We start from the raw sequence: 56,093 nt of genomic DNA, 5'->3' as shown, positions 1-56,093 counted from the left end.
TCTGATGGAGGAGTATTACGTCATCTTCGCCGAGCGGATGATCCAGCATCCGGCGGTGAAGCGGGTGTGCGAGAGCGACTTCTCCTTCCTGTTTGCCGGCCAGGAGGATTTCGCGACGATCCAGCCGGCGACCCTGTCGTTTTAAATGGAAGGGGCAGGGGGTATGATCTCTGCCTCGCATGAGGGGGATGAGATGCAACTGGAAGAGATGGCGGCGAATGCCGGGCGTGCGGTGGCGCTGCTCAAGGCGCTGGCCAATGAACGACGGCTGTTTATCCTGTGTCAGTTGCTGGAGCGGGAGTTGTCGGTGGGGGAGCTCAACGAGCGGCTCGGTCTGAGTCAGTCGGCCCTGTCACAACATCTGGCGTTGCTGCGGCGGGATGAGCTGGTGGCGACGCGAAAAGAGGCCAAGACGGTCTACTATTCGCTGCGCAGCCATGAGGTGCGTGAGTTGATAGGCTTGCTGCACCGGCTTTACTGCAGCGCAGATAAATAAAAAACCGGCACTAGGCCGGTTTTTTGAGCTTTATTCAGCCGGAGCTGATTAAGCCATAGCTTTGATCTGGGCAGACAGGCGGCTCTTGTGACGAGCAGCTTTGTTCTTGTGGATCAGGCCTTTGGTAGCCATGCGATCCATGATCGGCTGAGCGGTAGCGAAAGCAGCAACGGCAGCAGCTTTGTCGCCAGAAGCGATTGCAGCAATTACTTTCTTCAGATAGGTACGGGTCATGGAACGACGGCTGGCGTTGTGTTGACGACGTTTCTCTGATTGAATCGCGCGCTTCTTAGCAGATTTGATATTAGCCAAGGTAAAACTCCTAAAACTGTCTTAGCGAGTGTATTGAAAAGGCCCGGAAATATGCCTTCTCAACCACATATTGTCAAATGATTTGTGCAAATAAACACCGCCCCCCGGTGGTGTGTCAGTTGGGAGGCGGTTAAACTGTCGGCCGATTCTAGCAGCATTCTTTCCATTCTGACAGTTCCAGAGGCCTCGTCTTGAGTAAGAAATTGATCAAATCTGGCATGATAGTGTCCGCAATGACGCTGGTGTCCCGTGTGATGGGCTTGGTGCGCGATGTGGTTATCGCCAATCTGCTCGGCGCCGGGGTGGCCGCAGACGTCTTCTTCTTTGCCAACCGCATTCCCAACTTCCTGCGTCGACTGTTCGCCGAGGGGGCCTTCAACCAAGCGTTCGTGCCGGTGATGACCGAGTACAAGAAAAATGGCGACGAGCAGGCGGTGCGCGATCTGCTGGCCGCGGTGGCGGGCACGCTCGGCGGCATCGTCACCATAGTCACCCTGCTCGGTGTGCTGGGCTCGGGCGTGCTGACGGCCCTGTTTGGCTGGGGCTGGTTCTGGGACTGGCTGCACGGCGGCCCGGCGGCCGAGAAGTTCGAACTGGCCAGCCTGATGCTGAAGATAACCTTCCCCTATCTCTGGTTCATCACCTTCACCGCCATGGCGGGAGCCATCCTCAACACCTTCGGCCGTTTCGCCGTTTCCTCCTTCACGCCGGTGTTCCTCAACCTCACCATGATTGCGGCGGCCTGGTGGATTGCCCCGCTGCTGGAGCGGCCCGAGATCGCGCTGGCGATCGGGGTCTTCCTCGGCGGCCTGGTGCAGTTCCTGTTCCAGTATCCCTTCCTGCGTCAGATCAACATGCTGGTGTGGCCCAAGTGGGGTTGGCACCATCCCGGGGTGGTCAAGATCCGTACCCTGATGATCCCGGCGTTGTTCGGCGTCTCGGTCAGCCAGATCAACTTGCTGATCAACACCATGCTCGCCTCCTTCCTGGCGACCGGCGCCATCAGCTACCTCTATTACTCGGATCGGCTGCTGGAGTTTCCCCTCGGCCTGTTTGCGGTGGCCATCAGCACCGTGATCCTGCCGGCACTGGCCAAGAAGCACGTGGATGCGGAGTCGGCCGATTTCTCCCGCACCATGGACTGGGGGGTGCGGATGGTGATGCTGCTCGGCCTGCCCGCCATGGTGGGGATCGCCGTGCTGCGTGAGCCCATACTGCGGGTGCTGTTCATGCGTGGCGAGTTCGGTCTGCACGAGGTCAGCATGTCCAGCTCCAGCCTGTTGGCCTCCACCACTGGGCTGCTCTCCCTGATGCTGATCAAGGTGCTGGCGCCGGGCTACTACGCCCGCCAGGACACCAAGACCCCGGTGCGGATCGGGGTGATGTCCATGATTGCCAACATGGTGTGCAACCTCATCTTCATCTTCCCGCTCGGTTATGTGGGGCTGGCGCTGTCGACGGCCTGCTCCGGCACCCTGAACGCGGCCCTGCTGTTCAAGGGGCTCTATCAGCAGAATGTCTACCGGCCATCCCGCCATACCGGGGTGTTCTGTCTCAAGCTACTGGTGGCGACCCTGGCGATGGGGGGGATGCTTGGCTATCTGTCACCGGATCTCGCCCAATGGGGCGCCTGGAGCATGGGCAAGGCCAGCCTGGAGCTGACCCTGCTGCTCTGCATGGGGGGCGGTCTGTACGGGATCATCTTGCTGGCGCTCGGCATTCGACCGAGGCACCTGAAATCGGGTCAGCAACAGGAGTGATCCTGCTGCACGCCATGGGATCGCCCCGATGGCGTTCGGGATCCGGGCCAGATAACTGAAATCGGGCCATGAGGGCTGACCCTGCCTGCTGCCTGATATATAATCCGCCGATTTCCATGGCAGCAACGCACAAGGCACTGATGGAGCTTATTCGCGGCATTCACAATATCCAGCCCCGTCATCGGGGCTGCGTATTGACCATAGGCAACTTCGATGGGGTTCATCAGGGGCACCATGCGGTGCTGGCTCGGCTGCAGGAAAAAGCCGCCCAACTCGGTCTGCCCGCTTGCGTCATGCTGTTCGAGCCACAGCCGCTTGAGCTGTTTGCCGGCAATGCCGCACCGGCCCGCCTCAGCCGCTGGCGAGAGAAGTATGAAGCCCTCAAGGGCATGCAGATCGATCGCATGCTCTGCGTCCGCTTCACCCACCGCTTCGCCGAACAGGCGGCCAGCACCTTCATCGAGCAACTGCTGGTGGAGAAGCTCGGTGTGCACTACCTGGTGGTGGGGGACGATTTTCGCTTCGGCAAGGGGCGGGAGGGGGACTTCCAGCTGCTGGAGGCGGCGGGGCGGCGTTTCGGTTTCGAGGTGATCAGCACCCAGAGTTTCCAGATCGAACGCCAGCGGATCAGCAGCACCCTGGTGCGCGAGGCGTTGAAAGCGGGCCGGATGGCGGAGGTGGAGCTGATGCTTGGCCGCCCCTACGCCATCAGTGGCCGGGTGGCCCACGGCGACAAGCTGGGACGCACCATAGGTTTTCCTACCGCCAATCTCGCGCTCAAACGGCAGGTGATCCCGGTCGGTGGCGTGTTCGCGGTGGAAGTGTTATGTTCCGGCAAGACCTTCCCCGGTGTTGCCAATGTGGGAGTACGGCCGACCTTGAGCGGTACGCAAGCCAGATTGGAAGTACATCTATTTGATTTTTCTGGTGATCTATATGGTCAGCAGGTCAAGGTGCTGCTTCGCCACAAGCTGCGCGAAGAGCAGAAATTTGCCTCTTTCACCGCCTTGAAAGAGCAGATCGAACGAGATGCCCTGGCGGCCCGAGCCTGGTTCGGGCTGCCACCATTCAATTTACCCAGCACTCTTTTAGAAAAGAAGGGAACCCAGGACTGATGAGCGACTATAAACACACCCTGAATCTGCCGGAAACCGAGTTTCCGATGCGTGGCGATCTGGCCAAACGCGAACCCAACATGCTGAAACGTTGGTACGATCAGGACCTTTACGGCGCCATTCGCCGCGCCAAAGCGGGCCAGCCTTCTTTCATTCTGCACGACGGTCCTCCCTATGCGAATGGCAGCATTCACATCGGTCACTCGGTCAACAAGATCCTCAAAGACATCATCATCAAGTCCAAGGGCCTCTCTGGTTTCGATTCCCCCTATGTGCCGGGCTGGGATTGTCATGGTCTGCCCATCGAGCTTAAGGTCGAGGGGCTCGTCGGCAAGCCTGGTGTGAAGGTGTCTGCCGCCGAATTCCGCGCCGAGTGCCGCAAATATGCCAAGACCCAGATAGAAGCGCAGAAGACCGACTTCATCCGTCTGGGGGTGCTGGGTGACTGGGACAAGCCTTACCTGACCATGGACTTCGGCACAGAGGCGAACATCATTCGCTCCATGGCCAAGATCGTCGAGAACGGCCACCTGCACAAGGGCTCCAAGCCGGTGCACTGGTGTACTGACTGTGGCTCCGCCCTGGCCGAGGCCGAGGTGGAGTACTACGACAAGAACTCCCCCTCCATCGACGTGCGCTTCAAGGCCGTCGACGAGGCTGCGGTTGCCGCCAAGTTTGATTGCGCCGAGGGTCACACCGGCCGCGGCCCACTCTCCGTGGTGATCTGGACCACCACGCCCTGGACCCTGCCGGCCAACCGTGCCGTCGCCCTGAACGCGGATCTGGACTACGCCCTGGTGCAGGTCGACGGGGATCATCCCGAGCGCCTGATCCTGGCCGCCGATCTGGTCAAGGACGTGATGGACCGTGCCGGCTTCGATCAGTTCCACAACCTGGGCTATGCCAAGGGTGCTGCGCTCGATCTGCTGCGCTTCCACCACCCCTTCTACAGCTTCGATGTGCCCATCGTCCTGGGTGAGCACGTCACCCTGGATGCCGGTACCGGCGCGGTGCACACCGCCCCTGGCCACGGCCAGGAAGACTTCGTGGTCGGCCAGAAATACGGCCTGGAAGTGGCTAACCCGGTGGGCAGCAACGGCGTTTACCTGCCGGATACCGAGCTGTTCGCCGGCCAGCACGTATTCAAGGCCAATGCCTCCGTCGTCGAGGTGTTGACCGAGCGTGGTGCCCTGCTGCACCACAAGGTGTTCAACCACTCCTATCCTCATTGCTGGCGTCACAAGACCCCCATCATCTTCCGTGCCACCCCGCAGTGGTTCATCAGCATGGAGCAGAAGGGGCTGCGCAAGCAGGCTCTTGCCGAGATCGAGCGTATCGAGACCGATGGCATCGCCCAGCACGGCCAGAGCGGCTGGGTGCCGGCCTGGGGCAAGAACCGCATCCAGGCCATGGTCGAGAACCGTCCTGACTGGTGTATCTCCCGTCAGCGCACCTGGGGTGTGCCCATCTCCCTGTTCGTTCACAAGGAGACTCAGCAGCTGCACCCGGAATCCGTGCGCCTGATGCACGAAGTCGCCAAGCGGGTCGAGCAGTCTGGCATCCAGGCCTGGTGGGATCTGGACAAGGCCGAGCTGCTTGGCAGCGACGCCGACCTGTACGACAAGGTGCCCGATACCCTGGATGTCTGGTTCGACTCAGGTTCTACCCACTCCTCAGTGGTGGATGCGCGCCCCGAGTTCAACGGCAAGTCGGCTGACATGTATCTGGAAGGCTCCGACCAGCACCGTGGCTGGTTCATGTCCTCCCTGATGATCGGCGTGGCCATGAAGAACAAGGCCCCCTACAACCAGGTGCTGACCCACGGCTTCACCGTCGATGGGCAGGGCCGCAAGATGTCCAAGTCCATCGGTAACGTGGTCAGCCCGCAGGACGTGATGAACAAGCTCGGCGCCGATATCCTGCGTCTGTGGGTTGCCAGCACCGACTACACCGGCGAGATGACCGTCTCCGACGAGATCCTCAAGCGCTCCGCCGACGCCTATCGTCGCATCCGCAACACCGCCCGCTTCCTGCTGGCTAACCTGAACGGCTTCAATCCGGCGACCGACATGGTGGCACCCGCTGACATGGTGGTGGTGGATCGTTGGGCCGTGGGTCGTGCCAAGGCGGTACAGGCCGAGATCGTGACCGCGTTCGACGAGTACAACTTCCACGGTGTGACCCAGAAGCTGATGCAGTTCTGCTCCATCGAGATGGGCTCCTTCTACCTGGACGTGATCAAGGACCGTCAGTACACCGCTAAGGCCGACAGCCTGGCCCGTCGTTCCTGCCAGACCGCGCTCTATCACATCGTCGAGGCCATGGTGCGCTGGATGGCGCCGATCATGAGCTTCACCGCCGACGAGATCTGGGCTCTGCTGCCGGGCGAGCGCGGCGAGTTCGTGTTCACTGAGGAGTGGTATGACGGCCTGTTCGGGCTGGATGCCGGCGAGCAGATGGGCGATGCCTTCTGGGCCGAGATCCTGACCGTGCGGGGTGAGGTCAACAAGGCGCTGGAAGCGGCCCGTGGCGAGAAGCGCATCGGCGGCTCTCTGCAGGCCGAGCTGACCCTGTTCGCCAAACCGGCACTGGCGACCCGCCTGAACGCCTTGGCCGATGAGCTGCGCTTCGTGCTGCTCACCTCCAAGGCCAAGGTGGTGGTCGCTGATGCTGCGCCCGAAGGCTCCGTCGCCACCGAGCGCGACGATCTGTGGCTGAGCGTGGCTCAGTCTGCCGCCGCCAAGTGTGATCGTTGCTGGCACCATGTGGAAGACGTGGGTACCATCGCCGGTCACGAAGAGATCTGTGGCCGCTGCGTCACCAACGTTGAGGGTGACGGCGAAACGCGTCAATTTGCCTGATGAACATGACACATAACAAGAGCGGCCTGCGTTGGCTGTGGCTGGCGGTGCTGGCATTCGTACTGGACCAGGCGAGCAAGCTCGCCGTGGTCAAGCTGCTGCCGTTTGGCTACCCGGGGGTGGAGATCACCCCCTTCTTTAACTTGGTGCACGTCTACAACAAGGGGGCGGCGTTCAGCTTCCTGGCCGATCAGGGGGGCTGGCAGCGCTGGTTCTTCGCGGTGCTGGCGTTCGCCATCTGCGGTCTGCTGATCCATTGGCTGCGCAAGCAGTCGGTGACCCAGCGCTGGAGCGGCATCGCCTACTCCCTGATCATCGGCGGCGCGCTCGGCAACGTGTTCGATCGGCTGGTACTGGGCCACGTGGTCGATTTCCTCGACTTCTACTGGCAGCGCTCCCATTGGCCGGCGTTCAACCTGGCCGACAGCTTCATCTTCATCGGCGCCGCCATGATAGTGCTGGAAGGCTTCCGCTCCGAGAAGCAGAAGGAGGCGGCATGAGCCAGCTGATTACTGCTGACAGCAGCGTGCTGTTCCACTTTTCCATCAAGCTGGAAGATGGCTCTGTGGCCGACAGCACGGCGTTGCACGGCAAGCCGGCCCGTCTGCGGATGGGTGACGGCAGCCTGACGGATAGCTTCGAGCAGTGCCTGCTGGGGCTGCAACAGGGGGAGGCCAAGAGCTTCACCCTGAGCCCGGAACAGGCCTTCGGCCTCTCCAACCCGGACAACATCTACCATCTTGACCGTGCCAAGTTCGGTGCCGATGTGGAGCCCAAGATCGGTACCATCATCGTCTTCGACCAGCCCAATGGTAGCGAGCTGCCCGGCATCATCCGGGCGGTGGAAGGCATGTCGGTGACGGTCGATTTCAACCATCCCCTGGCCGGCCATACCGTCACCTTCGAGGTGGAGATCCTGGCCGTCGATGACGAGGAGAAGGTGCACTGATGGATATTCTGCTCGCCAACCCACGTGGTTTTTGTGCCGGTGTCGACCGTGCCATCAGCATCGTCGAGAGTGCGCTGGAGAAGTTTGGTGCCCCCATCTATGTGCGCCATGAGGTGGTACATAACCGCTATGTGGTGAACAAGCTCAAGGAGGCGGGCGCGGTGTTCGTCGAAGAGCTCGACGAGGTGCCGGACGACAGCATCGTCATCTTCTCCGCCCACGGCGTCGCCAAGGTGGTGCGCGAGATGGCCAAGTCCCGTGCCCTCAAGGTGTTCGATGCGACCTGTCCGCTGGTGACCAAGGTGCATATGGAAGTCCATCGCGCCAGCCGCAAGGGGTCGGAGGCGGTGCTCATCGGCCACGCCGGCCATCCCGAGGTGATCGGCACCATGGGCCAGTATGAGAACCGCGAGGGGGGCATGTACCTAGTGGAGACACCGGAGGATGTGGCCAAGCTCAAGGTGAAGAATCCGGACGATCTCTGTTTCGTCACCCAGACTACCCTCAGCGTGGACGAAACCTCGGACGTCATCGACGCCCTGCGCAAGCACTTCCCCAAGATCCAGGGGCCGCGCAAGGACGACATCTGCTACGCCACCCAGAACCGCCAGGACGCGGTGCGGGAGATGGCGGGGCTGGTGGATGCCATGCTGGTGGTCGGTTCGCGCAACTCCTCCAACTCCAACCGCCTGCGGGAGCTGGCCGAGAAGGTGGGGGCTCGCGCCTACCTGATCGACGATGCCTCCATGATCGAAACCGGCTGGCTGGAAGGGGTCGAACGGATTGGCGTGACGGCGGGTGCCTCGGCACCCGAGGTGCTGGTACAGAATGTCATCACCCGCCTGCGTGAGCTGGGCGGCAAGATAGTGGCCGAACACCCGGGTCGCGAGGAGAACGTGGTATTCGAAGTGCCACCCGAGTTGCGTATCCTCTGATTGAGATGCCGGCCCTGTGCCGGCATTTTTGTGATCAACATCCCATTCCTCGTATATAAAAGCAGCATAACTTCTCGTTTGAACCCGGAGTTGCGATTACCAACACCGACAACTCTGATTAGACTGTCTCTATCTCACCAACACCGCCCCAACCATGGATGGGACTGAAGGAGGGTTTGGCACGGTGCACAACAGGATGTTTGCGCCTCTCGGCTTCACGCTCATCGAGCTGATGGTCACCATTGCACTCTTGTCTATCCTGCTGACGCTGGGAGTCCCTTCCTTTAACTCCTTGATCAGGAACATGAGCCTGACGACGCAGGCGAATCAGTTCGTGGCTTCCGTGCAACTGGCGCGCAGCGAGGCGGTTCGGCGCAATCGCAATGTGTTGCTGTCGGCTCAGGCTGGCAACGCGGCCTTGCATTGGGAGAGGGGATGGCAGGTGTGGAGTGACAACAATGGCAATGGCAGCCTGGATGGTGGCGAGCTGATCCGCCAGTTCGGCTCGTTCGACGATAACATCCTGGTCAGTGACACGGCAGTGTTGCGGTTCACCAGCAATGGTTTTCTCGACGGTCGCTCCCCTCAGGGGCATCTTTTCAGTCTCGGGCCATCTTCCTGCGCAGGAGGGGGAGCGCGGGACATCAGCGTCAGCGGGACCGGCCATCCGTCGGTTGAGGAGGCCACATGTCTGTGATGCGCGTGACCGGTTTTTCCCTGCTCGAAGTGATGATCTCCGTGCTGGTGCTGTCGGTCGGTATTCTCGGCATGGCAACGCTCCAGTTACAGGCGCTCAAGAGTAACCAGTCGGCGCTGAGCAGCACCGAGGCCACCCAGTACAGCAACCTGATCGGTGATCTGATGCGGGCCAATCGCAGCGCAGCCCTGGCCGGCCAGTACGATATTGCACTGGGAGAGCGGGCTTCGGGCGCGACGGCGGCCGTGGCGGACCTTCAATACTGGAAGCTGACGCTCGCATCCTTGCCGCAGGGAGATGGGGCCGTGGTGGTCAGTCAGGGGCGAGCCACCATCACGGTGCAGTGGCAGGGGGGGCGTCAGGCGGGCGAGCCTGTCCAGCGTTCACTGATCGTGAGGACCGAGCTGTGAATGCCGCCTCGAGACGGCATCAGGCCGGGGTGGGCCTGGTTGAACTGATGATTGCGCTGCTGCTTTCCCTGTTCACCATTGGGGTCATCATTCAGGTATTACTTGGCAATCACCGTACCTTCCTGATCACCGAGGCGGTCGCCCGGGTGCAGGAGGAGAGCCGCTTTGCCCTCAATCTGTTGCAAAAAGAGCTGCGTCAGACCGGCTACCTGGGTTGCATCAGCAAGCAAGGCGTCACCATCACCAGCACCCTGAGCGCGACTACGACCCCTTACGACTTTCGCATCCGTGTTCGCGGCTACGACAACCTGGGTAGCACACTGCCCACCGCGATCTCCGGATTGTTTGGCGCGACTGAGCCCAGGCCGCGCAGTGGCAGCGACGTGTTGCTGATCCAGAGCCCGGTCGGCAATGGCGTGCCCGTGGTGCGTAACAACAACGCCGCCCAGTTGTTTGCCCAGCTGTTGTCGACCAAGGCCGACTACTGTGCGCCCAACAGGCCCGCCTACAGCGACTTCTGTGAGGGAGATATCGTCATGGTGTCCGATTGCCAGAAGGCGAGGGTCTTCCAGATCACCAATGTGCAGGCTGCGGGGGGGGAGCTCAACATCACCCACTCCAACAGCGGCAGTTATATGCCGGGCAACGCGGTGAGCTCCTGGGGGGGAAACGGCGCGCCTGCCGAGGAGCGGTTCGGTCCGGGTTCACTGATCCATCGCATGGAGACGCGCCTCTACTACATCGCCCGTCCCGCCGCCGACAGGCCCTGGACACTCTATCGTAAGAGCGGCAGCGCTGCCGGCACACCCGTGGTGGACGGGATCGCCGACCTGCAACTCACCTTTGGTGAGGATCGCAACCGGGATCGGGCCGCCGACACCTATGTGGCGGCGGGCGCCGTGACCAACTGGGACAATGTGCTGAGTGTCGGCATCGCCCTGCTGCTACGCAGCACTCAGGGAGGAGTGCTGTCCTCGCCCCAATCGGTCAGTTTCGCCGGTGGTACCTTCCAGAGTGCGGACAGTCACTGGTACTGGGCCACCGAAACCACGGTGGCGCTGCGTAATCGGGTCCCCTAGGAGGCATGATGCAGCAGAAAGGAATGGCACTGATCCTGAGCCTCATCTTCCTGACGGTGGTGAGCATGCTGGCGATGGCGGCCATGCGTGGCGGCCTGCTGCAGGAGAAGATGGCGGGGAATTATCGGGAAAGTCTACAGGCGTTTCAGGCCGCCGAGGCGGCGCTACGGGGAGCGGAGCGCTATATCGAAGGCGGTACAGCAGGCCCCTTCAACAACAGCAGCGGGCTCTATGAGCTAGTGGATTCGGCCGTGGATCCGCTGGCATCGACTACCTCGTGGCGTAGCCACAATACCGGCGGCCAGGGACAATCCCCCGGGTATTTCATCGAGCGATTGCCCTATACCCAGGGGGCAAGTGAGAACTTGGCTGCGGACGAACCCCAGAGTGAGCGTCGCCTCTATCGCATCACGGCCAGAGGATATGGCCTCTCGAACGAGAGTGTTGTGCTGTTGCAGTCAACTTACAGTCGCTAGGAGGGGAGCCAGGATGCGTACATCTCTGTGGATGTTATTGGGGTTGTTGCCGGTGTTGCCGGTGCTCGGTGCGCTCGATATCGCCCAGACCCCCCTCTATCTTGGCACTCGCGCCGAGCCCAATATCATGTTCACGTTGGACAACTCGAGCTCGATGCTCTCTGAGGTGATGCCGGAAGAGTTGGTGCCTTCTAATCTCAGCGTGTTCTTCATCTATCCCAGAGCCGATGATGTGTATGGCAGCTATGACTGGAGCAACAGCACAGTCACGTTCGCCGACAGCAACGACTTCAATGCTTATAACCGGTCGAGTCAGAACAACCGACTCTACTACAACCCCTCGTTGACCTATCGCCCTTGGGCCAATGCGGATGGCTCCCTGATGGCGAATGCCAGCATCACCTGTGCACCCCACAATCCGACCAATACGACCGCAGGCTGTCGCGATCTGACCAAGAATAACAGCTCGAGTTCGGCACGTTACTATAAGGGTTTCTCCTCTAACAACTACTCCGACAGCAACGAAACGTTCTGGCCGGCCGTCTACTTTTCCTACAAGGGAAGTGGCGACTTGAAGAAGGCTGGTAGCTATACCCGGGTCGAGATCAAGTCGGGCACTACCTATGACAGCCGGCCCAACCGCAGCGATTGCAAGAGTGCTCCTGTCTGTACCTATGCCGAGGAGATCCAGAATTTTGCCAACTGGTATACCTATTACCGCTCCCGGATCCTGGCCGCCCGTGCAGGGGTCGGACGAGCCTTTGCCAGCCAAGGTAATACCCTCAGGGTGGGATTCACCACCATCAACAGTGGGAGCACTATGCTGCGCACCGTGGCACCCTTTAGCGGCACCCAGCGCACCGGTTTTTTCACGGATCTGTATAGCGGCAAATTCAATGGCATAAACTACACGCCGCTGCGGACCAGCCTCCAGGATGTGGGGAATTACTTCTCCCGCACTGACAACAATGGCCCCTGGGCGACCAGTGCCGGCAGCACGGCGGCACATCTGACCTGCCGTCAGAGTTACAACATCCTGATGACGGACGGGTACTGGACCGAGGGACGCTCTTATAATCCCAGTCCTGCGGTCGGTGATGTGGACAAGGATGGCACAGCCGATACCTTGGCCGACGTATCCCTCAATTTCTGGAAGACGGACCTGCGCACCGATCTGGCCAACAAGGTACCGACGAGCACCACGGATCCGGCAAATTGGCAGCATTTGGTCAACTTCACCGTAGGGTTGGGAGTGAATGGCACGCTGAATCCCGCCAACGGGGTGCCAAGCAGCTGGCCCGATCCTTACGATTCTGACGCGAAGAAGGTCGATGATCTGTGGCATGCGGCAGTCAACAGCAAGGGCGGCTTTTTCAGTGCCGCCGATCCCGATACCTTCGCCACCGCGCTCAGCAACACCCTGGCCCAGATAGCATCACGCACCAGTTCGGCCAGCTCGGTGACGGCCAATGCGACTCGACTCGACAGCAATACCCACATCTATCAGGCCCGTTACAACAGCGGGGACTGGTCCGGTCAACTCATCGCCATTCCGCTTGATGATAGTGGGGCTCTGGAGAACAGGACCTGGGATGCGGCGGCTCAGATCCCGTCTCCCGCGGATCGCCGGATCTTCACCCTGCAGGGAGGGAGTGGCATCAATTTCACCTGGGCTGATCTCAACGCCAACAATAAGGCCTTGTTTGCCCTCGGGGGGGACACGCTGGGGGAGGCCAGGGTGGGTTACTTGCGCGGTGATCGCAGCCGTGAACAGGGACGTGGGGGCACCTTCAGGGATCGCAGCTCTGTGCTGGGGGACATCATCAACTCGGATCCCGTCTATGTGGGGCGCCAAGATTACGGCTATGGCGCGGCCAGCGGAATGACCCAGACCGAGCGGGAACGCTATGTAGCCTTCCTAAGCTCGACGTTGGTGACCGGACGCCCACCGATGCTCTATGTCGGGGCGAACGACGGGATGCTACACGGCTTCAGGGCCAGCGACGGCGTCGAGACCATGGCTTATGTGCCAGCATCCCAGCTTGGGGAGCTGACGCCCTTGACCCAGCTGGGTTATGCCCACCGCTACTATGTGGATGGTTCGTCCAAGGTGGGGGATGCCTATCTGAATGGCGGCTGGAAGACGATATTGCTGGGCAGTACCGGGGCCGGAGGCAAGGCCGTGTTCGCCATCGACGTTACCAATCCAGCCAACATGATGGCCAGTAATGTGATGTGGGAATTTAACACGAGCAGCAACGCCGAAATGGGCGTAGCGCTCTCGGTGCCCACCCTGGGAAAGGTCAAGGCGGGGGACAAGTGGGTTGCTCTGGTGGCCAATGGTTACAACAGCCAGAGCCAGATGGCCAGGCTGTTTGTGATCGATCTGGCGGATGGCTCCCTCATCAAGGAGTTGAATACCGGGGTCGGCTCGAGTTCGGCGCCGAATGGCCTGTCGAGTCCTCTGCCGGTGGACGTGGATGGGGACAAACTGATCGACTATGTCTACGCCGGCGATCTGCAAGGCAATCTGTGGAAGTTCGATCTGACCGCCAACAACAGCAACCAGTGGGGGGTGGCGCTCAAGACCGGCAACCAGGGTATTCCCCTCTACCAGGCGTGTGATGGTACCTGCTCCGCCACCAGCCGCCAGCCCATCACGGTCAGGCCATTGGCTCTGCGACACCCCAATGGGGGGGTCATGGTCCTGTTCGGTACCGGGAGCTATATCACCAATGATGACAAGAGCCTGCCGAGCACGCCGCGGATTGACGCCGTATACGGCATCTGGGATGCCAATGGTCAGAGCAGCACCATCACGGCCAGCCAGTTACAGAGCCAGGCGATCACCAGCGAGTTGGCGGCCAATGGCGCTACCCGCAAGTTCAACGTGAGGGTGGTCTCCAACAATGCGGTGGATTACAGCGCTCGCAAGGGATGGTCTCTGAGGCTTATTTCGCCAAGCCTCAGCAAGGGCGTCGGGGAACGTCAGGTTGCGGAGATGCTGTATCGTCACAAGCGGTTGATTTTCAATACTCTCATCCCCTCATCTGACGCCTGTGACTTCGGTGGCCGCTCCTGGTTGATGGAGATCGAGCCCTTCTCTGGGGCCCGTCTCAGCTACTCGGTGTTCGATGTCAACGGCGATAGTGCCATCAATGACGATGACTATGTCGATGTGCCGGATGGCAATGGCGGTTCTACCAAGGTGCCCGGCAGTGGCAAGCAGTTTGATGAGCTGACGACGACCCCAAGCGTGGTGGAAGATGGCGAGGTAGAGCGCAAGTATATGAGCGGCTCCAGCGGCAATGTGTCGGTGACCCTGGAGGAGGGGGCTGGTGATCAGGGAGGAAGGCAGTCTTGGATTCAATTGGAATGAAAAAGCCCAAGGGATTTTCCCTACTGGAACTGATGATAGTGGTGGTGGTGGTGGCGATCCTGTCGGCGGTCGCTTATCCCAGTTATCAGGCTCATATAGCGGCGTCGCGTCGGGCCGAGGCAAAGGCGGCGTTGATGGAGGCGGCCCAGTATATGGAGCGGGAATTCACTCAGGCGGGCAGCTATAACGCGGCCAACCTCGTATCGGCGGGGCTCAGTACCTTGCCGCGAGATGGCGGCTCGGCCTATTACCAACTGGTCGTGAATGCCAGCGGTGCGGCCTTCACTCTGACCGCCACCCCAACGGGGGGAATGGGCGGAGACGAATGTGGTGTCTTGATGCTGGATCAGGTTGGACGGCAAACCGTATCGGGTGCCTCGCTCACTGCCGCGGACTGCTGGTGATTCACTTCCAGCAGTCATTGCTAGGATATTTGTAATCGCCTTTGTCGATACCTAACATTGCACAATTCGCATCGCCACTCTGAGCACCTTTGGCGGTGGCTTTGAGTGAGTAGGTAATTTGATTGGCTGCGGAGACGGCAAAGTCATAGTAGTCGCTGCTGGGGCTACCGAGATCTGCCACGTTTGTGCTGTAAGCACCACTGGTGATGCGATACTCCTCCTGTTTGAGCTGCATGCTGAGCAAGCCCTTGAACGCCTCGGCGCGGCGGGATTTACGCAGTCCATCGGTAAAGCTTGGATAGGCAACGGCCGCCAGGATGGCGACTATGGCGACCACGACCATCAGCTCTAGCAGTGTGATACCTGATTGTTTGACTCTCATTGGCGGCACGCCTTGGGAAATGGGTTGATACTATAGAATAGTACTGACGGTGCGCTCTACTGGCACGGGCAAAAAGAAAGGAGTCTTGAGCTAAATGGTACGCACAGCGGACAGAACCTCCGGTTTTACCCTGATTGAGTTGCTGATCGCCCTGACGTTGGTGGCTATCTTGGTGGCTGTGGCGTTGCCCAGCTATCAGTCATTGCGGCAGGAGCAGATGGTGCGGGCGGCGACGCAGGCTCTCTATACCGATGTCATGCTGCTCAAATCCGAGGCTGTCAAACGTAATCAGACGTTGAATCTCCTCCTTTTTAATAGCGGCACGAGTAACTGGTGCTACCGAGTTCATATCGATGGCAGCTGTAGCAGCTGTACTGATACTTGCTCCAGCATAGAGGGGCGGAAAGGGGGGGATGCCAGCGAGTTTCCCGGCCTCATTTTAGAGGCGAGTTACAGTGAATCAGCAACTAACATCAGGCCACTCAATATTTCTCCCCGTCGAGGCACGCTGACGGCGGGCAATATTGCTATCTCATCAGGTGACTACTCCATGCGGGTCGTAACCAACAATGTTGGGCGGGTACGCACCTGTGCCGTCCGCAATGTCAGTGGGGTGCCGGGATGCTGAGACGCCATACAGGTTTCAGTCTGGTGGAGCTGATGGTGGCCATGGTGGCTGGTCTGCTGCTGGTAGCGGCGGTGACGACGCTCTTCGCTACAGTTCTCAGGGCCAATAGTACCGCTATGAAGGTGAGCCGCCTCAATCAGGAGATACAGGCAATTACCGATATGATGGCCCGTGACATCGAGCGGGCAGGCTATGATGCCAGTGCGGCCACCGCAACCCGACTGGTGTCTGGCGCAGCCCCTTCCCCTTTCTATTTCAATGCCAGTGCCGATCTGCTGGATGAGACGGCAACAGGCTCCAAGCTATATCGCTGTATTAGAGTGAATTATGATGACAATGAAAATGGTGTGCTGAACAACAGCGTGTCCAGCAGTCATGAGACGCGAGTTTACAGTTACAGCAGTGCCGACAAGGGAGTCAAGCTGGCGACGGGGGCCAGTCCTGCCTGTAATAGCGGTAGTCTCATCTCGACCGATAACACCATCGAAGTTACCCAGCTCACTTATAGCCTGCTCTCGAGCAGTCAGGTGAGTGGCGCCAGGGCCATTCAGCTCAATATCTCCGGTCGTTACAAAGACAATACTGCGCTGACCCTGAACTTGCAGCGCGATATCAAGCTGCGTAATGACGGATACTGATATGAGAACTCAATCCGGTTTTACAACCTTCACAGTCACGCTGATCCTGGTGCTGATCCTGCTGGCGGTCTCCCTGCTGGTGGGCAAGTTGCTGGTGGCCGATCGTCGTGTGACATTAAACGAAGCGCTCTATCGTCAGGTCATGGCGTTGGCGGAGCAGGGTCTCTCCTACGGTTTTGGCCGATTAGCCGCTGAAGGCTCTCTTTGTCCTGCAACCCCCTCCTGGTCTGGAAATTCATTCTCTCCATCTGGGGCTGGCGGCACCTATGGCCTGACTGTGGATTGCATGACCTCCTTCCCCGTGGTGGTGGGGAGTACCACCCAAGTGACCCCGATCCGCATTCGTTCCGTGGCCAATTTGAATAACAATCAGGCTCAGGCTGCGGTCGAGGCGCAATATGTGCAGAGCAATGTCTTGGCAGGAACCCCGGCTGCCCCGCTGACCGTCGCCGGCGGCATGGCGGTGGGGGGCAATTTCACCGTGGTGGCCAATCCCAATGGGGGCGGGCTGGGAGTGCCGCTGTCCATCTGGACCAATGATTATGTGGACCTCAACAATGGATCTGGCCAGACCTGCAATCAGGGAGACTACGCGGGTAGTTGCAGTGCCAATATCAGCCAGGCGGGCAGCAAGCAATCGGATATCAAGGATAGCGATCCCGCCTTCCCCAGTGATCTGGTCTGGTATCTGTTCAATGAGAATGATGATGACGCAGGTTGGGCAAACATCGAATCCAGAGCCAATCAGATGGTCACGAATTGCAATGGTCTAGGGCCGACGACAACGGGGCTTGTCATCGTCGACGGCGATTGTAATCCGGGGGCCAACATTGGCACTCAGGCCGCCCCTGTTGTGTTGATCATTCGAAATGGCAACCTGACCATCAATGGTAACCGCCAGCTCTATGGACTGGTGTTTGCTTACTCTGAAGACCCGGCCACGGCGACCGCAGATATCAAACTCACTGGCGGGGCCATCGTCAATGGTGCCCTGGCGGCCAACTTCAAGCTTGGCAATTCCAATGGTACCTATGATGCAAAATATGATGAGGCTGCGCTGAGCAATATCAGGACCGGTGCCGTCTTCCAGACTCTTAAACAGGTGCCGGGCAGCTGGCGCGACTGGTAGAGGATAAGCAGATGAAATGGCAAAAAGGATTTGGCCTGCTCGAGATATTGGTGACCCTGGTGGTGTTGGGGGTTGCCGTGGTCGGCCTGGTGGTTCTCTCAAAGTCGGCCCTGACCGCATCTCAGGATGGGCGGCGCTATGAAATCGCCATGCGTCTGGCCGAATCCAAGATCGATGAGTTCCGTAACTTCAATAGTCTGGTGACGGCGACTGCTCCGCTCACGGCCTATGACGCCATTGCGAGCGGTAATGTGACCAAGAGCCAGTCTGGTGATAGCTATACGCTGGTTTGGACGGTAACCAACCAATATTGGAACGGGGCCACTTCGGCATGGCAGAACACGGCACCTGCGGGGTACCTGCAGAACTACCCTGGACGAAAACAGATCTATACGAGAGTCAACTGGACCAACAGCGGAGGGGGGCAGGCTGCGGTAACTCTCACGGGCTATGCCTCTCCCTCGGAATCGCTGACTGCAGAGCAGCTGCATGGCGGGCTGGATACCGCCCGGACAGGGCCGAAGATAAATTATACCCCAGGGGTAGCGCCAGACGTCATCTCCATCGATCTCGGCAACGGTAGCAGACAGGAAACCAGCAAGCCTTCTCCGACCGTGGTGGCCAAAAATAACACTGTCGGCAAGGAGGTACAGTTTGAAACAATGACCTACCAGCCTGCGAACCAAGGCAATACCCAGCAAATCCAGCAAGATATCAGCTCGGTAAGTTGCGCCTGCACCTATGGTTCCACTTTGAGTGCCTATCTTCCGGGTCAGGCCTACAGCACTGCCACCAACCAGCTTTATTGGAAAGTGGGGTCATTGCAAAGCAAGCAGACCGGGACGGTGAATGGCAATGATCAGCCAGCTTTATGCAGCAGCTGTTGCAAGGATCACTTCGACGGAACGGGGACGGGATTCCCCAACTACTATGCGCCGCTCAATACCAGCCGGCAGCGCTACAACAGCTCTTTTACCCAGGTTGGTAGCGGAAGTTATATCGATGCCTGCCGTTTCGTTCGGTTAGACGGTTACTATCGTCCTCTCCCGGATTGGAACCTGATCAAGGTCATCGTCACTACTTCAGACTTCTTGGCCAAACAAGCCAATCAGGTCAGTTATCAGAATTACATCCAGTATGTGGTCAAAGCCTATATCGACTGGCAGAAACAGACTCTGAACTGGACATCAAACCCGACGGCGACGGCGCCAACGATCAGTGATTTCTCCACATGGCTTCAAACCCCCGCCAATGTCGCGCCCGGCGGAGATGCTACCACGGGCATCACGGTCAATACCGGCACGCGTCAGCTGATCGCCCGTGGCATCTATGTCGATATTCTAAACCCGACCTATCTGGCCGGGATAGATACCAGCGTCACCGGTTATCTGGCCAGAGTGCCATTTCAGGATATCAATCTGACCATGTTGGCGGAGTGGTCCATGACACCGCTCAGTGGTCAATTGACGGGGGTGGTGACCGACTATGCCGTCGTCAGTAATGAGCCGATCGACACCATCGTTGATCTCAACAACTACTACTTCGGCAGTTACAGTCGTGGCTACCTGGCCGCCAAGAAATCTACCAAGGATGCCAGCCAGGCTATGCAGAGCGTGAAGGTAAAGGCCACCGTCTATCAGGGGAACTCGGGGATTACAGCGACGCTTATCTCACCGCGCGATCAGAGCCTGGCACTCAGCACCGAACTGGCCGTTTCTATAGACACTGGCGTGGTGACACAACCCTTGTTGACGGTAACGGGCAAGGTGGAGTGTCTCGAGAAAACAAAAAACAACGATCCAACGCCCAAGGCCTGCAAGAAGAATGTGTTCGGTGGTTTGAGCATCAGTACCTCGACATCCGGTGCCAATTGTCATGTGGATACGCCGAGCAGTGATAATCAGACGGCCATATATACCTGTACGGCGGCCCAGAATATTACCCTGGTGGTGAATTTCTCCTATTCGGGAAACAACACGACCTTCCTGCTTAAGCCTAGTTCTTTAAGCATCCCTATGACTCCGCCAGCCAGCGGGCAAGTCATCAGCGGCCCCTGTACCTTGCTGGTGGACAACGGCGTTACCAATGCCGCCAACCTGTCCTGCTCCCCCTAGGACCTGTTGTGGGAGCCAAGGCGCTGGCACAGCCAGCGCCTTTTCTTTATCATTCCCCATCATTTTCGAGTTTTAAGATGCATCGCCATGGCAAAAGCCCTCTCTCTGATGCTTGCCCAGTTAAATCTGACGGTAGGCGCCATCGAAGATAACTGTGACAAGGTGCTGGCTGCGGCCGCAGAGGCGGATCAGCAAGGCGCCGATCTGCTGGTGTGCTCCGAGCTGGCATTGACCGGTTACCCGCCGGAAGATCTGCTGCTGCGGGCCGACCTGATGATCCGGGTCGAGGCTGCACTGGCCCGAGTGGCGGCCTGGCAGGGCAATTGCGCCATCCTGGTGGGGCATCCCTGGCGCGAAGGCGAGGCGCTCTACAACGCGGCCTCCCTCTATGAGCGGGGCCAGCTGGTGGCGCGTTACTTCAAGCAGGATCTGCCCAATTACGGGGTGTTCGACGAGAAGCGCTACTTCAGCGCGGGCACTGAGACCTGCGTCGTGGCTTTCAGGGGGCACAAATTGGGACTGCTCATCTGCGAAGATCTGTGGCAACCGGGGCCGGCCCTGGCGGCCAAGGCGGCCGGCGCCGAACTGCTGCTGAGTATCAACGCCTCCCCCTATGACAGGGAGAAACCCTGGATCCGCAATGAGCTGATGACGGAGCGCTGCGATCAGACTGGCCTGCCATTCGTTTATCTCAACCAGGTCTGCGGTCAGGACGAGCTGATCTTCGACGGCTGCTCCAAGGTGTTCAACAGCCAGGGCGAGCTGACCCACAAGCTGGCGCCTTTTGCCGAAGAGCTGGCGCTGGTGCGTTTCGAAAACGGTCAACCTGTGAAGCTACAGGAGCCTGCCGCCTCCCTCGCGTCATTGGCCGAGGTCTATCAGGCGTTGGTGTTGGCGGTGCGCGACTATGTCACCAAGAACGGCTTCCTGGGCGCCGTGCTGGGGCTTTCCGGCGGCATCGACTCCGCCCTGACCCTGGCCATCGCCGCCGATGCCATCGGGGCGGACAAGGTGCAGGCGGTGATGATGCCGTTCCGCTACACCGCCCAGATGAGCGTGGAGGATGCCAAGGAGCAGGCCGAGCGGATGGGGGTCGAGTTCGACATCATTTCCATCGAGCCCATGTTCGAAGGCTTCATGACCCAGCTGGCGCCGCTGTTTGCCGGCACCGCACGGGACACCACCGAAGAGAACCTGCAGGCCCGCTGCCGTGGCGTCTTGCTGATGGCGCTCTCCAACAAACGTCGCCGCATCGTGCTGACCACTGGCAACAAGAGTGAGATGGCGGTCGGTTATGCCACCCTCTACGGTGACATGGCGGGCGGCTTCGATGTGCTCAAGGACGTGCCCAAGACCCTGGTCTTCAAGCTGTGTGAATATCGCAATAGCGTCAATTATGTGATCCCGCAGCGGGTCATCGATCGCCCCCCTTCGGCGGAGCTTGCTCCGGATCAGGTGGATCAGGACAGCTTGCCCCCCTATGACATCCTGGATGCCATCCTCAAGCGTTATGTGGAAGAGGATGCCTCGGTCGCCGACCTGGTGGCGGAGGGCTTCGAAGAAGCCGTGGTGCGCAAGGTGATCCGCCTGGTGGATCTCAACGAATACAAGCGCCGCCAAGCCGCCGTCGGGCCCCGTATCACGGCCCGCAACTTTGGTAAGGATCGCCGTTACCCCATCACCTCCGGGTTTGGCAAACAGAACTGGTAAGGAGTCACCATGAAGAAGATTGAAGCCATCATCAAACCGTTCAAGCTGGACGATGTGCGCGAGGCCCTGGCCGAGATCGGCATCAACGGCATGACAGTCTCAGAGGTCAAGGGCTTCGGCCGCCAGAAGGGGCACACCGAGCTCTATCGCGGCGCCGAATACATGGTGGATTTCCTGCCGAAGGTGAAGGTCGAGCTGGTGGTGCAGGACGAGGATCTCGATGCCTGCCTGGAAGCCATCCAGAACACCGCCCGCACCGGCAAGATCGGTGATGGCAAGATTTTTGTCTGTGAAGTGGAGCGGGTCATTCGTATCCGTACCGGCGAAGAGAACGAAGACGCAATTTGATGTGATGAATGAGCCTCGAAACGATGCAGAGAACCAAGATACCATCCCGCTGATGTGGACGCGTCTCATGGTGGTGGCAGGCCTGCTGATGGGTCTGACCGCCTGTAGTTCCAAGCCACCGGCTCAGCCGGAGAACCTGTGCCAGATCTTCAGCGAGAAGCCGGATTGGCACAAGGCGGCGCTGCGGATGAGCGAGCGCTGGGGGACACCGGTGCACGTGGTAATGGCCATGATGTATCAGGAGTCCTCCTTCGTACACGATGCCCGGCCACCGATGGACTATTTCCTCTTCATCCCGACCGGGCGCGCCAGCTCGGCCTATGGCTATGCTCAGGTGAAGGATGAGACTTGGGATGACTATCAGCGGGAAAGTGGCAACGGCTGGAGCAATAGAGACGACTTTGCCGACGCCATCGATTTCATGGGCTGGTACACTAGCAAGGCGCAGCGGCTGAATGGCACCTCCAAGTGGGATGCCTATGGCCAGTATCTCAACTATCACGAAGGCTGGGGCGGCTACCGGCGTGGCAGCTACCGCAGCAAGGGATGGCTGATGAAGGTCTCCCGCAAGGTGGAGGCCCGCGCCCAGCGCTACGGCGCCCAGTACCGACAATGCAAGGATCGGCTCCCCAGCGGGGGCTGGTTCTCGTAACCAATCAGGAGTCAGAAATGCCGTTATTGGACAGTTTTACCGTCGACCATACCCGTATGGAAGCCCCTGCCGTGCGGGTGGCCAAGACCATGCAGACCCCGAGCAAGGACACCATCACGGTGTTCGATCTGCGCTTCTGCGTGCCGAACCAGGAGATCCTCTCCGAGCGCGGCATCCACACCCTGGAGCACCTGTTTGCCGGTTTCATGCGGGATCACCTGAACGGCAACGGGGTCGAGATTATCGACATCTCCCCCATGGGTTGCCGTACCGGCTTCTACATGAGCCTGATCGGCGCGCCGGACGAGGCGCGTGTGGGCGCTGCCTGGCAGGCCGCCATGAGCGATGTGCTGACCGTGCAGGATCAGGCCAAGATCCCCGAGCTGAACGAATATCAGTGCGGCACCTACAGCATGCACTCGCTGGAAGAGGCGCACGCCATCGCACGCCATGTGCTGGAACGCGGCATCGGCGTCAACCATAACGATAAGCTGGCGCTGCCGGAAGAGAAGCTGAAGAGCCTCTGAGCCGTTGGGTTGCAGAGATAAAAAGGCCGGTCAATGACCGGCCTTTTTACTGCGCGCAGGCTCAGGAAGGGAGCGGCATCACCCGGTTGCGACCGAGCTCCTTGGCCTTGTAGAGCAGCTTGTCGGTGCGCTCGACCAGGGCATCCCCCGTCTCCTGCCCCTGGTGTTCACCCACCCCGAACGAGGCGGTGATGTGATCGATGCGCCGGCCAGACTTGCGATCCAGGATCGACATCTTCTCGATGGCCCGGCGCAGGCTCTCCGCCATCTGCCGGGTCAGCGCCAGGGAGCGGCGTGGCGCCAGCAGCGCAAACTCCTCCCCCCCGAGTCGGTAGGCGGTGATCCCCTCCTTGCTGGCTTCCCGCAGCCGCTTGCCGAAGATGCGCAGCACCTGATCCCCTAGCAGGTGGCCATATTCGTCGTTGAAGCTCTTGAAGCGATCGATGTCGACCAGGATCAGCGAGAACGGCTGACGGGTGCGGATCAGGCACTCCATCTCCAGATCGAAGGCGCGGCGATTGAGCAGGTTGGTGAGGGCGTCCTCGGTGGCCAGCTTGCGGGTCTCGCTCAGCGCCTCCTTCAGCTCCTTGATCTCCTTCTCGGCGCTGCTGAGCTGACTGCGAAAGTGCATGGTGGACATGCGCACGTCCCGCGACTCGCGCACCAGCTCCCGCAGTATGCCCATGGTGTCTTCCAGGCTCAGCCCCTCGTCATCGATGAGGCTCAGCCTGTCGAAGCTCTTGTCGAGCATCGCCTGGAACTGGCCGGTGTCGACCAGCGCATCCTGCATGGAGTGTCCCAGCTCGTTGGCCATGGCGGCCAGATTGAGCTTCATGGCCTCCATCTGCTGCTCATCCTGGCTGGCGAGGTGCTGATGGTAGAGGCGCTCGCAGGTGGTGAGGGAGCAGGTGCCCTGCAGCTTGACCGCCTGATCGATGGCGCTGTTCAGCTCGGGCATGTCGCCGGAGACGTAGTTGTACCAGAGGTGGTAATTGTTCGGGGTGGTAGGAATCTGATACTTGATCATCAGGGGGACCGCCTGTTTCAAATAGGCGGCAGATTGGGCGAACGAGTCCTTGCTCATGAGTTCCGAGTCTCACATACCTGCAAACTGCGGCCAGTATGACAGAGAGATTGGCCAAAAGGCAGTCGATGGATGCCATTAGCTCCCCCCTTCGATATAATGTCTTCATTATTACCTACCCTAAGGCCTGCTTATGTCTCAAAAAGATCCTTTCCTCCAACGCGAGGCCGAAAAATACGAAAACCCCATCGCCAGCCGCGAGATGCTGCTGGAGCTCATCAAGGGCCATGAGAAACCCATGTCCCGGGAAGAGTTGGCCAAGGCCCTCAAGCTGACCGAAGAAGAGCCGCTGGAGGCCTTGCGCCGTCGTCTGCGCGCCATGGAGCGCGATGGGCAGCTCGTGTTCACCAGGAACCAATGTTACGCCCTGCCGGATCGTCTGAATCTGGTGAAAGGCTATGTGCTCGGCCATAAAGATGGATTCGGTTTTCTGCGCCCCGAGGGTGGTGGATCGGATCTCTTCCTGAACAACCGTGAGATGCAGCGCCTGATGCACGGCGACTACGTGCTGGTACAGCCGACCGAGATCGATCGCAAGGGCCGGCAGGAGGCCAGACTGGTGCGCCTGCTCAAGCCCCGCGAGGCTGACATCGTCGGCCGCTACTTCGTCGAGAACGGGGTCGGCTTCGTGGTGCCGGATGACAGCCGCATCGGCCAGGACATCCTCATCCCCGAAGGGGAGAACAAGGGTGCCCGCCAGAGCCAGGTCGTGGTCGTTCGCATCACCCAGCGCGCCACCTCCCGCATCAATTCGGTCGGTACCGTGCTGGACGTGCTGGGCGAGAACATGGCGCCGGGCATGGAGATCGAGATCGCCCTGCGTACCCACGGCATCCCGCACACCTGGCCGGAAGAGGTGACCAAGGAGGTCGCCGGTCTGGGCGAACAGGTGCCGGAGAAGGCCAAAGAGGGTCGTATCGACCTGCGTGCCCTGCCGCTGGTCACCATAGACGGGGAAGATGCGCGTGACTTCGATGACGCCGTCTTCTGTGAAGCCAAGCGCGGTGGCGGCTGGCGCCTGTGGGTCGCCATCGCGGATGTCTCCTCCTACGTGAAGCCCGGCACGGCGCTGGATGCCGAAGCCTATCAGCGCGGCAACTCCGTCTATTTCCCCGAGTTCGTGGTGCCCATGCTGCCGGAGGTGCTCTCCAACGGCCTCTGCTCCCTGAACCCGCAGGTCGACCGGCTGTGCATGGTGTGCGAGATGACCATCTCCGCCGCCGGCCGCATGTCCGGTTACAAGTTCTACGAAGCGGTGATGAATTCCCACGCGCGCATGACCTACAGCAAGGTGGCGGCGATCCTGGATGGCGAGCCCAAGCTGCGTCAGCAGTACGAGCCGCTGGTGGGCCACATCGAGGAGCTCAACAACCTCTACAAGGCGCTCAAGCACGCCCGTCACCAGCGTGGCGCCGTGGAATTCGAGAGCGAAGAGACCCGCTTCATCTTCAACGCCCAGCGCAAGATCGACCAGATAGTGCCGCTGGTGCGCAACGATGCCCACAAGATCATCGAAGAGTGCATGATCCAGGCGAACGTGGCCGCGGCCCGTTACATCGAGAAGAACGAAGCCTTTGCCCTGTTCCGGGTGCACGATCGTCCGGGCGAAGAGCGCCTGACCGGTTTCCGTGACTTCCTGGCCGAACTGGGTCTGGAGCTCAAGGGGGGTCTCGAGCCCGAGCCGAAGGACTTCGCCGAGCTGGCCGCCAAGTTTGAGGGGCGTCCGGATGCCGAGCTGCTCTCCACCATGTTGCTGCGCTCCATGCGCCAGGCGGTCTATCAGGCCGACAACATAGGTCACTTCGGTCTGGCCCTGAAGTCCTACGCCCACTTCACCTCGCCGATCCGCCGCTATCCGGATCTCATCCTGCACCGCGCCATCAAGTACCAGACGGCCAAGGAGCAGCAGGGCAACCTGCGCCACAAGTGGACCCCGAGCGGGGGTTATCACTACCAGCTGGAAGAAGTGGATCCCATGGGCGAGCACTGCTCCATGACCGAGCGCCGTGCCGACGATGCGACCCGCGACGTGGCCGACTGGCTCAAGTGTGAGTACATGCTGGATCACGTGGGTGACGAGTTTGATGGCGTCATCGCCAGCGTCACCGGCTTCGGTTTCTTCGTCCGTCTGGCGGAGATCCACATCGACGGTCTGGTGCACGTCAGCACCCTCACCAACGACTACTACCAGTTTGATCCCCTGCACATGCAGCTGATCGGCGAGAACTTCCGCCGTCGCTACCGCCTGGGTGACAAGGTACGCGTCAAGGTGATGGGCGTGAACCTGGACGATCGCAAGATCGACTTCGTGATGGTGGAAGCGCCACTCACCGGCAAGGATGGCAAAGAGGTGGTGCGCAAGCCCGCCAAGGGTGGCCAACGTCACGATAAACGCAAAGAGAGCAAGGATAGCGGCAAATCCGACAAGGGTGGCCGTGCCAAGCCCAGCAACAGACGACCGAGCAAGAAGGCTCGCGAAAAGACCAAGAGCACTAAATGAGTACAGAACTGATCTACGGCATTCACGCTGTATCCGCGCTGCTGGAGCGCACCCCGGAGCGCTTCATCGAAGTGTGGGCCCTCAAGGGCCGTGAAGACGACAGGTTGCAGCCCCTGCTGGACGAGCTGGAAGCGCTCGGCCTCAAGGTGCAGAGCGTGAACCGCAAGACGCTCGATGATAAAGCCGAGGGCAACAATCACCAGGGCATCATGGCCAAGGTGATAGAGGCGCCCAAGCTGGCCGAGCACGATCTGGCCAGCCTGCTGGACAGCCTCGCCTCGCGACAAGCCCAGCCCTTCCTGCTGGTGCTGGACGGGGTGACCGATCCGCACAACCTCGGCGCCTGCCTGCGCAGCGCCGATGCGGCCGGGGTCCATGCGGTCATAGTGCCGCGGGACAAGGCCACCGGCCTGACCTCCGTCGTGCGCAAGGTCGCCTGTGGCGCCGCCGAAGTGGTGCCGTTGATCCAGGTCACCAACCTGGCCCGCAGCCTGCGCGAGTTGCAGGAACGGGGTGTCTGGCTGGTCGGCACCGCCGGCGAAGCGGATCACGATCTCTATCAGGCCAAACTGACCGGCCCGATGGCGCTGGTGATGGGCGCCGAGGGCAAGGGCATGCGTCGCCTGACGCGCGAGCACTGCGACGAGCTGGTGAGCATCCCGATGGCCGGGGCTGTCTCCAGCCTCAACGTCTCGGTGGCGGCGGGCGTCTGCCTGTTCGAAGCCGTGCGTCAGCGCCGCGTCTGAGCCAAGGGTGATGGACAGACCCCCGTTCAGCCGGGATCGGGTCACAGATGAGCAGGAGGCCACGCGCCTCCTCTCTTTTGCCCGCTCGCTGACGCTCGCCCCCCGAGCCTGCCTCTGGCACGCCGGTGACAGCCCCGATCTGCTGGTCAGGGTGGAGCAGGGCTTGCTGCGGGCCAAGGTGGTGCTGGCGGATGGGCGCGAGTACATCAAGGAGTTCTACTGGGAGGGGGACGAGTTCATCGACTTCCACCACCTGCTCAGTGGCGAGCCCTCCCGCTACAGCGTGGAGGCGCTGGAGCCCTGCCGGCTGCAGCTGTTCGCCCTGGCCGATCTGCGCCAGCTCAGCTGCTGGCCCGCCTGGTATCAGCACCTGCTGGCGGTACAGCTGCGCATCAAGGAGGAGAAGGAGCTGTTGCTGCTGACCGAGAGCCCCCAGGCCCGCTACCAGCACTTCCTGCAGAGCTTCCCGGCCCTTGATGCCAGGGTGCCGGATCACCAGATCGCCGCCTATCTCGGCATCAGCCCCATCAGCCTCAGCCGCATTCGCAAACGGCTTAAAAGTCTTAACAAAGGTTAATGCCGGTCTGGCTGCGCTCCCCTATGCTGGCGGGCCTAATCGATAAGGAGTTGCCGATGAACTGGAGTCTCAAGGCCTGGTCCGAGCTGACCACGGACGAATTGTATGATTTGCTGGCCCTGCGGGCCGAAGTGTTCGTGGTGGAGCAGACTTGCCCTTTCCAGGATCTGGATGGGCTGGATCGCCGCGAAGGGGTGCTGCACCTGCTCGGTTACGAGGGGCGCCATCTGGCGGCCTATAGCCGGATCATGGCACCTGGCATAGGTGACGAACATGGCTGCGCCATCGGCCGGGTGGTTACCTCGCCCCAGTCGCGGGGCGGCGGCCTGGGTCACCGGTTGCTGGCGGAGGCCGTCAGGGGCTGTGAGGCTAGCTGGCCGGGTCACTCCATCTGGCTCGGCGCCCAGGCTCACCTGCAAGGCTTCTACGGTCAGCACGGTTTCGTGGCGGAAGGGGAGGGCTATCTCGAAGACGACATCCCCCACATGGGCATGCGCAAAACGGCGGTCTGAGCCCGGGCCTGGATGTCGGGCAAGGGGCGCCAGTTTGAGATGGCTCCCACACTGCCGTGATACAAACGGATATGATCGGCCCCCCATCTTGACTGGAACGTTGTCGTGACCCCCACCCTCTTTGCGGCCATCCTGCTGGCCGCCCTGTTACACGCCCTCTGGAATGCGTTGGCCAAGCGCCAGGCCGAGGGGCGCGTCAGCGTCTTGCTGGTCTCCCTCTGCTCCGGCCTCTTTGCCGCGCCCTTCCTGCCCCTGGTGGGGTGGCCGGCCGCCACCGAATATCCTTGGCTGGCGCTCTCCATCCTGCTGCACTGCGGTTATTGCCTTTTCCTCGGCCGGGCCTACCGGCTCGGCGAGTTCGGCCAGATCTATCCGCTGGCCCGTGGCAGTGCGCCCCTGCTGACCCTGTCGCTGGGGGCGCTGCTGTTGGGGGAGGTCCCCGGTGGGCTGGCGGTGGCGGGCGCCTTGGTGCTGGTGAGCGGGGTGCTGTTGATGGCCTGGCGCGGTGGCATCAGGCTGGCGCCTGCGGCCCTGAGTGCCGTGCTGATCACGGCGTTGTTCACGGCCGGCTATACCCTCTCCGATGGGGCGGGCGCCCGCTCGGCCGGTGCGCCGGTGCGCTACACCCTCTGGCTGTTCACCCTCACCGCGCTGGTGATGCCGCTGCTGATGCGCTGGCAGAGTCGCACCGCCTGGCGGGATCTGGATGCCGCGGCCTGGTATACAGGCGCGCTCGGCGGTGCCTTGTCACTGCTGGCCTATGGCATCGTCATCTGGGCCATGACCCAGGCGCCCATCGGGCTGGTGGCGGCGCTGCGCGAGAGCAGCGTGCTGTTTGCGGTGCTGCTCTCCTGGTGCTGGCTGGGGGAGAAACTGGGCCGGGTCAGGCTGATGGCGGCGCTGGTGATCCTGTGCGGTATCCTGCTGATCCGGATCGGCTGAAGAGGGTCAGGCCGGGGGCGCCCGGCCTGAGGGTGGACTTAAGGGGTGACCCGGCTGATCAGGCTGAAGCCTTCGTCGGCGGGACTCAGCTGCACGCTGACCCGGCCCAGCGCGGCCAGGCTGTCGACATGGGTGCCACCGCAGGGGATGGTCACCTCCTGCCCCTCCAGGGTGCAGTGCCAGTAACGTGACTCTATGATGGCCTCACCGGCGCGGGAGCGGCGAATGTCGCCACCCTCCGCCAACCAACTGGCCAGCTGGGCGTTGATCTCCTGCTCGATGGCGGGCAGGGCCGCCAGCAGCTCGGCCACCATCACCCCCTTCTTGCGCAGGCTCTTGCCGATGCGATACAGCTCCTGCGAGCCTCTGGGCTCGACCCGCGAGGTCTGGATGGCGAGCCGGTCAAAATCGGGCTGGCCGAGGGCATCCCGCTCGCTCGGCTCCTTGCGCCAGTAAGGGGTCAGCACCCGGTTGAGGGCCAGCGCCGCCAGATGGCAGCCGCTATGGCCCAGGCTCAGGGCATGGCGGGCAACGGCATCTACCTGCAACTCGACTTGGGTCTCCACGGCCAGCTCATGCCTGCCCGTCAGCGGATGCACCACCACGAAGGCCCAGCCCTCGGCCCCCCGTTTGACCGGTATATCCTGATCCACGAACAGCTCGCCGTCCGGGCTGATGGCGCCCATGCGGCAGGGGCCCACGCCGGCTTCGCCACTATCCCAGCAAACCCTGCCCACATCGCCCGGTTGATCGGGCCAGAGATGGCTCTGGGGATGGAAGGGGCTGAGGTCGGTGACCAGCAGGGTCGGCTCGCCGGCCTGGCAATAGACTACCCTAGCCTGCTCTTGGTGATGGCCCAGCACGAAGCTGGCTCGGCTATGTTCCATGGATGGCTCCCGCGCGTTGCGAATGATAGAGAGAGCCGCAGCATACGCCAAAGCGAAGACAGGCTCATTAACCTGGGTTAATGAGCCTGTCAGTATATTGCCGACGGGGTCAGAGCATGGAGACCAGCAGATAGGCATTGAGGCCGATCACCAGGGCGACGATGAGTCGCCCCAGCGCCTGAGTCACCGGATGATTGCGATGCTGGCCCATGAGGGCGCGATCGCCGGTCAGCATCAGCAGCGGGATCAGCGCCAGCGCTATGCCAAAGCTCAGGATCACCTGGCTCAGCACCAGGATATCCGTGGTGTTGAGCCCCATGGCGATCACCACGAAGGCGGGGGCCATGGTGATGGCCCGACGCAACCAGAGTGGAATGGTGAAGCGCACGAAACCCTGCATCACCACCTGTCCGGCCAGGGTCCCCACCACGGTGGAGGAGATGCCGGACGCGACCAGGGAGAGGCTGAACAGAGTGGCGGCCGCCTGTCCCAACAAGGGCGTGAGCGTCTGGTAGGCGGACTCCAGCTCGGCCACGGGCTGGTCGCCCACCCCGTGGAAGGCCGCGGCGGCCATGGCCATCATGGCCAGGTTGACGAAGCCGGCGATGGTCATGGCGATGGCGACGTCCACCCGGGTGCTGTGCAGCCGCTGGGGGACCGTGCCCCTGTCCTGGGTGTGCTGGGTCAGTGCCGAGTGCAGATAGATGACGTGGGGCATCACGGTTGCCCCCAGCACGCCGGCGGCCAGATAGACGGCATCGCCGTTGGGCAGGCCGGGGAAGAGCGCCCCCTCCAGCAGGCTTGGCAGATGGGGGCGGGAGAAGACCAGCTCGACGATGTAAGCGGCGGCCACGAACAGCAGCAGGCCGCCCACCACGAACTCCAGCGGCTTCTGGCCGCGAGCCTGCAGCATCAGGATGGCCCAGGTGACCACGGCGGTGATGCAGGCCCCCTCCAGCAGGGTGACGCCCAGCAGCAGCTTGAAGCCCACGGCGGCGCCGATGAACTCGGCGAGATCCGTGGCCATGGCGATGATCTCCGCCTGCACCCAGTAAGCCCAGACCGCGGGTCTGGGTAACTTGTCCCGGATGTGTTCCGCGAGGTTCTTGCCGGTGACTATGCCGAGCTTGGCGGAGAGGGTCTGCACCAGCATGGCCATCAGGTTGGCCCACACCACCACCCACAGCAGCTGATAACCAAAGGTGGAACCCGCCTGGATATTGGTGGCAAAGTTGCCCGGGTCTATATAGCCGATGGCGGCGATAAAGGCGGGCCCCAGCAGGGTCAGCTTGAATTTGCGGGCCGGGATGGCCGTGCTCAGGGCGGGTTGCATACTGTCATCCTCCATAGGATATGAGGATAGAATAGATCTAAATGATAATTGTTATCAATTGAAGTTTTGCATCAGGCTCATCGATAAAAACATCTGTCGACGCCAGTTGCAGTGAGAGAGGCGATTTCGTACAATACGCCGCCCTAGAAAGCAGTGTCTAAACACCACTATGTTCCTTGCCTCCGAGGTTTGGCTGCACCTGGGCGGAGGCTGAATTAATCCGTAAGGAGCTAAAATGCGTCATTACGAAATCGTCTTCATGGTTCATCCGGACCAGAGCGAGCAAGTACCTGGCATGATCGAGCGTTACACCGGCGCTATCACCACCGCTGGTGGTACCATTCATCGCATGGAAGATTGGGGCCGTCGTCAACTGGCTTACCCGATCGACAAGCTGCACAAGGCTCACTATGTTCTGATGAACGTAGAAGCAGAGCAGGCCGTTATCGACGAACTGGAAACCAACTTCCGCTTCAACGATGCCGTTATCCGCAACATGATCATGCGCACCAAGCACGCCGTGACTGAAGTTTCTCCTATGGCCAAGGCCAAGGAAGAGCGCTTCGTCCGTCGTGACGACGAGCGCCGCGAAGATGCTGTTGAAGCGTCTTCCGAAGAGTAATTCTTAGATCAACGCATTAGAGGATAAAGGCCATGGCACGTTATTTCCGTCGTCGTAAGTTCTGCCGCTTCACCGCCGAGAACGTTACCGAGATCGACTACAAAGATATCGTTACTCTGAAAAACTACGTCACTGAATCTGGCAAGATCGTACCGAGCCGTATCACCGGTACCCGCGCCAAGTATCAGCGTCAGCTGGCACGCGCCATCAAGCGTGCTCGTTACCTGGCTCTGCTGCCGTACACCGATCTGCACAACAAGTAAGAATCGGTCCGGCACTTAAGCCTAACTCCACATTTATAGAGGAAAGGTAATGCAAGTTATCCTGCTCGACAAAATCGCCAAACTGGGCGGTCTGGGTGATCAAGTCGCTGTTAAAGCTGGCTACGCCCGTAACTATCTGATCCCGCAAGGCAAAGCCGTTATGGCTACCAAGGCCAACATCGAGACCTTCGATGCTCGCCGTGCTGAACTGGAAGCCAAACTGGCTGCCGGTAAAGCTGCCGCTGAAGAGCGCGCTGCCAAGCTGGGTGAACTGGCTGCCGTTGTCATCGCCTCCAAGTCTGGCGACGAAGGCAAGCTGTTCGGTTCCATCGGTACCCGTGACGTGGCTGACGCCATCACTGCTGCCGGCGTTGCTGTTGCCAAGAGCGAGGTCCGCATGGGCAACGTTCTGCGTAACACCGGCGAGTACGAAGTTGTTGTTCAGCTGCACGCTGACGTCAAGGCAACCGTACAGATCCAGGTTGTTGCTCTGTAATAGCGATTCGCTTTGCAGAAAAAACCCGCGCACATGCGCGGGTTTTTTATTTCCAGATCAAGGGGTAGAGTAGGGTTCTGTTCCTATGGAGGAGATCCTTATGGCTGCCTGGGTCGAAGGTCGGGTACTCGAGCGCATCGAGTGGACCCCCACCCTGTTTTCCCTGCGTGTGGAGGCGGATCTCGCCCCCTACAAGGCGGGGCAATTTACCAAGCTAGCCCTGCAACAGGGTGAGCGCCGCATTCAGCGGGCCTACTCCTTCGTCAATCCCCCCTCTGCCCCCTATCACGAGTTCTATCTGGTCGAGATCCCGGAGGGTGAGCTGACGCCGTCCCTCGGCTCGTTGCAGGCGGGGGACTCGGTGCTGGTCCAATCCCAGGCGACCGGCTTCCTGACCCTGGATGAACTGCCCGCCGGGCGCGATCTCTGGCTGCTCTCCACCGGCACCGCCATCGGTCCCTTCCTGGCCATGCTGGCGGACGGCGAGGCCTTCGATCGCTTCGACAACCTGATGCTGGTACACGGAGTGAGGAAGGGGGAGGAGCTGAGTTATCGGTCGCTTATCGAGAGCTTTGCCGAGCGGCACGGGCCGCGTTTTCACTACGTTCCCTTCGTCAGCCGCGAGGAGTGGCCCGGTGCCATGGCCGGCCGGATCCCGGCGGCCATCGGCGAGGGGCGCCTGCAGACGCGGGTCGGGCTAGAGTTCTCTGCCGTACATAGCCAGGTGATGATATGCGGCAACCCCGCCATGGTGAAGGAGACCCAGCAGACACTGCTTGAGCTGGGGCTGGCCAAGAACCTGCGGCGGGCCCCCGGCAATATCAGTGCGGAAAATTACTGGTAGCAGACAGCATTCAGGGGCCATGGGCCCCTGAATCGTTATTTGTTTTTGCCTTTCCCATTGCCCTTGTCTTTTTCTTTGTATTTCACGCTGCCGCCATTGTCCCAGTCGTCCTTGTCGTGGCCCTTGCCCGGGTTGTTGCCGCTGTGGACGCTGCGGTTGTAATGGTCACGGTACTTGCTGTCCATCTTGTCACAGTCGATCTTGACCCGGTCGCTGCTGATGTTCAGGCAGTTGTTCTGCCACCAGCCATATTCCCTGTCATCCCAATCCAGGTTGACCCGCACGTTGTCGGTCGAGATCTTGATGTCGTCGTTGTCGTAATTCTTGGGGGCGGCGATGGCCGCACCCTGAGCCAGGAACAGAGAGATCAGCAGTGTGGTGGTTTTGTTCATAATGGTCTCGATAACGGGGAAATATTCATCAGTGTATGTCTTTTAGCTTAGCCTCGGCGGAACTGAGTATAAAAGCACCAGCCATGGATTATGCCGAGCCGTGGCTCCCTGGGGCGGCAATTTGCCCAATTCGGTCGCGTTCTATTCACCTAGATGAGGATATGAAGGAATTCAAGTGATTAATCTTCATTCTGTGGCCTGGGCGACTATAATCGGCAGCCAACTTTTCCTCGGCACCACATCCTCTTCATCATGACTACACAGGCCACCGCCGCGCTGCGCTACCCCAAGGGGTGGTTCGCACTGACCACGGTTTACAGTTTTACCGGGTTGGCCATTCTGGCCTCCATCGTCTTCTCCCTGCTGCTGTTTCTCTCCATCGACGACAACCCGCTGATGAAGTGGCTGTTCGGCGGGCTGGCCATCATCTTCGAACTGGGCAAGTTTTACGTCTGGTACGAATACGGTGAGTGCAAGGCCCGGCGGGATCTCGGTGGTGCCTTCTGGTCGCTGCTGTTCTACAGCGTGCTGGCGGCCATCTCCATCGGTGGCAGCATAGGCGGCATCAACAGCGCCACCAACACCATACTGAGCCAGCAGGCGCGCCACGAGCGGGAAATTGCCCGCTTCGACGAGCAGATCGCCAGCATAGAGCGGCAGATCCAGCTCAACGAGGAGGCGGCCCGCAAGTACATAGAGATGGCACGCATCTCCAGCGGCGTCAGTGGCTTGCAGCAGGCCAACACCAAGCTCAGGCTGAAGCAGGACGATCTGCGCCAGGAGCGGGATGCCAAGCCGCTCAACGAGCAATCCTCCATGCTGGGGCTGATGAGTAGCCTGGCAGACGGGGTGGGCATGAGCATCAGCCAGGTGCAGTTCCTGCTGGTCTGCTTCCTATCTGTGCTGTTGGATGCGTTCGGTGCCTTCTTCGTCAGCCTGATCGGGGAGGAGAACCGCTTCCGCCGCCAGTGGCTGTGGCAACGGCAGCGCGCCGAGGCCGTGGCAGCATCCCCCGTCGAGCCTGTGGCGGTCGACAAACCGGCCCCGGCCCCCGCCCTGGTGGAGCGGGTGCGGGTCGCGCTGGAGAGCGGTGAGCTCAAGTGCAGCAAGCGCCGGGTGGCCGAGGTGCTGGCCATGCCGCTGGAGGAGGTGGACAGGGTGTTCCAGCATCTGCTGGCAGAGGGGGTGCTGGGGCAGGGCAGCAACCGTCATTACCATCTCAATGCACCAGCCAGTTGAGCGCGAGGCCACCCCAGGGTGGCCTTCTCGTTGCTGGGCGCGCTGAAGGCTAGTGCGTCAGCACCATCATCAGGCTGAAGAAGGCGGCCAGGCCACCACCGATGCCGATGATCCAGTAAAACCCCTTGGCCCCCTGTTTGAGCGGGATGCGGAAGTAGAGCAACAAGGCCCACCACCCCAGCGCCAGCAACAGAGGAATAAGAAACATTCGAGCCATGGTGTCCTCGCTGTTATTCTGTGGATCCTTGATCAATCAACAGGATGGATTGTGCAATGACGCAGCTACAGATTACCGCATTCGGCGACCCCTCGGTACTTAAGCTCAACCCTTCGCTCGACAAGGTTCCCGCCGAGGGGGAGGTCCGGGTGCGCATCTGTTATGCCGGGGTCAATCCTATCGATGCCAAGACCCGGGCCGGTCTCGGCTGGGCGGCGGCCCAGAACAAGGACAAGCTGCCCTGGACGCCGGGTTATGACGTGGCGGGGGTGGTAGAGAAGGTCGGCCCGGGCGTCAGCACCCTGGCGGAGGGGGACAGAGTGTGCGGTATGGTCGGTTTCCCGCTGGCGGGCGGCGGCTATGCAGAGAGCATAGTGGTGAGCGAGGGGGAGCTGGTCCTGCTTGACGGCGTGAGCCTCAAGCAGGGGGCGGCCCTGCCGCTGGCCGGGCTCACCGCCTGGCAGGGGCTGCTTGAGCACGGCGCTCTCAAGGCGGGGCAGCGGGTGCTGATCCTGGCCGCCGGCGGCGGGGTGGGGCACCTGGCGGTGCAGTTCGCCAGCGCCTATGGCGCCGAGGTGGTGGTGACGGCCAGCAAGGAAAACCACGGCTTCCTGCATGGGATCGGGGCCAGCAAGATGGTGGATTACCACGATGCGGACTGGGTTGCGCAGGTTGGCCGCGTCGATCTGGTGCTGGATCTGATGGGCGGCGAGAGTGGCAAGGCGGCGCTCGCCTGCGTCGCCGAGGGTGGCCGCCTGGTGACGGTGCCGACTATAACTGCGCAGTCGATCAAGGACGCTGGCGCCGCCCTGGGGATCGCGGTGAGCGGCATGCTGGTGCACCCCGACAGCAAGCAGCTGGCCCAGATGCTGATCCTGCTGCGTCAGGGCGATGCCCACATCACCCTGGCCGGCGAGTTCGAGCTGGCGGAGGGGGCGCTGGCGCACCAGGCCCTCGAGGGCGGCCACACCCGGGGCAAGCTGGTGCTGCGGATGCCCGCCGCCGGGCGCTATCCTGGATGATGGAGACGCTGGAAGCCGGGTTGGGCTGGCTGTTTCTCAGCGCCTTCACCTCGGCGACCCTGTTGCCCGGCAGCTCGGAAGTGCTGCTGGGGGTCATGGCAAACCAGGGACAGTGGAGCATGACCAGCCTGTTGCTGTGGGCCACCCTCGGCAATACCTTAGGGTCAATGACCACCTGGTGGCTCGGCTGGCTTGCCACATACAAGAAAAAACCGGAAGATTTTCAAGGTCGTGGGGAACAAAAGGCGCTAGGTTGGCTCAAACAACATGGCCACTGGTGCCTGCTGCTGGCCTGGACGCCGGTGGTCGGTGACGGTCTCTGTCTGCTGGCCGGCTGGCTGCGTCTCTCGTTCTGGCGCTCTCTCATTCTGATCGGGCTGGGCAAATTGGTGCGCTATGCCCTGGTTTTTCTGTTGGCCAAACAGGTCTTCTAGCCGCTTCTCTTCACTCACGAGGTAACCGTGAACAAACTCATTCCATTAAGCATTCTTCTGGGCTTGGCCCTGCCGGTGCTGGCAGCCCCGACCCTGGTATCGGAACAGGTCAAGCAGGAGGGCAAGCTCGGCATCCCCTACCAGATGTACAAGCTGGATAACGGCCTGACCGTGATCCTGGCCCCCGACAAGTCCGATCCCCTGGTGCATCTCAATGTGACCTATCACGTGGGCTCGTCCCGCGAGACCGTGGGCAAGTCCGGCTTCGCCCACTTCTTCGAGCACATGATGTTCCAGGGCTCCAAGCACGTCGGCGATCAGGAGCACATGCGGATCATCAACGAGGCCGGTGGCGAGATGAACGGCACCACCAACAAGGATCGCACCAACTATTACGAAACCGTGCCAGCCAACCAGCTGGAGAAGGTGCTCTGGCTGGAGGCGGATCGCATGGGCTTCCTGCTCGATGCGGTGAGCCAGAAGAAGTTCGAGATCCAGCGCGCCACCGTCAAGAACGAGCGCGCCCAGCGCATCGACAACCAGCCCTATGGCCTGGTGGGCGAGAAGGCGGGCGAGGCACTCTATCCGCGCACTCATCCCTACTCCTGGCAGCCCATCGGCTACGTGGAGGATCTGGATCGGGTCGGGGTGGAGGATCTCAAGCAGTTCTTCCTGCGCTGGTATGGGCCGAACAACGCCACCCTGACCCTGGGGGGCGACTTCGACACCCAGCAGGCGCTGGCCTGGATCGAGAAGTACTTCGGCAGCATCCCCCGTGGCCCGGACGTGGCCGAGCCGACCCCGGAGCCGGTGACCCTGCCCGAGACCCGCTACGTCACCCTGGAAGACAAGGTGCACCTGCCGCTGCTCTACATCAGCTATCCGACGGTGGCGCTCGGGGATCCCCAGGAGCCGGCACTGGACATCTTTGCCGACGTGCTCGGCGGCTCCGCCAGCTCCATGCTCTACCAGTCGCTGGTCAAGACCGGCAAGGCCATCGAGGTGGGCGCCACCCACTCCTGTGAGGAACTGGCCTGTACCCTGACGGTCTACGCCTATCCGAACCCGGCCCAGGACGGCAGCCTCAAGACGCTGAAAGGCGAGGTGGACAAGGTGATCGGCGACTTTGCCAGCCGCGGCCTCAAGCCCGAGGATCTCGAGAAGGCCATCAGCAGCTATCGCGCCGAGGCCATCTGGGGGCTGGACAGCATAGAGGGCAAGGTGAGCCAGCTCGCCCTGGGCCAGGTGCTGACCCAGGATCCGAACTATGTGTTCAAGAACCTGGACGCCATCAGCCAGGTGAACGCGCAGCAGGTCAAGGCCGCCTATGACAAGTTCATCGCGGGCAAACCCGCGGTGGTGCTGAGCGTGGTGCCCAAGGGCAAGACGGATTGGCAGGCGGGTACGCCGAACTTCTCCCCCGCCAAGCGGGAGTTGCCGGATTACAGCCAGCACGGCGAGCCGCTGGCGCTGCGCCCGGTCAAGGACAGCTTCGATCGCAGCGTGGAGCCCAAGGCGAGCGAGGCGGTCAGCGTCAAGGTGCCGACCACCTGGCACGGCAAGCTGGACAAGGGCATCGAGATCATCGGTACCCAGAGTGACGAGATCCCGGCCGTCTCCATCATGATCGCCCTGCCGGGCGGCATGAGAGCCGAGGGCAAGGGGGAGCTGGGGCTGGCCAGCCTCACCGCCGCCATGCTGGGGCAGGGAACGGTACGGCTGACCGAGGCCGAGCTCAGCGACGAGCTGCAAAAACTCGGCGCCAGCATCAGCGTCTCGACCGCCCAGTACAACAACCTCATCACCATCAGCAGCCTGACCGACAAGTTGCCGCAGACCCTGGATCTGGTGCGCGAGATCTTGATGCGACCCGGGATGCGGGAGGCGGACTTCGAGCGGCTCAAGGCGCAGATGCTGCAAGGCATGAAGCAGAGCGAGCAGCAGCCGGAGTGGCTGGCGGGCCAGGCGTTCCGCGAGCTGGTGTACGGCAAACAGAACCGGCTCGGTCAACCGACCGAGGGGGTGCTGAAGGACGTCGAGAAGCTGACCCTGGCGGACGTGAAGCGCTTCTATCAGGACTACTACAATCCGACCAACGCCAGGGTGGTGGTGACCGGGGATGTGACCCAGCAGCAGATCGAGGAGCAGCTTGGCTTCCTGACCCAGTGGAAGGGGACCACTCCTGCCCTCGGCGATCTCAAGCTCAAGGGCGAGCAGGCCAAGCCGGGCATCTATCTGGTGGACAAGCCGGGGGCGCCCCAGTCGGTGATCCGCATCGGCCGTCGTGCCATGCCGTTTGACACCACGGGGGACTTCTTCGTCGCCAGCCTGATGAACTTCAATCTGGGGGGCAACTTCAACAGCCGCATCAACCTCAACCTGCGGGAAGACAAGGGCTACACCTATGGTGCCAGCTCGGGCTTCTCCGCCAACCGCGAGGCGGGTGTCTTCGCCACCGGTGCCAACGTGCGGACCGACGCGACCGTGGATGCCATCCGCCAGTTCCTGAAGGAGATGGATGGCTACCGCAAGAGCGGCCCGACCCCGGTGGAGCTGGCCTACATGCGCAGCGCCGTCTCCCAGCAGGATGCGCTCTCCTACGAAACCCTGGCGCAGAAGGCGATGTTCCTGCTGCAGATGATCATGTATGACCTGAAGCCGGACTATGTGCTGGCCCAGGGGCAGCTGATCAAAACGGTGTCGCCTGAGGCACTCAAGGCCAGCGCGGCCCGCTGGCTCGATCCGGCCGAGATGGTGATTGTGGTGGTGGGAGACAAGCAAAAGCTTGAAAAACCCCTGTCGGAGCTTCATCTTCCCATCTATCCGCTGCAGCTGCCCTGAGGGCGCTTCACAAAATGAGCGCCGCCCCGTTTGGGGCGGCCATACATGAGCCGTGAATATGACTACTACTAGCTTGTCGCTCACCGAGTTGTTGACTGCCCTGGGTTCGCCGGAACGGGTGACCGCCCTCAAGGGGATCCGGCGCGGGATCGAACGTGAATGCCTGCGCATCACCCCGGAAGGCGCCCTCTCCCAGACCGATCACCCCAGGAGCCTGGGCTCGGCGCTGACCCACGCCAACATCACCACCGACTACTCCGAGAGCCTGCTGGAGTTCATCACCCCGGCCACCGACTCCATCGAGAGCCTGATCGAGCAGCTCGGCGATATCCACCGTCATACCATTCATCACCTCGGCGATGAGCGGATCTGGCCGCTCTCCATGCCCTGCTTCATCGGCGATGAGGAGAGCATCCGCCTGGCCCAGTACGGCAGCTCCAACATAGGCCGGATGAAGACCCTCTACCGACAGGGGCTGAAGAACCGCTACGGCAGCCTGATGCAGGTGATCGCCGGGGTGCACTTCAACTTCTCCATGCCGGACAGCTTCTGGTGCGAATGGCAGGATCTGGTGGGTGAGGGCTGCTGCAGCCAGCGTTTCATCTCCGACAAATACATGGGGCTTATTCGCAACGTCTACCGCTTCGGCTGGTTGGTGCCCTATCTGTTCGGCGCCTCGCCGGCCATCTGCGACTCCTTCCTCAAGGGGCGCAAGAGCAACCTGCCGTTCCAGAAGACCGGCAAGGGCACCCTCTATCTGCCCTATGCCACCGCGCTGCGGTTGTCCGATCTCGGCTACACCAGCAGCTCCCAGAGCATGCTCAATATCAGCCACGACAACCTGCCGGCCTATGTGGCCAGCCTGCGCCGTGCCATCAGCACCCATGATCCCGAGTTCGCCAAGATCGGGGTCAAGGTCAACGGCGAATACCGCCAGCTCAATGACAACGTGCTGCAGCTGGAGAACGAGCTGTATGCGCCGATCCGTCCCAAGCGCACCCCGCGCAGCGGCGAGAAGCCGTCCGACGCGCTGGAGCAGCGTGGCATCGAATACATCGAGCTGCGCACCGTGGACGTGAACCCCTTCACCCCGTTCGGCATCGATGTGGATCAGATCCGCTTCTTCGATCTGTTCCTGGTCTGGTGCCTGCTGCGCCCGTCCCCGGTGCTGACCGACGAGGAGATTGCCCGCAATCGCCGCAACCAGAACAAGGTGGTGCTGGAGGGGCGTCGTCCCGGCCTCGAGCTGGAAGACGAGCAGGGCAACCCCATCGGCCTCAGGGAGTACGGCCTCCAGCTGTTCGACGAGCTGGATCAGGTCGCCGATCTGCTGGATCGTTGCTGTGGCCGCAACCGCTATCGCGAGACGCTGGCCATGCACCGCGAGAAGCTGCTCAATCCGGAGCTGACCTACTCCGCCCGCCTGCTCAAGCAGTTGCTGGAGAGCGGCCAGGACAACGGCTGCTTCGGCGACGAGCTGGCGAGCCGCTACCGGGAGGAGATGCTGAGCGGCGAGCTGCAGTACTGGGATCAGGCCTACTTCGCGGGCGAGGCGCGCGAGTCCCTGGCCAAGCAGCGGGAGCGGGAGCGCGGTGACAGCCTGTCGTTCGACGAGTTCCTCGCCGATTACTTCGGTACCCGGCAGACGACCAGCTGAGGGTCTGCCCCCCGACAGTCAAAAGCCGCTCCAGGGAGCGGCTTTTTGTTGGCCGGAAGGGGCCTGGCGGGTTGGCTGCACGGCATAAAAAAACGGCCCATCGGGCCGTTTTTGCACTCTGTCGTCGGCACTCCCGGTTAGAGGATGATGCCGCCGAAGAAGAAGCCAAGGGCGACTGCCATGGCGATGGTGGCCACACCCGGGATGAAGAAGGGGTGGTTGAATACCGCCTTGCCGATCCGGGTCGAGCCGGTGTCATCCATCTCTACCGCCGCCAGCAGGGTCGGGTAGGTGGGCAGCACGAACAGCGCGCTCACGGCGGCGAAGGAGGCGATGGCAGCCAGCGGGCTGACACCCAGCGCCAGGGCGGCCGGCATCAGGGCCTTGGTGGTGGCACCCTGTGAATAGAGCAGCATGGAGGAGAAGAACAGCACCACGGCCAGCAGCCAGCTGTATTGGCTCAGCAGATCGCCGGCGAAGGCCTGGATCTCGACCATGTTGCCCTTCACGAAGACGTTGCCCAACCAGGCCACACCCAGCACACAGATACAGGCAGACATACCGGACTTGAAGGTCGGCATGTTGGTGATCTGGGCGGCGTCCAGTTTGCAGAACAGCACCATGATGGTGGCGGCGGAGAGCATGATGCCCATGATGGCACCGTCACGGGGGATCGGCGGATTGGCGATCAGGCCCACGTTGCCGGAGATGGCGGTGGCATAGGCCATGACGGCGACGATGGCGGCGATGAAGATGGCGACGGACAGCTTGGCGTAAGGCTTGAGTTCAACCTTGCTGGTGCCGCGCAGCTTGATCAGGCCCTTGGCCTTGCGCTCCAGGTAGACTTCGTCCTGGTCCAGCGGCTTGCCCAGCATGTTGGCCACGAAGGCACCCAAGATACAGGCGAGGAAGCTGGACGGGATGCAGATGGCCAGCAAGGTCAGGTAGTCGACCCCGAGCGGCTCAAGCATGCCGGAGAAGGCAACCACGGCGGCCGAGATGGGCGAGGCGGTGATGGCGATCTGGGAGGCGACGACCGCGATGGAGAGTGGGCGGGAGGGGCGAATGCCCTGCTCCTTGGCTACCTCGGCGATCACCGGCAGGGTGGAGAAGGCGGTGTGACCGGTACCGGCCAGCATGGTCATCAGGTAGGTGACGACCGGGGCGGCGAAGGTGATGTATTTGGGGTTCTTGCGCAGCGCCTTCTCGGCCAGGGAGACCAGGTAGTCCATCCCGCCAGCCAGTTGCATACAGGCGATGGCGCAGATGACGGACGCGATGATCATGATCACGTCCCAGGGGAGATAGGCAACCAGCTGATCGCTCGGGATGGGCATGCCCAGACCCCAGGTCAGCACCAGTACCCCCAAACCACCGGCAAAGCCGATGCCGATGCTGCCTATCCGGGCTCCCAGATAGATAGCGGCGAGCACGACAAGTAACTCGATTCCAATCATAGCGAACACTCCAATTTCCAGTTTTTTTTAGGTTTTTTGTGGCAGAAAAGCCAATTCCCGATAGGACTGGGGGGGGGCCAATCGGGAACTGACTCTATGGGCCGGGAGTGATCCCGGCCCATCGATACCCTTATACGGTGGCTTCGCGGGTGTAGCGCTTGGCCTTGTATTGCGGGTTCATCAGGTTCTCGATGGAGAGGATCTCGTCCAGCTGTTCGGCGGTCAGCAGGCCGCGTTCCAGCACGACCTCACGGACGTTCTTGCCGGTCTGGGCGCAGATCTTGCCGACGATGTCACCCTCATGGTGACCGATGAAGGGGTTCAGGTAGGTCACGATGCCGATGGAGTTCAGCACGTGGTTCATGCAGATTTCCGGGTTGGCGGTGATGCCTTCGACACACTTCTCGCGCAGGGAGATACAGGCTTTTTCCATCAGGCTCAGGGATTCGAACATGGCCTGGCCAATCACCGGCTCCATCACGTTCAGCTGCAGCTGACCGGCTTCGGCGGCGAAGGTGATGGTGACGTCGTTACCGAACACCTTGAAGCAGGACTGGTTGACCACTTCCGGGATGACCGGGTTGACCTTGGCCGGCATGATGGAGGAGCCTGCCTGCATTTCCGGCAGGTTGATCTCTTTGAGGGCGGTACGCGGGCCGGAGGAGAGCAGACGCAGATCGTTACAGATCTTGGACATCTTCATCGCCATGCGCTTGATGGCGCCGTGCAGCATCACGTAGGCGCCGCAGTCGGAGGTCGCTTCTATCAGATCTTCAGCCGGCACATAGGCGCGGCCGGTGATCTCGGCCAGACGCTTGATGGCCAGAGCGGAGTACTCGGGCGGAGTGTTCAGGCCGGTACCGATGGCGGTCGCGCCCAGGTTCACTTCCAGCAGCAGCTCCTGGCAACGCTTGATGGACTTGATCTCTTCGCGCAGGGTGACGGCGAAGGCGTGGAATTCCTGACCCAGGGTCATGGGTACCGCATCCTGCAGCTGGGTACGGCCCATCTTGAGGATGCTCTTGAACTCTTTGGCCTTGTCATCGAAGGCGGCGATCAGCGCTTCGAGGGCAAACAGGGTGGTGTCGGTGCTGTTCACCACGGCAACGCGGAAGCCGGTCGGGTAGGCGTCGTTGGTGGATTGGCACTTGTTGACGTGGTCGTTCGGGTTGATGACGTCGTAACGGCCTTTCTCCAGCCCCATCAGCTCGAGGGCGATGTTGGCCAGCACTTCGTTGGTGTTCATGTTGACGGAGGTACCGGCGCCGCCTTGATAAACGTCGACCGGGAACTGGTCGAAGCATTTGCCGGTGTTCAGCATCAGATCGCAGGCTTCGATGATCTTGTCGGCGATTTCGGGACGGATGGTGCCGAGTTCACCGTTGGCCAGGGCGGCGGCCTTCTTGGTCAACACCATGCCACGGACAAATTCTGGAACGTCAGAAATCTTCTGAGTGCTGATCTTGAAGTTCTCGACTGCGCGCAGGGTATGCACACCGTAATAGAGATCGTTGGAAACTTCTTTGGTGCCCAGCAGGTCTTCTTCAATGCGGACGTTCTTGATGTCGCTCATTGTAATGCCTCAGAAATCAGATAAATGGAAACAATCCTCACCGAGTGGTCGCGACTTCCTTACGCACGGTTCATCCTGAAGCACCACACATCGAGTGGGGCAGTTGGGAGCCTGTTGCTCCCTGTGCAATTACTGCGGTAGATATTACCTCAATTGAGGTATCTGATATTAGACCTGGATCACTAAATTTGAGGCAGCCCCAAAGATCTTGTGGTCATTAAACAGATATTGCAATTGAGCTATTTACTTTGACAGATCAACCACTTCAATCCCAGTTGTTCGGGAGGATATTTGTCTGAATCCCGATCGGTGTCACTCATGGGCTTGAAAAATGAATGTGATGCCCCATTTTATTGGTTAGAAACCGATAGAATGGTGGGTTGGCGGCTCGTTCCCGTCGGTCGCATGCATCACAGGTTGATCTATTTCACCCGTACCGAGGTCATTATGGGCAAGTTACTGCTGTTGTTGGTTGGTTTGGTATTGCTGGAGCTCACAGTGATGATCGAGGTGGGATCCGTGATCGGTGCCTTGCCGACCGTGGGATTGCTGGTGCTGACCGCCGTGCTGGGCTCCTCGCTGGTGCGCAGCGAGGGGATCAAGACCCTGTTCAGTGCACAGCAGAAGATGCAGCAAGGAGAGATGCCGGGCCGCGAGGTGATGGGGGGCATGATGCTGGCACTGGCCGGTCTGCTGCTGATCATCCCGGGCTTCGTGACCGACTTCTTCGGCATCCTGCTGCTGCAACCCTGGTTGCGCAACCGGCTGGCCGACAAGCTGGTGGGCAGCAGCCAGTTCAGGATGCAGATGGGGGGCTTCCAGACGCCGCCTCCGTTCGAGGCGCGTCCGGGCGATGGGCAACCGGATCAGGTCAATCGTGGTGGCACTACCATAGAGGGCGAGTTTGAACGTAAAGAGTGAGCGCAAAGAGTAAGTCGCTGCCTCAGCCAATGGCCATCAGGGGTTGCCCTGATGGCACAGGGATTCGAACCTGCGCCGGGCATAAATCCAGGCCAGCATGCCCGCCGCCAGGTTCGCCAGCAGTATCCCCAGATAGACCCCCTGCTCCCCCCCCAGTTTTGCCCCCAGCCAGGCCCCTGGCAGCAAGAAGACAAACAGACGCAAGCCATTGAACAGGAAAGATACCGTCGAGGCCCTTACGCCGTTGAGGGCGGACGCCAGCAGCATCACCATGCCTTGAAAACCATAGCCGACCGGCACCAGATACAGGTAGAGCACGATGAGCCGCACCACCTTGGGATGGTCGCTGAACAGGCCGGCGATGAAGGGGGCCAGCAGCCAGGTCAGGGCATAGACCCCGAGCTGGAACAGCAGCGCGAAGCGCATGCAGAGCAGCAGGGCCGCCCTGGCCCGCGCCGGGTTGCCCGCCCCGCAGTTTTGCGAGATGAAGGGGGCCAGCACCGAGGAGAGCGCCATCATCACGATCAGCAGCAGCGCCTCGACCCGGGAGGCGGCGCCATAGGCGGCGACCATCTCGGTCCCCAGCCCGGCAAAGATGATCATCAGTACGGCGTTGGCGAGCGGATTGAGCATGTTGGTGAAAGAGGCGGGCACCGCCACATGCAGCAAGGCGCGCCAGTGGGCCAGCAGCTGGGGGCGGGGGGAGAGATGCCACAGCAATAGCCCTTCCCGCTTGCGCAGTATATGGAGGCTGACCAGCATGGCCATCAGCCAGGAGATAGAGGTGGCGATGGCGGCGCCGCCGATGCCCCATTCGGGGAAGGGGCCTATGCCGAAGATGAGCAGGGGATCCAGCACCCCGTTGACCAGGCCGGCCACCCCCATCACCAGACTCGGCGTCTTGGTATCCCCGGTCGCCCGGATGGCGGCATTGCCGACCATGGGCAGCGCCAGCATGGGCACGGTCAGATACCAGATCAGCATGTAGTCGTGGATCAGCGAGATGAGCTCTGCGCTGGCCCCCAGCAGGGTGAACAGGGGATCTATGGTCAGCGCCCCCAGTGCCGCGAGCAGAGATACCAGGATAATTGCGAGGAACAGGCAGTCGGTGGTGATGCGCGCGGCCTCGTCGTGACGGCCCTGGCCCAGGGTATGGCCGAGCAGCGCACTGAGGCCTGCCCCCAGTCCCATGGTCAGGGAGGTCACCACGAAGGTTACCGGAAAGGTGAAGCTGATGGCGGCCAGCGCCTGGGTGCCCATCATGCCGATGAAGAAGGTATCGACCAGGTTGAAGGCCAGGATGGCGACGATGCCGAGGATCATGGGAGCCGTCATGCGCAGCAGCACGGAGGGCATGGGTGCGGTCAGCATGGGATTGGGTCGGCTCAAGGGAATCGTCTCTGTTGCTCTGGGCCGAAATGCCGGCCACGTCCATCCGCCTTCCTGGTGGGGGTTGCTGATCCATCAAAGATGCTCATAGTACGTGAAAATATTTTTTTTGTATTTGCCCTTGAAGGGCTACCCAAATTGCCCCAGATCAGGGGCATAACAAATTTGGCCAAGCGTGGCCATTCCTCAAGCAACACAGAGACTCATTTTGGGAGAGTTATCGATGAAAATTCGTCCACTGCACGACCGCGTCATCATCAAGCGCATCGAAGCTGAAGCCAAATCCGCTGGCGGCATCGTCTTGACTGGCACTGCGGCCCAGAAGTCCACCCGTGGTCAAGTTCTTGCCGTGGGGACTGGTCGAATTCTGGACAATGGCGATGTCAAAGCCCTCGCCGTCAAGGTAGGTGACAAGGTGATCTTCAACGAAGGCTACGGTGTGAAGACCGAGAAGCTGGATGGCCAGGACGTGCTGATCCTGTCCGAGACCGACATCCTGGCGATTGTCGAAGAGTAATCACTCCCTTTTCCCCGAATTGATTTAAGGACCGAATAACATGGCAGCTAAAGAAGTTAAGTTTGGCAACGAAGCCCGCATCAAAATGCTGGAAGGCGTCAACATCCTGGCCGACGCCGTCAAGGTAACCCTGGGCCCGAAAGGCCGCAACGTGGTACTGGACAAGTCCTTCGGTGCCCCGACCATCACCAAGGATGGCGTCTCCGTTGCGCGCGAAATCGAGCTGGAAGACAAGTTCCAGAACATGGGCGCCCAGATGGTCAAGGAGGTCGCTTCCAAGGCCAACGACGCCGCCGGTGACGGTACCACTACCGCTACCGTACTGGCGCAAGCCATCGTCAACGAAGGCCTGAAGGCCGTTGCCGCCGGCATGAACCCGATGGATCTGAAGCGCGGTATCGACAAGGCCGTCGTGGCTGCCGTCGCCGAGCTGCAGGCGCTGTCCACTCCTTGTGCCGACAACAATGCCATCGCCCAGGTGGGCACCATCTCCGCCAACTCCGACGAGAAAGTGGGTGCACTGATCGCCGAAGCCATGGACAAGGTCGGTCGTGACGGCGTCATCACCGTCGAAGACGGTCAGGGTCTGGAAGATGAGCTGGCCGTGGTAGAAGGCATGCAGTTCGATCGTGGCTACCTCTCCCCTTACTTCGTCAACAAGCCGGAAACCGGCGCCGTCGAGCTGGATGACCCCTTCATCCTGCTGGTGGACAAGAAAGTCTCCAACATCCGCGAAATGCTGCCGGTGCTGGAAGGCGTGGCCAAGGCGGGCAAACCGCTGCTGATCGTTGCCGAAGACGTGGAAGGCGAAGCGCTGGCGACCCTGGTGGTCAACACCATGCGTGGCATCGTCAAAGTTGCCGCCGTCAAGGCGCCGGGCTTCGGTGACCGTCGCAAGGCCATGCTGCAGGATATCGCCGTGCTGACTGGCGGTACCGTCATCTCCGAAGAGGTGGGTATGGAGCTGGAGAAAGCGACCCTGGAAGATCTGGGCCGTGCCAAGCGCATCGTGATCACCAAAGAGAACACCACCATCATCGATGGCGTGGGTGATGCTGCCCTGATCGAAAGCCGTGTTGCCCAGATCCGTCAGCAGATCGAAGAGACCTCTTCCGATTACGACCGTGAGAAGCTGCAAGAGCGCGTGGCCAAGCTGGCTGGCGGCGTTGCCGTGATCAAGGTTGGCGCTGCCACCGAAGTCGAGATGAAAGAGAAGAAGGCCCGCGTTGACGATGCCCTGCACGCCACTCGCGCCGCCGTGGAAGAAGGCGTGGTTGCCGGTGGTGGTGTGGCGCTGGTACGCGTTGCCGCCAAACTGGCCGACCTGCGTGGTGACAACGAAGACCAGAACGTGGGTATCAAGGTTGCTCTGCGCGCCATGGAAGCCCCGCTGCGTCAGATCGTGATCAACGCCGGTGAAGAAGCCTCCGTCATTGCCAACGCCGTGAAGAATGGCGAAGGTAACTTCGGTTACAACGCCTACACCGAACAGTACGGCGACATGCTGGCCATGGGGATCCTGGATCCGACCAAGGTAACCCGCTCCGCGCTGCAGTTTGCCTCGTCCATCGCCGGTCTGATGATCACCACCGAGTGCATGATCACCGAACTGCCGAAGAGAGACACTCCTGCCATGCCTGATATGGGTGGCATGGGCGGCATGGGTATGATGTAATCCTGTCGTAGTTATCAAACGGCTCGCATTTGCGGGCCGTTTTTTTTAGTGCTACTAGAATGAGCTTATTAATATCGACAGCATCTGAGGTAAACATGCGAAATTTAGGCCTGATTACATTACTGTTTTCCCTTGTCATGCCCGGCATGGCCGTGGCGGCCCCGCAGGGGCCCGTGATCCTCAAGGTGACAGGTAATGTGGATCCCGCCGAACCGGCCGACGGCGAGGTCGCCTTCGACCTGACCATGCTCCAGGCCTTGCCGCAGCATGAGATAGTGACGGCCAGCCCCTGGGTGGACAAACCGCACAAGTATGTGGGCCCCAAGCTGTCGGATCTGATGGTGGCGGTGGGGGGCAAGGGCAAGAACATCACTCTCACTGCCCTGAACAGTTTCCAGATCCGGATCAACTGGGATAAGGTCAAGCAGTACGATCCTATCCTGGCCTGGCAGGATGACGGCGTGACCATGCGGGTACGTGACAAGGGGCCGCTCTGGTTTATTCTGCCACTGGATCAGAATCCCGAACTCAAGCGGTCCGAATTCACCGACATGATGATCTGGCAGCTGAGTTCGATCGATATTCAAGACTGACGATGGTTGCTTGCGGGAGTACGGGGTGAAAGCGAAGACCAGGGCCTGGCCCTTACTCGGCGTTCTCTATCTATCCATTCTGCTGTTCACGGGTAGCACCCTGTATTGTCTGGTGCAGATACAGAATGCGACCCGGGTGATGGAGAAGTACACCTACGACGTTTCCTGGGCCCTGATGCAGCTCCAGCTCGAGCTGGGGCGCTTTCTCAATGCCGTGGAGATCTACCATTACGGCGGGATCGACCATGAGGCCCTGCTGCTGCGCTACGACATTCTCTGGAGCCGCACCCCTATCCTGCTGAGCGGCCAGCTGCGCAAGAGCCTGGCAGACAATCAGAAGACGCTGCGACTGGTCCAGCTGACCGAGAACAACATCCGGGAGCTGGAACCCAAGCTGGCCGTGCTGAAACCGGGTACACCGGATTATCAGCAGATCATGATGCGGCTCGCCCCCCTGCAAGAGCCGCTGTCCTACTCCCTCGCCTCCGTCATGCAGAACAACATCAACGTCTATTCCGGCAACGACAAGCGCTTTGGCCAGCTGCGCAACGCCTTGCTGTTCATGGTATCCGGCCTGGTGATCTCCGTCATCCTGCTCAGCGGTCTGCTTATTCGTGAGGCCAGGCGCCACTTCAGAATGGCGCGGATCGATCCATTGACCGGCCTCGCCAACCGGCTGGCGTTGCTGGAGAAGATGGAGTCCTACGTCGGCCGCGATACCCCGTTCGGACTGGTGCTGATCGACATCAACGACTTTAGGGACATCAACAGCAAGTTTGGCTACAACACCGGGGATATCCTGCTGCAGGAGCTGGCGAAGCGGCTGCGAACCCTGTGTGAAAACGGCGAATGGGTCGCCCGCCTTGGCGGCGATCAGCTGGCCATGCTGCAGCGGGAAAGCAGCGATTTGCGCCAGGTCAGGGAACTGGTGGCGAGGGTCCTGCATGCCATCAAGCAGGATATTCTCATCGACAACTACCCGTTCCGGCTGGAGGTAGGGATCGGCATCGCCTTCTTCCCCATGGACAGCAACCAGACCCAGGAGCTGCTCAGCCGGGCGGAGCAGGCCCTGTTCCACAGCCGCAAGACCCATGTGCCCTATGTCATCTATGACAACTCCCTGCTCAATGAAACCGCCAGGCGCAAGCACCTCGCCTCCGACATGGTGATGGCGCTGGAGCACAATGCGCTCGAGCTCTACTACCAGCCCATCGTCAACCTGGAGAACGGTCGCTGCGAGGCGGTCGAGGCGCTGCTGCGCTGGCGCCACCCCGAGCTGGGCTTCATCCCGCCCAACGAGGTGATCCAGGTGGCGGAGGAGTTCCAGCTGGCGGAGAAACTCGGCAGCTGGGTCCTGAACACCGCCTGCGAGCAGCTCTACAAGTGGCAACATCTGGGCTTGGTCGATCTGCAGATGTGCGTCAACATCTCGCCCGGCATGTACCAGCGCAACCTGTTGAAACTGGTAGCCAAGGCATTGATGGAGCACCACATCCCCGCCTCCAGTCTGGTGCTGGAGGTAACCGAGGACACCACCATGCGCGAGGTGAAGAACTCGCTGCAGCTGATGCAGGATCTTAACCAGCAGGGGGTGCAGCTGGCGCTTGACGATTTCGGTACCGGCTACTCCTCCCTCAGCTATCTGCAGAAATTGCCGGTCAGCAAGGTGAAGATCGACCGATCCTTCATCCAGGGGATAGACACCTCCATCGAGGCGGCCGAGCTGGTGGCCAACATCTGTCGCATGGCCTCCATGCTGGGCAAGAAGCTGGTCTGCGAGGGCATAGAGACCCAGGGCCAGCTCGATGTGCTGCGCTCATTGACCGACATCCACCTCTACGGCCAGGGCTATCTGTTCAGCCGGCCCGAGCAGGCGGCCAAGGCCTATCAGACCCTGCTGGAGATGGAGGAGCGTTGGCTGGCACGGCGCTCACCGGACAAGGCCTACCTGATCTGACCGATAGGGCTCATGTTCGGTACACAATGGCCGATAGAGCTTAGGCAGGAGGTACACAATGGATATTTCTAGCTCTGCATCTACGTCATACGGCTCTGCCTTGATGACGGCCAGTCTGGCGAAAAAACAGCAACTCCAGGACGGCGAAACCGCGTTGAAGTTGCTGCAGACGGCCGCCCAGCCAGCTCAGGCGCCAGTTACATCGGCGACTGGAGCCTTGGGAAGCAACATCAACATTCACGTTTGATCCTAATGAAAAAGCCCCCATCGATCGATGGGGGCTTTTTTTATGCGCAACATCCGGCTCAGAGCGGGAAGGGCGCCGGCGCCTCGAAGCTCATCCGCTCGCCGCTGCGGGGATGAGCGATGGTCAGCATGGCCGCATGCAGATAGAGATGCGGCGCCGCGGCCAGGGCGTCGGGGTGGGCGTAGAGGTTGTCACCGAGGATGGGGTGCCCCAGCTCCAGCATGTGCACCCTCAACTGGTGGGAGCGGCCGGTGATCGGCGTCAGCTTGATCAGGCTGTTGCCATTCTCCACCTTCAGCTTCTCCCACAGGGTCAGGGCATGGCGGCCCTCCTCGAAGTCCACCTTCTGCCTGGGGCGGTTGGGCCAGTCCACGCAAAGCGGCAAATCCACCTGGCCGGAGTCCGCCTGCGGCTCACCCCAGACCCAGGCGAGGTAATGCTTCTCGGTCTCCCGTTCGCGAAATTGCCGACTCAGCTCCCGGTGAGCGTTCGGGGTGAGGGGAATGACGATCACCCCGGTGGTGGACATGTCGAGGCGATGGGCCGCCGCCGCCTTGGGGTGCTGCTGCTTGACCCTGTGCAGGACGCTGTCTTCATTTTCGGGCCCGCGCCCGGGCACGCTGAGCAGGCCGGTAGGCTTGTTGACCACCATGATGTCCTTGTCCTTGAACAGGATATCGAGCCAGGGTTCCAGAGGCGGTGAATATTCAAACATAGCGTCTCGCATCTTCAATCAAGGGGATGGCCCCCATCAGTTATGGGTGACCACGATAAAGCGGATGGCATCCAGCTTGAGCTGGGTCTGATCGATCAGGTGGTGCAATTCTGCCTGCAAGTTGCGCAGATAATCCAGTTCGCTGTCGCGCACGTTCGGATTGACCGCCTTGAGCGCCTCCAGTCGGTCCAGATCCTGCTGCAGGGTCTGCGCCATCTGGGCGCGGGCCTTGTCCACTATAGCGGCCTTCAGCTCTTCGGCAATGACCTGACCCTTGCCAATCAAGCCGTGGATCACCGGCTGTGACGCGGTCACCAGCTTGCTGCCGAGGTGGCGGTTGACCGGGGTCAGCTGACGGTTGAAGGCATCGAACGCCACCTTCTCACCCAGGTTCTGGCCATTCTTGTCCATCAGCAAGCGGATCGGGGTCGGCGGCATGAAGCGGTAGAGCTGGGGGTGTGCCGCCGACTCGGCCACGAAGATAAGCTCGAGCAGGATGGAGCCGATCGGCAGGGCCTTGTTCTTCAACAGGGAGACCGAGGTCGCGCCGATCTCGGAACCCAGGATCAGATCGATACCGCCACGCATGATGGGGTGCTCCCAGGAGAGCAGCGCCATGTCGTCCCGTGCCAGGGCGGTGGGGCGATCGAAGGTGATGGTCATGCCATCCTGGGGCAGGCCCGGGAAGCTTGGCACCAGCATGTGATCGCCGGGGGTCAGCACCAGCGCATTCTCCCCCCTGTCATCCTGATTGACGCCGATCTCGTCGAACATCTTGAGGGCGAAGGAGATCATGCCAGTGTCATCATCCTCGGCGTCCAGCTTCTCGACCAGGGCGAGGGCGGCGTTGCCACCGCTGGAGTGGATCTCCAGCAGCCTATCACGGCCTTGCTCCATCCGAGCCTTGAGTGGTTCGTGCAGCTCGCGGGTCTTGACCAGCAGGGCATCCAGCACCGTCTGCTCGCCGTCGTTGGCGGCCAGCAGCTCGAACAACTCGTCCCGCACCGCTTCAAAGATCGGGCGGGCGGTGGGGCAGGTCTGCTCGAAGGCATCCAGACCATCGTGATACCAGAGCAGCAGGGCTCGCTGGGCGGTGCCGGTCAGATAGGGGACATGGATCTCGACGGTGTTCTGCTGGCCGATCCGATCGAGACGACCGATGCGTTGCTCCAGCAGATCCGGGTTGAGGGGCAGATCGAACAGCACCAGGTGGCTGGCAAACTGGAAGTTGCGACCCTCTGACCCTATCTCGGAGCAGAGCAGCACCTGGGCGCCCCCCTCTTGCTGAGCGAAGTAGGCAGACGCCTTGTCCCGCTCCAGGATGGACATCCCCTCGTGAAACACGGCGCCACGGATCCCCTCGCGGGTGCGCAGCGCCTCTTCCAGTGCGATGGCGGTGGCGGCTTCGGAGCAGATCACCAGTACCTTCTGCTGGCGGGCGCCGAGCAGCAGCTCCAGCAACCAGTCGACACGCGGATCGAACTGGGTCCAGCTGGCGCTGTCGCCTTCGAACTGCTGGAAGATCTTCTCAGGATAGAGGTAGCGCAGGGCGCGGGTCTGCAGATCGCCCCCGTTGCCGCCCATCATGCCCATCACCTTGATCGCGGTCTTGTACTGCTCCGGCAGCGGCATGGGGTAGACGTTGAGGTGACGTTCCGGGAAGCCTTGAATGTTGGCGCGGCTGTTGCGGAACAGCACCCGGCCGGTGCCGTGCTGATCGAGCAGCTTGCGAACCGCCTGCTCGCGGGCGGCGGCATCACTCAAATCCAGCCCATCCAGCTGGCCGGCGAGGATCTGCCGAGCTTCGTCGCTCAGGGTCTCGCCCGCCAGCAGCTCCTGGGCGGCGCTGGCCACCTGGCCATAGGCCTGCTCCTCGGCGAGGAAGGCGTCGTAATCGTAGAAGCGCTCGGGATCGAGCAGGCGCAGACGGGCGAAATGGCTCTGGTGGCCCAGCTGATCCGGGGTGGCGGTCAGCAGCAGCACGCCTGGCACCTGTTCGGCCAGGGCCTCCACCATCTCGTAGGCGCGGCTCGGTGCTTCCTCGCTCCACTCCAGGTGGTGCGCTTCGTCGACGACCAGCAGATCCCACTCGGCTTCCAGCACCTGCTCGAAGCGGCGGCGTTTCTTGCGCAGGAAGTCGAGGCTGCAGATCACCAGCTGCTCCGTCTCGAACGGATTCTCGGCGTCCGCAAAGGCCTCGATACAGCGCTCCTCGTCAAACAGGGAGAAGTGCAGGTTGAAGCGGCGCAGCATCTCGACCAGCCACTGGTGCTGCAGGGTCTCCGGCAGCAGAATGAGCACGCGCTGGGCACGACCCGAGAGCAGTTGCTGATGGATGATCATGCCCGCTTCTATGGTCTTGCCCAGACCCACCTCGTCGGCCAGCAGCACGCGCGGGGCATAGCGATGACCCACTTCGTGGGCAATATAGAGCTGATGCGGGATCAGGCTGACCTTGCCGCCGGCCAGGCCGCGGGTCGGATTGCGGCGACGCTGATGCTGGTTGATCAGGGCTTCGTAGCGCAGGGTGAAACGGGACATCCGATCGATCTGACCGGCAAACAGGCGATCCTGCGGCTTGTTGAACTTGATGAAGTTACTGAGGAACACCTCCTTGAGAACGACGGGCTCCTCGTTATCGGTGCGGACACCGACATATATAAGCAGCCCATCCTTCTCCTGCACTTCTTCAACCAGCATGGTCCAGTCTTCATGACTGGCTATCTGGTCGCCCACATTGAAGCTGACCCGGGTGACCGGCGCCTCTTCTTTGGCATACATGCGGTTTTCACCGGTAGCCGGAAACAACAGGGTAACCATGCGTCCTTCAACAGCAACGACAGTCCCCAACCCCAGATCCGTCTCTGTATCACTAATCCAACGCTGGCCAAGTGCAAAAGGCATTAAACTCTCCAAAGCCCAAGAGTGTGAGAATCGCAAAGGGGCGCTATGTTACCCGAAGGCGGGATCCCGATCACCATGCTAATGGCGATCGGGAAAACCAATTCGAAACAAGTTTGATCTGTCGACCCCATCCATCCACCAGGATGAAGAAAGCACACTCAATTGGTCCTCTCATCGAACGCTAGTGCATCACTTTGATTGCTTAGTGAACGGTTGAACTGCAAATACGAATATTATGCGAAATTAGCCTTGCCAATCCGATCTCGCTCCCTATAATGCGCCACATCGACAGGGCAAGCGGCAACGCAAACAAGCCGGTCGGTGCCTCGATAAAGCCTCTGAAAATAAGGCTTGACTCGAGAAGGCGGTTGAGTAGAATGCCACTCCCGCAGCGACAAAACGTTGCAACGCTCTTTAACAATTTGAATCAAGCAATCTGTGTGGGCACTCACAGCATCGAGCATCAAAAACAATTTTTGATTTTCAATGTCTGGTGAAGTGACCAAAACGACTTGTTAGCAATAACAAGCCGAACA

Annotated in this window: 54 protein-coding genes (1 of these 54 running past the window's edge); 42 read left to right on the top strand and 12 right to left on the bottom strand. The window is 60.8% G+C overall.

The window, feature by feature from the left end:
- Both nhaR and AACW18_RS19025 read left to right on the top strand, forming a co-directional pair.
- On the top strand, nt 1–145 hold the 3' end of the coding sequence (gene nhaR / locus AACW18_RS19030) for a transcriptional activator NhaR (RefSeq protein WP_218291187.1). The gene continues 788 nt to the left of window position 1, outside the view; 145 of the gene's 933 nt are visible here — the last part of the coding sequence; its start codon lies off the left edge, out of view; its stop codon occupies nt 143–145.
- A 48-nt stretch (nt 146–193) separates the two neighbouring features.
- On the top strand, nt 194–496 hold the full coding sequence (locus tag AACW18_RS19025) for an ArsR/SmtB family transcription factor (protein WP_042652128.1): 303 nt from the start codon (nt 194–196) through the stop codon (nt 494–496).
- 48 nt (nt 497–544) lie between these two features.
- Here the strand turns inward: AACW18_RS19025 and rpsT are convergent, their stop codons facing one another.
- Nucleotides 545–808, bottom strand: coding sequence for a 30S ribosomal protein S20 (gene rpsT / locus AACW18_RS19020; RefSeq protein ID WP_005892298.1), 264 nt, complete (start codon nt 806–808; stop codon nt 545–547).
- Between the two features lie 191 nt (nt 809–999).
- On the opposite strand from rpsT, the gene murJ reads away from it, so the two are divergent.
- The 12 genes from murJ (at nt 1,000) to AACW18_RS18960 (ending at nt 14,873) form a co-directional block, all read left to right on the top strand.
- On the top strand, nt 1,000–2,568 hold the full coding sequence (murJ, locus tag AACW18_RS19015; protein WP_218389557.1) for a murein biosynthesis integral membrane protein MurJ: 1,569 nt from the start codon (nt 1,000–1,002) through the stop codon (nt 2,566–2,568).
- Between the two features lie 140 nt (nt 2,569–2,708).
- Entirely contained in the window at nt 2,709–3,683 is a 975-nt protein-coding gene (gene ribF / locus AACW18_RS19010) for a bifunctional riboflavin kinase/FAD synthetase (protein ID WP_218389644.1), read from the top strand.
- Nucleotides 3,683–6,544 carry an isoleucine--tRNA ligase gene (gene ileS / locus AACW18_RS19005; protein ID WP_218389556.1) on the top strand — a complete coding sequence of 954 codons (2,862 nt, stop codon included), beginning with the start codon at nt 3,683–3,685 and terminating at the stop codon, nt 6,542–6,544. The genes ribF and ileS overlap by 1 nt, the downstream gene beginning before the upstream one ends.
- On the top strand, nt 6,544–7,044 hold the full coding sequence (lspA, locus tag AACW18_RS19000) for a signal peptidase II (RefSeq protein ID WP_042652132.1): 501 nt from the start codon (nt 6,544–6,546) through the stop codon (nt 7,042–7,044). Before ileS ends, lspA begins: the two co-directional genes overlap by 1 nt.
- On the top strand, nt 7,041–7,493 hold the full coding sequence (fkpB, locus tag AACW18_RS18995; protein ID WP_042652133.1) for an FKBP-type peptidyl-prolyl cis-trans isomerase: 453 nt from the start codon (nt 7,041–7,043) through the stop codon (nt 7,491–7,493). The genes lspA and fkpB overlap by 4 nt, the downstream gene beginning before the upstream one ends.
- A complete protein-coding gene (ispH, locus tag AACW18_RS18990; protein WP_218389555.1) occupies nt 7,493–8,428 on the top strand; it encodes a 4-hydroxy-3-methylbut-2-enyl diphosphate reductase in 936 nt (311 codons plus the stop codon). The genes fkpB and ispH overlap by 1 nt, the downstream gene beginning before the upstream one ends.
- 196 nt (nt 8,429–8,624) lie before the next feature.
- Nucleotides 8,625–9,125, top strand: a complete 501-nt coding sequence (locus AACW18_RS18985) for a GspH/FimT family pseudopilin (RefSeq protein ID WP_218389554.1) — start codon at nt 8,625–8,627, stop codon at nt 9,123–9,125.
- A complete protein-coding gene (gene pilV, locus AACW18_RS18980; RefSeq protein ID WP_042652136.1) occupies nt 9,116–9,535 on the top strand; it encodes a type IV pilus modification protein PilV in 420 nt (139 codons plus the stop codon). Before AACW18_RS18985 ends, pilV begins: the two co-directional genes overlap by 10 nt.
- On the top strand, nt 9,532–10,614 hold the full coding sequence (locus tag AACW18_RS18975; RefSeq protein ID WP_339381594.1) for a PilW family protein: 1,083 nt from the start codon (nt 9,532–9,534) through the stop codon (nt 10,612–10,614). The genes pilV and AACW18_RS18975 overlap by 4 nt, the downstream gene beginning before the upstream one ends.
- Nucleotides 10,615–10,622: 8 nt before the next feature.
- Complete coding sequence (locus AACW18_RS18970) at nt 10,623–11,090, top strand: pilus assembly PilX family protein (protein WP_232018899.1); 468 nt, start codon at nt 10,623–10,625, stop codon at nt 11,088–11,090.
- Between the two features lie 13 nt (nt 11,091–11,103).
- Complete coding sequence (locus AACW18_RS18965) at nt 11,104–14,469, top strand: pilus assembly protein (protein ID WP_218389553.1); 3,366 nt, start codon at nt 11,104–11,106, stop codon at nt 14,467–14,469.
- The gene (locus AACW18_RS18960) at nt 14,466–14,873 is read left to right on the top strand and encodes a type IV pilin protein (RefSeq protein WP_218389552.1); all 408 of its coding nucleotides are present in this window, start codon (nt 14,466–14,468) and stop codon (nt 14,871–14,873) included. The genes AACW18_RS18965 and AACW18_RS18960 overlap by 4 nt, the downstream gene beginning before the upstream one ends.
- A gap of 1 nt (nt 14,874) precedes the next feature.
- Here AACW18_RS18960 and AACW18_RS18955 read toward each other — a convergent pair whose 3' ends face one another.
- The gene (locus tag AACW18_RS18955; RefSeq protein ID WP_218389551.1) at nt 14,875–15,255 is read right to left on the bottom strand and encodes a type IV pilin protein; all 381 of its coding nucleotides are present in this window, start codon (nt 15,253–15,255) and stop codon (nt 14,875–14,877) included.
- Nucleotides 15,256–15,349: 94 nt separating this feature from the next.
- Here AACW18_RS18955 and AACW18_RS18950 point away from each other — a divergent pair, with 94 nt between their 5' ends.
- The 8 genes from AACW18_RS18950 (at nt 15,350) to luxS (ending at nt 23,001) form a co-directional block, all read left to right on the top strand.
- Nucleotides 15,350–15,883 (top strand): GspH/FimT family pseudopilin, encoded by a 534-nt coding sequence (locus tag AACW18_RS18950; protein ID WP_218389550.1) that lies wholly within the window; start codon nt 15,350–15,352, stop codon nt 15,881–15,883.
- Nucleotides 15,877–16,521, top strand: a complete 645-nt coding sequence (locus AACW18_RS18945; RefSeq protein WP_084228255.1) for a PilW family protein — start codon at nt 15,877–15,879, stop codon at nt 16,519–16,521. The genes AACW18_RS18950 and AACW18_RS18945 overlap by 7 nt, the downstream gene beginning before the upstream one ends.
- Before the next feature lies 1 nt (nt 16,522).
- A complete protein-coding gene (locus tag AACW18_RS18940) occupies nt 16,523–17,650 on the top strand; it encodes a PilX N-terminal domain-containing pilus assembly protein (protein ID WP_042652141.1) in 1,128 nt (375 codons plus the stop codon).
- A gap of 11 nt (nt 17,651–17,661) precedes the next feature.
- Nucleotides 17,662–19,764: a prepilin-type N-terminal cleavage/methylation domain-containing protein gene (locus AACW18_RS18935; RefSeq protein ID WP_218389549.1), complete on the top strand. Its 2,103-nt coding sequence runs from the start codon at nt 17,662–17,664 to the stop codon at nt 19,762–19,764.
- Between the two features lie 87 nt (nt 19,765–19,851).
- Complete coding sequence (locus AACW18_RS18930) at nt 19,852–21,474, top strand: NAD+ synthase (RefSeq protein ID WP_218389548.1); 1,623 nt, start codon at nt 19,852–19,854, stop codon at nt 21,472–21,474.
- A 9-nt stretch (nt 21,475–21,483) separates the two neighbouring features.
- Nucleotides 21,484–21,822 carry a nitrogen regulatory protein P-II gene (gene glnB, locus AACW18_RS18925; protein ID WP_005308848.1) on the top strand — a complete coding sequence of 113 codons (339 nt, stop codon included), beginning with the start codon at nt 21,484–21,486 and terminating at the stop codon, nt 21,820–21,822.
- Nucleotides 21,823–21,874: 52 nt separating this feature from the next.
- Nucleotides 21,875–22,474 (top strand): transglycosylase SLT domain-containing protein, encoded by a 600-nt coding sequence (locus AACW18_RS18920; protein WP_277994526.1) that lies wholly within the window; start codon nt 21,875–21,877, stop codon nt 22,472–22,474.
- Nucleotides 22,475–22,491: 17 nt separating this feature from the next.
- Nucleotides 22,492–23,001, top strand: a complete 510-nt coding sequence (gene luxS, locus AACW18_RS18915; protein WP_218389546.1) for an S-ribosylhomocysteine lyase — start codon at nt 22,492–22,494, stop codon at nt 22,999–23,001.
- 61 nt (nt 23,002–23,062) lie between these two features.
- Here luxS and AACW18_RS18910 read toward each other — a convergent pair whose 3' ends face one another.
- Nucleotides 23,063–24,085: a GGDEF domain-containing protein gene (locus AACW18_RS18910; RefSeq protein WP_042652146.1), complete on the bottom strand. Its 1,023-nt coding sequence runs from the start codon at nt 24,083–24,085 to the stop codon at nt 23,063–23,065.
- Between the two features lie 133 nt (nt 24,086–24,218).
- Between AACW18_RS18910 and rnr the strand changes: the two genes are divergently transcribed.
- From rnr to AACW18_RS18885, 5 genes are all read left to right on the top strand, one after another.
- A complete protein-coding gene (gene rnr / locus AACW18_RS18905) occupies nt 24,219–26,585 on the top strand; it encodes a ribonuclease R (RefSeq protein WP_218291199.1) in 2,367 nt (788 codons plus the stop codon).
- The gene (gene rlmB / locus AACW18_RS18900; RefSeq protein WP_042652148.1) at nt 26,582–27,331 is read left to right on the top strand and encodes a 23S rRNA (guanosine(2251)-2'-O)-methyltransferase RlmB; all 750 of its coding nucleotides are present in this window, start codon (nt 26,582–26,584) and stop codon (nt 27,329–27,331) included. Before rnr ends, rlmB begins: the two co-directional genes overlap by 4 nt.
- A gap of 10 nt (nt 27,332–27,341) precedes the next feature.
- Nucleotides 27,342–27,908, top strand: coding sequence for a Crp/Fnr family transcriptional regulator (locus AACW18_RS18895; protein ID WP_218389545.1), 567 nt, complete (start codon nt 27,342–27,344; stop codon nt 27,906–27,908).
- Nucleotides 27,909–27,964: 56 nt separating this feature from the next.
- On the top strand, nt 27,965–28,420 hold the full coding sequence (locus AACW18_RS18890) for a GNAT family N-acetyltransferase (RefSeq protein WP_218291202.1): 456 nt from the start codon (nt 27,965–27,967) through the stop codon (nt 28,418–28,420).
- A gap of 105 nt (nt 28,421–28,525) precedes the next feature.
- Entirely contained in the window at nt 28,526–29,362 is an 837-nt protein-coding gene (locus tag AACW18_RS18885) for an EamA family transporter (RefSeq protein WP_218389544.1), read from the top strand.
- A 38-nt stretch (nt 29,363–29,400) separates the two neighbouring features.
- On the opposite strand, the gene AACW18_RS18880 is transcribed toward AACW18_RS18885, so the two are convergent.
- Nucleotides 29,401–30,249 (bottom strand): hypothetical protein, encoded by an 849-nt coding sequence (locus AACW18_RS18880; RefSeq protein ID WP_218389543.1) that lies wholly within the window; start codon nt 30,247–30,249, stop codon nt 29,401–29,403.
- Between the two features lie 109 nt (nt 30,250–30,358).
- On the bottom strand, nt 30,359–31,582 hold the full coding sequence (locus AACW18_RS18875) for an Nramp family divalent metal transporter (protein ID WP_218389542.1): 1,224 nt from the start codon (nt 31,580–31,582) through the stop codon (nt 30,359–30,361).
- 235 nt (nt 31,583–31,817) lie between these two features.
- On the opposite strand from AACW18_RS18875, the gene rpsF reads away from it, so the two are divergent.
- From rpsF to AACW18_RS18855, 4 genes are all read left to right on the top strand, one after another.
- The gene (gene rpsF / locus AACW18_RS18870) at nt 31,818–32,204 is read left to right on the top strand and encodes a 30S ribosomal protein S6 (RefSeq protein ID WP_042652154.1); all 387 of its coding nucleotides are present in this window, start codon (nt 31,818–31,820) and stop codon (nt 32,202–32,204) included.
- A 32-nt stretch (nt 32,205–32,236) separates the two neighbouring features.
- Nucleotides 32,237–32,467 carry a 30S ribosomal protein S18 gene (gene rpsR / locus AACW18_RS18865; protein ID WP_005313392.1) on the top strand — a complete coding sequence of 77 codons (231 nt, stop codon included), beginning with the start codon at nt 32,237–32,239 and terminating at the stop codon, nt 32,465–32,467.
- 49 nt (nt 32,468–32,516) lie between these two features.
- Nucleotides 32,517–32,963 carry a 50S ribosomal protein L9 gene (gene rplI / locus AACW18_RS18860; protein ID WP_042011812.1) on the top strand — a complete coding sequence of 149 codons (447 nt, stop codon included), beginning with the start codon at nt 32,517–32,519 and terminating at the stop codon, nt 32,961–32,963.
- A gap of 100 nt (nt 32,964–33,063) precedes the next feature.
- Nucleotides 33,064–33,807, top strand: a complete 744-nt coding sequence (locus AACW18_RS18855; protein ID WP_218389541.1) for a ferredoxin--NADP reductase — start codon at nt 33,064–33,066, stop codon at nt 33,805–33,807.
- Nucleotides 33,808–33,842: 35 nt separating this feature from the next.
- Here the strand turns inward: AACW18_RS18855 and AACW18_RS18850 are convergent, their stop codons facing one another.
- Complete coding sequence (locus AACW18_RS18850; protein WP_218389540.1) at nt 33,843–34,199, bottom strand: hypothetical protein; 357 nt, start codon at nt 34,197–34,199, stop codon at nt 33,843–33,845.
- 252 nt (nt 34,200–34,451) lie between these two features.
- Here AACW18_RS18850 and AACW18_RS18845 point away from each other — a divergent pair, with 252 nt between their 5' ends.
- On the top strand, nt 34,452–35,438 hold the full coding sequence (locus AACW18_RS18845) for a Preprotein translocase subunit SecY (protein WP_218389539.1): 987 nt from the start codon (nt 34,452–34,454) through the stop codon (nt 35,436–35,438).
- Between the two features lie 49 nt (nt 35,439–35,487).
- Here AACW18_RS18845 and AACW18_RS18840 read toward each other — a convergent pair whose 3' ends face one another.
- Nucleotides 35,488–35,646, bottom strand: coding sequence for a hypothetical protein (locus AACW18_RS18840; RefSeq protein ID WP_170175991.1), 159 nt, complete (start codon nt 35,644–35,646; stop codon nt 35,488–35,490).
- A 65-nt stretch (nt 35,647–35,711) separates the two neighbouring features.
- Here AACW18_RS18840 and AACW18_RS18835 point away from each other — a divergent pair, with 65 nt between their 5' ends.
- Genes AACW18_RS18835 through gshA form a run of 4 tightly spaced genes read left to right on the top strand, consistent with a single transcriptional unit; the run spans nt 35,712 to nt 41,609 of the window.
- On the top strand, nt 35,712–36,677 hold the full coding sequence (locus AACW18_RS18835) for an NADP-dependent oxidoreductase (RefSeq protein ID WP_218389538.1): 966 nt from the start codon (nt 35,712–35,714) through the stop codon (nt 36,675–36,677).
- On the top strand, nt 36,674–37,111 hold the full coding sequence (locus AACW18_RS18830) for a YqaA family protein (RefSeq protein ID WP_218389537.1): 438 nt from the start codon (nt 36,674–36,676) through the stop codon (nt 37,109–37,111). Before AACW18_RS18835 ends, AACW18_RS18830 begins: the two co-directional genes overlap by 4 nt.
- A 27-nt stretch (nt 37,112–37,138) precedes the next feature.
- On the top strand, nt 37,139–39,952 hold the full coding sequence (locus AACW18_RS18825) for a M16 family metallopeptidase (RefSeq protein ID WP_218389536.1): 2,814 nt from the start codon (nt 37,139–37,141) through the stop codon (nt 39,950–39,952).
- A 58-nt stretch (nt 39,953–40,010) separates the two neighbouring features.
- A complete protein-coding gene (gene gshA / locus AACW18_RS18820) occupies nt 40,011–41,609 on the top strand; it encodes a glutamate--cysteine ligase (RefSeq protein WP_042652161.1) in 1,599 nt (532 codons plus the stop codon).
- 137 nt (nt 41,610–41,746) lie between these two features.
- Here the strand turns inward: gshA and AACW18_RS18815 are convergent, their stop codons facing one another.
- Nucleotides 41,747–43,066 carry an anaerobic C4-dicarboxylate transporter gene (locus tag AACW18_RS18815; RefSeq protein WP_218389535.1) on the bottom strand — a complete coding sequence of 440 codons (1,320 nt, stop codon included), beginning with the start codon at nt 43,064–43,066 and terminating at the stop codon, nt 41,747–41,749.
- Between the two features lie 130 nt (nt 43,067–43,196).
- Entirely contained in the window at nt 43,197–44,639 is a 1,443-nt protein-coding gene (aspA, locus tag AACW18_RS18810; RefSeq protein ID WP_042652163.1) for an aspartate ammonia-lyase, read from the bottom strand.
- Between the two features lie 447 nt (nt 44,640–45,086).
- Between aspA and AACW18_RS18805 the strand changes: the two genes are divergently transcribed.
- Complete coding sequence (locus AACW18_RS18805) at nt 45,087–45,560, top strand: FxsA family protein (protein WP_218328542.1); 474 nt, start codon at nt 45,087–45,089, stop codon at nt 45,558–45,560.
- 36 nt (nt 45,561–45,596) lie between these two features.
- On the opposite strand, the gene AACW18_RS18800 is transcribed toward AACW18_RS18805, so the two are convergent.
- Nucleotides 45,597–46,931, bottom strand: a complete 1,335-nt coding sequence (locus AACW18_RS18800; protein WP_256351957.1) for an MATE family efflux transporter — start codon at nt 46,929–46,931, stop codon at nt 45,597–45,599.
- 241 nt (nt 46,932–47,172) lie between these two features.
- On the opposite strand from AACW18_RS18800, the gene AACW18_RS18795 reads away from it, so the two are divergent.
- The 5 genes from AACW18_RS18795 (at nt 47,173) to AACW18_RS18775 (ending at nt 51,938) form a co-directional block, all read left to right on the top strand.
- On the top strand, nt 47,173–47,466 hold the full coding sequence (locus tag AACW18_RS18795; protein ID WP_041214497.1) for a co-chaperone GroES: 294 nt from the start codon (nt 47,173–47,175) through the stop codon (nt 47,464–47,466).
- 40 nt (nt 47,467–47,506) lie between these two features.
- Nucleotides 47,507–49,141, top strand: coding sequence for a chaperonin GroEL (gene groL, locus AACW18_RS18790; RefSeq protein WP_042652165.1), 1,635 nt, complete (start codon nt 47,507–47,509; stop codon nt 49,139–49,141).
- A gap of 137 nt (nt 49,142–49,278) precedes the next feature.
- Nucleotides 49,279–49,734, top strand: a complete 456-nt coding sequence (locus tag AACW18_RS18785; protein WP_126623454.1) for a molybdopterin-binding oxidoreductase — start codon at nt 49,279–49,281, stop codon at nt 49,732–49,734.
- Nucleotides 49,735–49,759: 25 nt separating this feature from the next.
- Nucleotides 49,760–51,691, top strand: a complete 1,932-nt coding sequence (locus AACW18_RS18780) for a putative bifunctional diguanylate cyclase/phosphodiesterase (RefSeq protein WP_042652167.1) — start codon at nt 49,760–49,762, stop codon at nt 51,689–51,691.
- Between the two features lie 58 nt (nt 51,692–51,749).
- Nucleotides 51,750–51,938 (top strand): hypothetical protein, encoded by a 189-nt coding sequence (locus AACW18_RS18775; RefSeq protein WP_042652168.1) that lies wholly within the window; start codon nt 51,750–51,752, stop codon nt 51,936–51,938.
- Nucleotides 51,939–51,996: 58 nt separating this feature from the next.
- Here the strand turns inward: AACW18_RS18775 and rluA are convergent, their stop codons facing one another.
- The gene (gene rluA, locus AACW18_RS18770; RefSeq protein WP_218328536.1) at nt 51,997–52,653 is read right to left on the bottom strand and encodes a bifunctional tRNA pseudouridine(32) synthase/23S rRNA pseudouridine(746) synthase RluA; all 657 of its coding nucleotides are present in this window, start codon (nt 52,651–52,653) and stop codon (nt 51,997–51,999) included.
- Between the two features lie 36 nt (nt 52,654–52,689).
- Nucleotides 52,690–55,557: an RNA polymerase-associated protein RapA gene (rapA, locus tag AACW18_RS18765; protein WP_218389533.1), complete on the bottom strand. Its 2,868-nt coding sequence runs from the start codon at nt 55,555–55,557 to the stop codon at nt 52,690–52,692.
- Nucleotides 55,558–56,093 lie beyond the last annotated feature (536 nt).

It is taken from the genome of Aeromonas sp. sia0103, from assembly GCF_963895295.1.
GTDB lineage: Bacteria > Pseudomonadota > Gammaproteobacteria > Enterobacterales > Aeromonadaceae > Aeromonas > Aeromonas encheleia.
Note: the sequence above shows the minus strand (reverse complement) of the source record. Positions and strands in the feature narration are given on the sequence as shown.

What these genes read in the sequence shown, in the direction of transcription:
- AACW18_RS19025 (WP_042652128.1), top strand. Translation starts at nt 194, where the DNA reads ATGCAACTGGAAGAGATGGCGGCGAATGCCGGGCGTGCGGTGGCGCTG.
- ribF (WP_218389644.1), top strand. Translation starts at nt 2,709, where the DNA reads ATGGAGCTTATTCGCGGCATTCACAATATCCAGCCCCGTCATCGGGGC.
- ileS (WP_218389556.1), top strand. Translation starts at nt 3,683, where the DNA reads ATGAGCGACTATAAACACACCCTGAATCTGCCGGAAACCGAGTTTCCG.
- lspA (WP_042652132.1), top strand. Translation starts at nt 6,544, where the DNA reads ATGAACATGACACATAACAAGAGCGGCCTGCGTTGGCTGTGGCTGGCG.
- fkpB (WP_042652133.1), top strand. Translation starts at nt 7,041, where the DNA reads ATGAGCCAGCTGATTACTGCTGACAGCAGCGTGCTGTTCCACTTTTCC.
- ispH (WP_218389555.1), top strand. Translation starts at nt 7,493, where the DNA reads ATGGATATTCTGCTCGCCAACCCACGTGGTTTTTGTGCCGGTGTCGAC.
- AACW18_RS18985 (WP_218389554.1), top strand. Translation starts at nt 8,625, where the DNA reads ATGTTTGCGCCTCTCGGCTTCACGCTCATCGAGCTGATGGTCACCATT.
- pilV (WP_042652136.1), top strand. Translation starts at nt 9,116, where the DNA reads ATGTCTGTGATGCGCGTGACCGGTTTTTCCCTGCTCGAAGTGATGATC.
- AACW18_RS18970 (WP_232018899.1), top strand. Translation starts at nt 10,623, where the DNA reads ATGCAGCAGAAAGGAATGGCACTGATCCTGAGCCTCATCTTCCTGACG.
- AACW18_RS18965 (WP_218389553.1), top strand. Translation starts at nt 11,104, where the DNA reads ATGCGTACATCTCTGTGGATGTTATTGGGGTTGTTGCCGGTGTTGCCG.
- AACW18_RS18960 (WP_218389552.1), top strand. Translation starts at nt 14,466, where the DNA reads ATGAAAAAGCCCAAGGGATTTTCCCTACTGGAACTGATGATAGTGGTG.
- AACW18_RS18955 (WP_218389551.1), bottom strand. Translation starts at nt 15,255, where the DNA reads ATGAGAGTCAAACAATCAGGTATCACACTGCTAGAGCTGATGGTCGTG.
- AACW18_RS18950 (WP_218389550.1), top strand. Translation starts at nt 15,350, where the DNA reads ATGGTACGCACAGCGGACAGAACCTCCGGTTTTACCCTGATTGAGTTG.
- AACW18_RS18945 (WP_084228255.1), top strand. Translation starts at nt 15,877, where the DNA reads ATGCTGAGACGCCATACAGGTTTCAGTCTGGTGGAGCTGATGGTGGCC.
- AACW18_RS18940 (WP_042652141.1), top strand. Translation starts at nt 16,523, where the DNA reads ATGAGAACTCAATCCGGTTTTACAACCTTCACAGTCACGCTGATCCTG.
- AACW18_RS18935 (WP_218389549.1), top strand. Translation starts at nt 17,662, where the DNA reads ATGAAATGGCAAAAAGGATTTGGCCTGCTCGAGATATTGGTGACCCTG.
- AACW18_RS18930 (WP_218389548.1), top strand. Translation starts at nt 19,852, where the DNA reads ATGGCAAAAGCCCTCTCTCTGATGCTTGCCCAGTTAAATCTGACGGTA.
- glnB (WP_005308848.1), top strand. Translation starts at nt 21,484, where the DNA reads ATGAAGAAGATTGAAGCCATCATCAAACCGTTCAAGCTGGACGATGTG.
- AACW18_RS18920 (WP_277994526.1), top strand. Translation starts at nt 21,875, where the DNA reads ATGTGGACGCGTCTCATGGTGGTGGCAGGCCTGCTGATGGGTCTGACC.
- luxS (WP_218389546.1), top strand. Translation starts at nt 22,492, where the DNA reads ATGCCGTTATTGGACAGTTTTACCGTCGACCATACCCGTATGGAAGCC.
- AACW18_RS18910 (WP_042652146.1), bottom strand. Translation starts at nt 24,085, where the DNA reads ATGAGCAAGGACTCGTTCGCCCAATCTGCCGCCTATTTGAAACAGGCG.
- rnr (WP_218291199.1), top strand. Translation starts at nt 24,219, where the DNA reads ATGTCTCAAAAAGATCCTTTCCTCCAACGCGAGGCCGAAAAATACGAA.
- rlmB (WP_042652148.1), top strand. Translation starts at nt 26,582, where the DNA reads ATGAGTACAGAACTGATCTACGGCATTCACGCTGTATCCGCGCTGCTG.
- AACW18_RS18895 (WP_218389545.1), top strand. Translation starts at nt 27,342, where the DNA reads ATGGACAGACCCCCGTTCAGCCGGGATCGGGTCACAGATGAGCAGGAG.
- AACW18_RS18890 (WP_218291202.1), top strand. Translation starts at nt 27,965, where the DNA reads ATGAACTGGAGTCTCAAGGCCTGGTCCGAGCTGACCACGGACGAATTG.
- AACW18_RS18880 (WP_218389543.1), bottom strand. Translation starts at nt 30,249, where the DNA reads ATGGAACATAGCCGAGCCAGCTTCGTGCTGGGCCATCACCAAGAGCAG.
- AACW18_RS18875 (WP_218389542.1), bottom strand. Translation starts at nt 31,582, where the DNA reads ATGCAACCCGCCCTGAGCACGGCCATCCCGGCCCGCAAATTCAAGCTG.
- rpsF (WP_042652154.1), top strand. Translation starts at nt 31,818, where the DNA reads ATGCGTCATTACGAAATCGTCTTCATGGTTCATCCGGACCAGAGCGAG.
- rpsR (WP_005313392.1), top strand. Translation starts at nt 32,237, where the DNA reads ATGGCACGTTATTTCCGTCGTCGTAAGTTCTGCCGCTTCACCGCCGAG.
- rplI (WP_042011812.1), top strand. Translation starts at nt 32,517, where the DNA reads ATGCAAGTTATCCTGCTCGACAAAATCGCCAAACTGGGCGGTCTGGGT.
- AACW18_RS18855 (WP_218389541.1), top strand. Translation starts at nt 33,064, where the DNA reads ATGGCTGCCTGGGTCGAAGGTCGGGTACTCGAGCGCATCGAGTGGACC.
- AACW18_RS18850 (WP_218389540.1), bottom strand. Translation starts at nt 34,199, where the DNA reads ATGAACAAAACCACCACACTGCTGATCTCTCTGTTCCTGGCTCAGGGT.
- AACW18_RS18845 (WP_218389539.1), top strand. Translation starts at nt 34,452, where the DNA reads ATGACTACACAGGCCACCGCCGCGCTGCGCTACCCCAAGGGGTGGTTC.
- AACW18_RS18840 (WP_170175991.1), bottom strand. Translation starts at nt 35,646, where the DNA reads ATGTTTCTTATTCCTCTGTTGCTGGCGCTGGGGTGGTGGGCCTTGTTG.
- AACW18_RS18835 (WP_218389538.1), top strand. Translation starts at nt 35,712, where the DNA reads ATGACGCAGCTACAGATTACCGCATTCGGCGACCCCTCGGTACTTAAG.
- AACW18_RS18830 (WP_218389537.1), top strand. Translation starts at nt 36,674, where the DNA reads ATGATGGAGACGCTGGAAGCCGGGTTGGGCTGGCTGTTTCTCAGCGCC.
- gshA (WP_042652161.1), top strand. Translation starts at nt 40,011, where the DNA reads ATGACTACTACTAGCTTGTCGCTCACCGAGTTGTTGACTGCCCTGGGT.
- AACW18_RS18815 (WP_218389535.1), bottom strand. Translation starts at nt 43,066, where the DNA reads ATGATTGGAATCGAGTTACTTGTCGTGCTCGCCGCTATCTATCTGGGA.
- aspA (WP_042652163.1), bottom strand. Translation starts at nt 44,639, where the DNA reads ATGAGCGACATCAAGAACGTCCGCATTGAAGAAGACCTGCTGGGCACC.
- AACW18_RS18805 (WP_218328542.1), top strand. Translation starts at nt 45,087, where the DNA reads ATGGGCAAGTTACTGCTGTTGTTGGTTGGTTTGGTATTGCTGGAGCTC.
- AACW18_RS18800 (WP_256351957.1), bottom strand. Translation starts at nt 46,931, where the DNA reads ATGCTGACCGCACCCATGCCCTCCGTGCTGCTGCGCATGACGGCTCCC.
- AACW18_RS18795 (WP_041214497.1), top strand. Translation starts at nt 47,173, where the DNA reads ATGAAAATTCGTCCACTGCACGACCGCGTCATCATCAAGCGCATCGAA.
- groL (WP_042652165.1), top strand. Translation starts at nt 47,507, where the DNA reads ATGGCAGCTAAAGAAGTTAAGTTTGGCAACGAAGCCCGCATCAAAATG.
- AACW18_RS18785 (WP_126623454.1), top strand. Translation starts at nt 49,279, where the DNA reads ATGCCCGGCATGGCCGTGGCGGCCCCGCAGGGGCCCGTGATCCTCAAG.
- AACW18_RS18775 (WP_042652168.1), top strand. Translation starts at nt 51,750, where the DNA reads ATGGATATTTCTAGCTCTGCATCTACGTCATACGGCTCTGCCTTGATG.
- rluA (WP_218328536.1), bottom strand. Translation starts at nt 52,653, where the DNA reads ATGTTTGAATATTCACCGCCTCTGGAACCCTGGCTCGATATCCTGTTC.
- rapA (WP_218389533.1), bottom strand. Translation starts at nt 55,557, where the DNA reads ATGCCTTTTGCACTTGGCCAGCGTTGGATTAGTGATACAGAGACGGAT.